Below are 53,977 nucleotides of genomic sequence, written 5' to 3' on the forward strand. Positions count from 1 at the left end.
GAGCTGACGGCTGATTTCCTGGAACGCACGTTGATGCGCGCGCCCAGCGGCATCTACGTGCCGCTGGCTGACATCGTCTCGGTCGAGCGGCGCAGCGGCTTTTCCACCGTGCGGCGCGAGAACGGCGTGCGCGTCATCAGCGTCAGTGGCGACATCTCGGAGGACGACCCCACCCGCGCCGAAGCGGTGATGCAGGCGCTGCAGGAGGAGATCCTGCCAAGGATTGCCAGCGAGCGGCAGGTGGACTGGCGCCTGTCGGGGCTGGCCGAGCAGGAGCAGACCTTCCTGCAGGAGGCCGGCACCGGGCTGGTGATCTGCCTGACCGGCATCTACCTGGTGCTGGCGTGGATCTTTGCCAGCTGGACCCGGCCGATGGTGGTGATGGCGATCATCCCCTTTGGGCTCGTCGGCACCATCTGGGGCCACTACATGTGGGAGGTGCCGCTGAGCATGTTCACCGTGGTGGGCCTGCTGGGCATGACCGGCATCATCATCAACGACTCCATCGTGCTGGTCACCACGATCGACGAATATGCCAGGGATCGCGGACTGATCCCCTCGATCATTGATGCGGCGGCGGACCGGCTGCGGCCGGTGATGCTGACCACGATGACCACGGTGCTGGGGCTGGCGCCGTTGCTGTTCGAACGCTCGCAGCAGGCGCAGTTCCTGAAACCCACGGTGATCACGCTGGTCTACGGCCTGGGCTTCGGCATGTTCCTGGTGCTGCTGGTGGTGCCGGCCCTGGTGGCGATGCAGCGTGATCTCAGCCGTCCGGTGGCCTCCTTGCGTCGGGCGTTGCGACGCGGCGCGGGACCGCTGCGCTGGCTGGTGGGCGCGGCGGCATTGGTGCAGCTGGGCTGGCTGCTGCTGGCATTGGGCTGGCCGATGGCCACCGGCGCACTGCATCCGGCGCTGCGCGCCCTGCCGACACTGACGACAATGGAGCCGGTGCGCGCCGGGCTGATGGCCTGCATCGCGGGGGCAGTTCTGCTGGCGCTGCTGACCTATCTGGCAGGCGCGCTGGCATTGCGGTTCAGCTCCCGCCAGCGCGCCTGAGCCGCCAGCGCGACCTCGGCCACCTGCTCCAGCACTGGCAGCCCGCGGGTGGCGACCTCGGTCACCGGGATCCATTCGGCCTGTTCGGCGTCATCCGCCGGGGCGGGGGTGCCGTGCAGGTAGTCGCACAGCACCACGCACAAAAGATATTGCTGCTGCGTCTTGCCCTCGTCATTGCGGGCTATCACGTCGATATTGGTAAGATACTCCACCGGTCGCGCCCGAACGCCGGTTTCCTCGCGCAGCTCGCGCGCGGCGGCCTCCAGCGCGGTTTCACCCATCTCCACATGGCCGCCGGGAAAACCCCACCAGCCCGCGTTGGGGGCCTTGCCGCGCTGCACTAGGATGACGTGATCCTGCCCGTCAATCCGGTGGCAGACCACCGCGATGGCCCCCAGCACAGGACGTTGCGGGGCCGGGTCGGGCTGTCCCTCTGGCGTGGCGTGCACCGTGCGCGACGGCTTGCGGCCGGGCGCGCTCATCCGGCGTCGCAGCCGCGGATGTCCACAGCGTGATCGCGCCCCAGCACGGTGATCCGCAGCTTGGAACGGTCGATGGCATAGGCGCGGTCATCGGCGGGCAGGAACTCAGCCTCGGCCAGCAGCAGGTCGCCCTCGCGGCGGGTGGTGGTCTCGCCGGCATAAAGGTTGGGATTGCCGGGTTCGATCACCGCCACTTCCTCGCCGCCGGCCGAGGGCATGGTGATGCGGGCCGTGACCCGCATGCCGTATCTGGTGGGGCGCAGGCTGCAGCGGGCCGCGCGCACGCCGGCCTCCTGTGCCGACCAGGGGCGGCTGGCGAGCGCTGCGGCAATCGCCGGATGGCGCGGGGCGTCCGGGTCCAGTTGGTGATCGAACCGCACCTCTGCGGGAACGCAGACATCCTTGCAGACCCCCAGCTGCATTCGGCCTTTCAGCCGCACGGTCTCGCCTGGGGTCTGCGGCGTGATCTCCAGCGGCAAGACCAGCTGGTCGTGATAGCCGATGCTGCGATAGCCGGAGGTCAGAAACACCTCCGGCGCGGGCCAGGTCATTGCGAGCCCCGCCAGATTGCGCGCGCCGTTCCAGGAGAAGCTGGGCGGAATGCCGGCATCGCCCGGTGCCCGCCAATAGGTCTTCCAGCCGGGTTGCAGCCTGATCCGCAGCGCCGCCTGCACGGTGCCGCGGGTGGTCAGGCCGCCGTCCAGGACCTCGACCGAAACGATGTCTTCACCGGCGGCGCGGGCGGGCGGCGTCGAGACCGCAAAGACGGAGGCCAGCATTAGGGTCAGCGCGGCGGCGGAGGGGAAAAAACCGTGTCTCATGCCCGGATACATGCGCCGCAGCGCCCGCTTTGCCAAGTCACGTTGCGGTCATCAGGCCGGCTTTGCGGTAATTTTGCCGGAGCGCCACCGCGCGATGCGGATGCGCCCCCTTGCGTGGCGGCGGGCTGGGCGGCATGGTGGGGGAAGGCAGCAGAAAGACGGAACTTCATGGATCTTACTGGCAAGCTCTTGATTGCAATGCCCGGAATTGGCGACCCCCGGTTCGAACACTCGGTTATCTTCCTGTGTTCGCACGGGGAGGAGGGGGCCATGGGGCTGATCGTCAACAAACCCGCCGAGGGCGTGGTGCTGGGCGATCTGCTGGAACAGCTGGAAATGGGCGGTGAGGCCAGCGCCGCGGCTGCCCTGCCAGTGCGGTTCGGCGGCCCGGTGGAGACCCAGCGCGGCTTCGTGCTGCATACGCCGGACTACGAATCCGACGTCAGTTCGCTGAAGGTGCCGGGCGGGTTCTCGATGACGGCAACGCTGGACGTGCTGGAGGATATTGCCCAAGGCCAGGGGCCGCAGGATCTGCTGGTGCTTCTGGGCTATGCCGGTTGGGGGCCGGGGCAGCTGGAATCGGAAATCGCGATGAATGGCTGGCTGACCGCCGAGGCCAGCCCCGAGCTGGTCTTCGGCCTGACCGATGACAGCAAGTGGGGGGCGGCGTTGAAGACGTTGGGCGTCGATCCGCTGTCGCTGTCTGCCAGCGCGGGCCATGCCTGAGCGCAGGCTGTGAGGGCAGGGCGGCGGCCGACGCTCCCGCCCTTGGCTGCCAATCATCAAAGATGATCGGGCAAACTTTGGGCGTAGCGCCGTGCTGGCGCACGGCGCCTGAGTATTTCTGACCAGAAAGAGAGGCCTGCCGGGTCAGTCGCGCGGTGCGGCCGCGCGGCGCAGACGGTCGTTGATGGCGGCACCGAGACCGTGCTCAGGGATCGGCGCCACAGCGATAGGTCTGCCAAGCGCATCCAGCTTGTGCAGGTGGCCAAAGAGATTGGCGGCCGCCTCGGCCAGATCGCCGGAGTCCGACAGGTTCAGATCGCAGGCGTGACCCGAAGGGGGTGGGCCAAAACCCAGATACAGCTCGCCCGGCGCCGCAGTCGTGGCCTTGAGCCGTACCGGCGCGCCCGGCGCATAATGCGACAGCAGCTGGCCGGGGGCGGTCAGCGGGTCGTGTGCGTCGCGCATCACCAGCCTCTCGCCCAGCACCGCCTGGATTTCCTCGGCGGCCAACCCACCCGGGCGCAGCAGCATCGGCTGCGGACCGGCAAGCCCGACGATGGTGGATTCCAGCCCCACGCCACAAGCGCCATCGTCCAGAATGGCCGCGATGCGCCCGTCGAGCCCGGCGCGCACATGTGCGGCCGTGGTCGGGCTGATCCGCCCGGACGGATTGGCCGAGGGCGCCGCCACCGGCCCGTCCAGCGCCCGCAACAGGGCCTGGCCCGCCGGATGGGCCGGCACCCGCAGCCCCAGCGTTTTCAGTCCGGCGGTCACCAACGGCGATATGCCGTGCCCGTCGCGCAGCGGCAGCACAAGAGTCAGCGGGCCGGGCCAGAAGGCCTGCGCCAGCCTCTCGGCGAGGTCATTCCACTGGACGTAGCGTTGCGCGGTCTCCACCGAATGCACGTGCGCGATCAAGGGGTTGAAGCTGGGACGTCCCTTGGCCTCATAGATCGCGGCGACGGCTTTGCCCTGGCGGGCATCGGCGCCTAGCCCATAGACCGTCTCGGTGGGAAAGGCGACCAGCGCGCCTGCGCGCAGGAGCTGCGCGGCACGGGCGAGGCCGGGGCCGTCGGCGGCCAGAGTTTCAGTGCTGAGCTGGGGCATTGCGTGTGACGCGGCGTTTTGGTTGCTTGAAACGGGGGGGCGGGTAGGTAATCGATCAAGCACCAGACCATAATGGGCCTGTGCCGGGAAGCCAAGACTGCCCGCACCACCCGGCCCGACCCAGACCGCCAAAGGATGCGCCATGACCTTCCGTGCCCCCGTTTCCGAGTATGAATTCCTGCTGAAGGACGTCGTCGGCTATGACCGCATCGCCGCGACCGACCGCTTTGCGGAGGCAACGGCGGATGTGGCCAGCGCGATCCTGACCGAGGCGGGCAAGATGTGCGACGGGGTGATGGCGCCCTTGCAACGCGATGGTGATCTGACACCGGCGCGGCTGGAAAACGGCGTGTTGCGGACCTCGCCCGGTTTTGCCGATGGTTACAAGGCGATTTCCGAGGGCGGCTGGATCGGCATCAGTGCGCCGGAGGAACACGGCGGAATGGGGCTGCCGCTGACCCTGGCCACCGCGGTGAACGAGATGATGGCGGGCGCCTGTCTGTCGCTGCAACTGGCGCCGCTGATGAGCCAAGGCCAGATCGAGGCGCTGGAGCATCACGCCTCCGACGCGCTGAAGGAGCTGTACCTGCCCAAGCTGATCTCGGGCGAGTGGTCCGGCACCATGAACCTGACCGAACCGCAGGCGGGGTCGGATGTTGGCGCGCTCAGCTCCAAAGCCGTGCCAAACGGCGATGGCACCTACGCGGTGACCGGGCAGAAGATCTATATCTCCTGGGGCGACAATGATTTCTGTGAAAACGTCTGCCACCTGGTTCTGGCGCGGTTGCCGGATGGCAAGCCGGGGACCAAGGGGATCTCGTTGTTCCTGGTGCCGAAATACCTGCCCGATGCGGATGGCAATCCGGGCAAGGCGAACGATCTGAAGGTGGTGAGCCTTGAGCACAAGATGGGTCTGCACGGCTCGCCCACCTGCGTGATGCAATATGACGGCGCGACCGGCTGGTTGGTTGGCCCCGAGCATGGCGGCATGGCAGCGATGTTCACCATGATGAACAATGCGCGGCTGGGTGTCGGCGGCCAAGGCGTCGGCGCGGGTGAAGGGGCCTATCAGCAGGCGCTGGCCTATGCGCTGGAGCGCAAGCAGGGCAAATCCGCCAGCGGGGTCATTGCCGATCACGCCGATGTCCGCCGCATGCTGATGGAAATGAAGGCGGATCTGTTCGCCGCCCGCGCGATCCTGCTGGCCTGCGCGCAGGCGATCGACATGCAGACCGCAACCGGAGATGCCGTCTGGGCGGCGCGCGCCGCGTTTCTGACGCCGATTGCCAAGGCCTTTGGCACAGACACCGGCATTCAGGTCGCAGAAACCGGGGTGCAAGTGCATGGCGGCATGGGCTTCATCGAGGAAACCGGCGCCGCGCAATATTACCGCGACGTGCGGGTGACCGCGATCTACGAGGGCACCAATGGCATTCAGGCGATGGACCTTGTGGCGCGCAAGATGATGGACGGCGGCGAGGCTGCCTTTGCCCTGATCGAGGAGTTCGAGGAACAAGCCGAACGTGCCCGCGCCAGCCATCCCATTATGGCCGAGGCCGTCTGGCAGGCCTGCGAATCCCTGCGCGAAGCTACCGAGTGGCTGGTGGCGCAGCAGGACATGCAGGACCGTTTTGCCGGTGCGGTGCCGTTTTTGCGCGCGTTTGCGCGGGTGCTGGGCGGCCACTACCACCTGACGGCGGCGATGGCCAACCCGGGCGGGGCACGCGAGAAACTGGCACGGTTTTACATCAACCGTCTGCTGCCGGAACATGCGGGCCTGCTGGCCCATGCTCAATCAGGGGCGGAAGGCGCCTTTGCGCTCAGCCTGGATGAGCTGGCGAGTTAGGCCCCATGACCAGCGTTCCCGACGTCGCGCCGCGCACCCCGTGGCAAGATCCGCCCGCCGAAGGCGAGGCGATCGAAGTCGCCGAGGGTGTGCTGTGGATGCGCCTGCCGCTGCCGATGAAGCTGGATCACGTAAACGTCTACGCGCTGGACGATGGTGACGGCTGGACGGTGATCGACACGGGCATGAACAGCCGCCGCAGCCGCGCGATCTGGGAGCGGCTGATGGCTGGTCCGCTGGGCGGCAAGCCGGTGCGCCGGGTGGTGGTGACGCATCACCACCCTGACCACATTGGCCTGGCCGGCTGGTTCCAGCGCGACCACGGCGCCGAGCTGGTCACCACCCGCACCGCCTGGCTGTTCGCGCGGATGCTGATGCTCGACGTGCAGGAGGTCTGGCCCGAGGAAACCCTGGCCTATTATCGCAGCGCCGGCATGGACCGGGCGTTTTACGACAAACGCGTCACTGAGCGCCCCTTCAATTTTGCCGACACGGTGCATCCGATGCCGCTGGGCTTTACCCGCATCCAGCAGGATAACGTGATCCGCATGGGCGGGCGCGACTGGGATGTGCATATCGGCAACGGCCACGCGCCCGAACACGCCACCTTCTGGAGCCGCGACGACCATCTGGTGCTGAGCGGCGATCAGATCCTGTCTACCATCAGCCCCAACATCGGCGTTTATGCCACCGAACCCATGGCCGACCCCTTGGGCGAATGGCTTGAGGCCTGCGAACGGCTGGCACCGCTGGCGCGCCCGGACCACCTGGCGCTTGGCGGCCACAAGCTGCCGTTCTCGCGGTTGCCGCTGCGCATGCAGCAGCTGATCGGCAACCATCACGGCGCGCTGGAACGGCTGCTGGAGCATCTGAACGAACCCCGCACCGCTGCCGATTGCTTTGCCGCGCTGTTCAAGCGCACAATCGGCGAGGGCGAATACGGCCTTGCACTGGTGGAGGCGGTGGCCCATGTAAATCATCTGTACCACACCGGTCAGGTGGCTCGCTGGAAACGCGAGGACGGTGCCTGGCTCTATCAGAATCGGGGGTAATGCACCCCCGCATGACATCACCATCGGGGGGGAAGCATGGACAACGAGATTTCAACCAGCGCCGAGGCGGCCGAGGCCGCGATCCTGCCCTGCTTGCATGAGGTCCATACCGACCCGGAGGCCTGCGCCGGGCTGACCAAGGTGCCCGAACGGCTGCAGCAGCCCGATGCCACCAAAAGCGCCTCGCGCTGGGCGTATGAGCGGCTGATCCTCTATATCCAGAACTTCGAAAAGCAGCTGGACGGCGAGCATGAGGTCGCCATGGGCTTCGCCGGCGGTGATGCCGGTGTGCTGCGGATCGAGGGCATCGGCTACTACGATCCTGACATCATCACCTTTTACGGCAGTGAGGCCAATGGCACCAAAACCCAGCTGGTGCAGCATGTCAGCCAGCTGAACGTGATGCTGCGCGCTGTGCCGAAACTGCGCCAGGCAGAGCCTGCGAACCGGATCGGCTTCCGGCTGGCCTCGGATCTGGACGCGGTCTGAGCGCAGCCGATTCGCGCCATGGCGGCCGCAGGGTCGTCCGCAGCGGACCGCGCGCGGCCGCAGGGCGGCAGATGCGACCCCGCGGCGCGCAACAGCGCCAATTTCTGCGGGATGCGCCGGAATGACGTGGTGACAGCCCGCGCCAAATCCAGTAATCACCGGCAAAACGCACGCGAATTTTGAGGGATAACGCACATGGCTGATCATCAGCACGGCTCCATGGACATCACCACTCAGGAGAAAGTCTATGCAGGGTTTCTGACTTTCATCACCCGCTCCGCCATCGCGCTGGTCATCTTCGCGCTGTTCCTGGCGATCTTCGCCAGCTGATCGGCTGAACCTGGGGCGGTGGTGATGCGCAACCTGCTGTGTCTCGGCGCGGCGCTGCTGGCGCTCGCGGGCTGTGCTGCGCCGCAGCAGCCCAATGCGGACGCCGCAACGCTGGCGCAGGTGGCCTATCGCCACCCGGGCCCGCCCAAGCTGACGCTCTACACGATGATCAACAACCGCACCGGCAGGGGCGGTCACGCCTCGTTGATGATCAACGCGTCGGAACGGGTGATCTTCGATCCTGCAGGCTCTTTCTATGCGCCGGTGGTGCCGGAGCGGAATGATGTGCTCTACGGCATCACCCCGGCGGTGGAGAAAGCCTATCGCGGCTCGCACGCGCGCAGCACGTTTCACGTGATGGTACAGGAGGTCGAGGTGACGCCGGCACAGGCCCAGCAAGCCTACCGGTTGGCGGTGACCAATGGCCGGGTGCCCGGCGCCTACTGCGCCCAGGCCACGGCGGCGATCCTGCAACAGATCCCCGGTTTCGAAGAGGTGGACCGCACGTTCTACCCGGAGAAACTGGCCGAACAGTTTGGCCAGCTGCCCGGCGTGCGCACAACCCGCTATTACGAAGACGACAACGCCGATCTCAAAGACGGAATTGCCCGCAACATCGCGGAGCTGAGCGCGGCCGCCAACTGACCGCGCCGCCTGGGCCGCGCTGTCACGCGGCCAAATACAACAGCAGCAACGATACCCCGCCAGCCCCCAGCGCAAAAAGCACGTTGCGGGTCAGATAGCCGACCGCGAACGTGGCCGCCGCGGCGGCGAAATGGATCAGGCTGGGGCTGCCGCCCGTGGGGGCGGGCCAGACCACCAGTGGCGCCACCAGCGCCGGCAGCACCGCCACGGCGGTATAGCGCAGATGCCGCATCAGCCAGGGCGCAATCGGCCTGCCGCCCATGAACCCCAGAAACACAAAGCGCAGTGCATAGCTGCCAAGCGCCAGTCCGGCGATGACGGTCCAAAGAACCGGGGTGGGGATGCTGCTCATTTCACGGTCTCCGCCTTGGATTTCTGCCGCTCCAGCCACAGTTCGGCCTGCGCCCCGGCAATCATGCCCGCGATCCCTGCAACGATCAGCCCCAGGTTATAGGGCAGCATTGCCGCGGGCAGGGATGTCGCGACCGCCACCAGGCAGGCCACGATATGCGCCGGGGTGCGCAGCATCGGCCCGATCATGGTCAAAAACGCCAGTGGCAACACGAAATCCACGCCCCAGCTCTCGGGAATGCGGCTGCCGGCCATCACCCCGGCTATGGTCGCGATCACCCAGGCCGGGGTTACGATGCCATTGGTGCCCAGGAAATAGGCCATCCGTTGCGCGGTGGTCATCCGCGGCTCGTTCTCGAATTTGACGATCGACAGCGCATAGGACTGATCGACCACAAAATAGGCCGCCAGCGCCCGCTGCCACATCGGCGCATCGCCCAGGTATGGCGTCAGCGAGGCGGAATACATCGCCATCCGCAGGTTCACCGCCAGCGCCGAGACCAGCACGATCAGCAGCGGCGCGTTCTCCTGCATCAGCTGGAGCGCGGTGAACTGCGCCGCCCCGGCAAAGACCGCCAGCGAAAAGGCAAAAGCCTCCGGCGCGATCAGCCCAGCCTCTGCCGCCAGAACGCCGAACAGGAAGCCAAAGGGCGAGGCCATGAAGAGAAACGGCGCGCTGTCGCGAAAGCCTTGCCAAAAGGCTGATTTGGTGGTGGAGCTTGCCATCTGTGCGTCCTAGATTGCCTGCATCCGGCCTACGCCGGACGCAGGAGGAATGCAATTGGTGAGCATGGATATCACGTCAGAATATCTGATCGCCCCCGGGGTCTCGAACCCCCGGCTGACCCGCGCTGTCACCGGCACCGATCAGAACGGCGACGCCCTCGAGATCGCCGTGGTCGAGGAGCGCCCACTGACCATCTTCCTGAACTCGCAGGAAATTGTCACCGCCATGACCATCGGCGACTACCCGGAATACCTGGCGCTGGGGTTTCTGCGCAATCAGCGCATGCTGCGCGACAACGACGAGGTCACCGGCGTCGATTATGACGAGGATCTGGAAACCGTGGTGGTGCGCACCGCGGTGGAGACCAGCCACGAAGAGAAGCTGAAGAAGAAGACCCGCACGTCCGGCTGCGCAGTCGGCACCGTCTTTGGTGACATGATGGAGGGGCTGGAGGATGTGCGCCTGCCCGAAGCCGAGATCCGCACTTCCTGGCTTTACGCGCTGGCGCACAAGATCAACCGCACCCCCTCGTTGTACCTCGAGGCAGGGGCGATCCACGGCACCGTGCTGTGCCATCAGGACCGCCCGCTGGTCTATATGGAGGACGTCGGCCGCCACAACGCGGTGGACAAGATCGCCGGCTGGATGCTGTCCGAAGGCGCCGATCCCGCGGACAAGATCCTTTATACAACCGGACGGCTGACGTCGGAGATGGTGATCAAGACCGCGATGATGGGCATCCCGGTGCTGGCGTCGCGCTCCGGTTTCACCGCCTGGGGGGTCGAGATCGCCCGCGAGGTTGGCCTCACCCTGATCGGCCGCATGCGCGGTCAGCGGTTCATCTGCCTGTCAGGCGAGGAGCGGTTGCTGCGCGACATGGATCCGAAAGACGCACCGGTTGAAGACAAGAAGCACAGGCGGAAGGGGGCGGAATGAGAGTTGAGATTTTGAACAGGAAGGACGGACCTGTCGGCATTGGAGGGGTGTTTTGACCAAAGCTCCCCTCGGCGTCATCCTTGCAGGCGGCCTTGCAACGCGTATGGGCGGCGGTGACAAGGGTCGACTGTTGATCGACGGCCAAAGCCTTTTGTCCCGCGTGGTCGACCGGCTGTCGCCGCAGGTCGCGCGGTTGGCACTCAACGCCAATGGCGACCCGGAGCGGTTCGCCGACCTGGACTTGCCGGTCATTGCCGACTCGATTGAGGGCTTTGCAGGTCCGCTGGCGGGCGTTCTCGCAGGTCTCGATTGGGCGGCAGAGCAGGGGGCTGACACCATTGTCACCGCTGCTGCCGACACGCCCTTCTTCCCGCAGGATCTGGTCGCCCGTCTGACCGCCGCGGCCGAGGGCATGGAGCATCCGCTGGTGCTCGCCACCAGCCCGCGCAGCGGCGACGAGGCACTGAAATCCGGCGGCGGCAAGCGCGTGAACCGCCACCCGGCCTTCGGCCTCTGGCCCGTCGCCCTGCGCGATGACCTGCGCGCGGCGCTTCAGGACGGGCTGCGCAAGGTGGTGCTCTGGACCGACCGGCACGGCGGCCGCGAGGCGCGGTTCGAAGCCGAGCCCTTCGACCCCTTCTTCAACATCAACACGCCCGAGGATCTGGCGCGCGCCGAGGCGCTGCTGGCATGAAGATCTACGGTGTCACCGGCTGGAAGAACAACGGCAAGACCGGGCTGATGGAGCGGCTGGTGGCCGAGATCACCGCTCGCGGGCTGAGGGTCTCCACCATCAAACACGCCCATCACGGCGCGGATGTGGACCAGCCCGGCACCGACAGCCACCGCCACCGCATGGCCGGCGCGGCGGAGGTGGTGCTGGCCAGCCCCGCCCGTATCGCCATCATGCAGGAGCTGCGCGGCCAGCCGGAGCCGCCGCTCGCCGATCTGTTGGCACGACTAGCCCCGGTCGATCTGGTGCTGGTAGAGGGCTACAAGCGCGAAGCTCACCCCAAGATCGAAGCGCACCGCACTGAGGCAGGCACGCCGCTGATCGCGACCACGGATCAGTCCATTCGCGCGGTTGCCAGCGATGGGTCGCCGGATCTGGCCCGGCCGGTGTTTGATCTGGACGATACCGTGGCAATTGCCGATTTCCTGCTGGCTGATCTGGGCCTGTAGCCCCCCATCCCCGAGGTTGCCGACATGACCCTGACACCACCGCCCCTGAACAATGACTGTTTCGCCCTGCCTGCGGGCGTCAACTGGACACCGGTGGATGAGGCGCTGGCGCTGCTGCGCGCGCGGCTGGCCCCGGTCACCGGGGTTGAGACCGTGCCGCTGACGGATGCGCTGGGCAGGGTGCTGGCGCAGGACGTCTTGGCCCGTCGCGCCAACCCGCCGCAGGCCAACACCGCAGTGGATGGCTATGGCTTTGCCAGCGGGCGGGACGACGGCGCGCACGTTTTGCCGCTGGTGCAGGGGCGGGCGGCGGCAGGGGTGCCCTTTGACGGCGCGGTACCTGCGGGCCATGCCATCCGGGTCTTGACCGGCGCGGCGTTGCCGGATGGCGTCGACACTGTGATCCTTGAGGAAGACGTGAATACAGACGGCCGCCAGATCGCCTTCAACGGGCCGCTGAAGCCGGGCGCCAACACCCGCCGTGCGGGAGAGGACGTGCAGGCAGGCGCGGTGATCCTGACCGCCGGCCGGGTGATCACCCCCGCCGATCTGGCGCTGGCCGCCGCCACCGGCCTGGGAGAGCTGCCGCTGCGCCAGCCCCTGCGCGTCGGGGTGCTGTCCACCGGCGACGAGCTGGTCGAGCCGGGCGCGGACGCTGCCAAGGGACAGATCTATGATGCCAACCGGCCGATGCTGCTGGCGCTGATGCGGCAGATGGGGTTTCAGGCAGTGGATCTGGGCCGCGCTGCCGATGATCGCGAGGGGTTGCGGGAAAGGCTGGATGATGCAACGGCGCGCACGGATGTGATCCTGACCTCGGGCGGCGCCTCTGCCGGGGATGAGGACCACGTCTCTGCCCTGTTGCAAGAAACCGGCGCGATGCAGGAATGGCGGATCGCGCTGAAGCCGGGCCGCCCGCTGGCGCTGGGGATGTGGCAGGGCACGCCGGTCTTCGGCCTGCCTGGCAACCCGGTGGCGGCGCTGGTCTGCACGTTGATTTTCGCCCGCCCGGCCATAGGGCTGCTGGCGGGGGCAGGCTGGCAGCGCCCGCAAGGGTTCGACGTGCCCGCAGGTTTTGAAAAGCGCAAGAAACCGGGCCGCCGCGAATACCTGCGCGCCCGGATGCGGGAGGGCCGGGCCGAGGTGTTCCCATCCGAAGGCTCCGGCCGCATCAGCGGCCTCAGCTGGGCCGAGGGGTTGGTGGAGCTGCCCGATGGCGCGGTGCATGTAAAACCGGGGGATCTGGTACGCTTCATCCCCTACGGCAGTTTCGCGATGTAGCAGCGGAACTCCCGCCCGCGGCTCGGCGCATCACAGATGCTTGCCCGCCGTTGGGCCCGGCGCCGCGCTGACGCGCGGCGGGGGCTCCTTCATCGTTCTGAAAATACGCATCCGTCACCCGCAGGGCCGCGCTTGCGGCCAGCAGGGGAGGGCTGGGTGCGACCGGTTGCCCTTTAGTCGAAGGTGCCCGCCACCCGGCCCAGCAGCATGAAAGCGCGGGCAGTTCGGGTGTCGCCCAGGGCAGAGATCTCGCTGTCGGTTGCCTCTGCCTCGAACTCGGAGAACATCTGGTCGAACCGACGCAAGAAGTGATGCGCCGCATCGCGGAAAATCGGATCCTGTTTCATTCGGGCCGCGGTCAGCGCCAGCGAACTGCGATCACGCACCCCGCCCAAGGCCGCCACCGCGCGGCCACGCGCGCCTTGGCCAAACTGGCGCCAGATCTCGGGGCGGGCCATGTCGGGGCGCAGGTCGTCCATGTAGATGCCGTCCTGGCTGAGCAGCGTCAGCACATCCTGCGCCGCTTGGATCACCTGCGCCGCCTTGCGATCCTTCAGCGCGGCCCGCAGCGCGGCAAAGCCCTCGGTGTCCTCGGCCGTTTCGGGAAAGTTCAGCGCCCGGATGAACTGATCCGCGCTCAGCGTCGGCGCCTCCGCCTCAGGCGGGGGTTCCAGGGCCAGCGATCCCTGCTCAGCTGCGGTGAGCTCTGCGGCGGCCGCCGGAATGGCGGGGCGCGCCGGTTGGTTGCGACGGCTGGTGTGAAAGGTCGCCAGCGCGGTCTCGGTCTTGCGCGTCGCCTCGGCGATCTCCTCCAGCCGCTTGGCAACAGAAGGCTCCGCCACCGCGGACTGCTGCTGCGAGTGGGTCAGATAGGTCTGGCGCAGCCCGTCGATGGCGGCCTGTAACTGCTCGCATTCCTCGCGCACCACGCGGGCCGAGCGCGCCGCCGAGGCCGCCACCCACAGCATCGCAAGCGGCAGCACCAGGGCCAGCAGCGCGGCGATCCGGTCGGCCCACTGCGCAAGGCCGCTGTCCTGCGGCGCAAATAGATACAGCCCCGCAGCCGCCACCAGCCACAACGCCCCCAGCCCGATGGCCGCCAGCTCGGCGCCGCCAAGACCATTGGCGGGCGGGCCATCGAGCCGCCGCAACGCACGACCGCCGCCCTGTGGGCTGCTGATGTCCGATCTGCTGGTTGGACCTGTCATCTGGGTGTGCCGCCTTGCGGATCAGGAATAGACGATCTTGAGGATTTCATAGGCGCGGTCGCCGCCCGGCGTGCGCACCTCCACGCTGTCGCCTTCTTCCTTGCCGATCAAAGCGCGGGCGATGGGGGATTTGATGTTCAGCAGGCCCGCCTCGATGTTGGCTTCGTGTTCGCCAACGATCTGCCAGGATTTCTCCTCGTCGGTGTCTTCGTCCACCACGGTGACCTTGGCGCCGAACTTGATGGCGCCGGACAGTTTGGAGGGGTCGATCACATCGGCCAGCGACAGAAGCCCCTCCAGTTCCTTGATGCGGCCCTCGATGAAGGACTGCTTTTCGCGGGCAGAGTGGTACTCGGCGTTTTCGGACAGGTCGCCCAGCTCACGCGCTTCGGCGATGGCCTGGATGATGGCCGGGCGTTCGACCGACTTGAGGGTCTTCAGTTCGCTTTCCAGCGCAGCATGACCCTTGGGGGTCATCGGGATCTTTTCCATGAGATTGGTCCAGGTCGCTTAGTGTTCTTGTCAGGTGGAAAACCGTAGCCCCGCAGCATAGGCTGCGGGGCGTTCGGTCCGGTTGACAGATACCTGACCCAATCCCGCGCCCGATTTCAAGTGGGCGCGAGCTGTTCGCGGGTGGTTATTGCCGTAATCCGGGGGATTTACGCGGGTTTTCCACAGCTTTGCGCGGAAAAATGCCGCCAGCCCCACCGCCGCGCAATGCGGCCTGCCACAACAGATCAATCATATTGCACCGCCTCGTACTCGATCCCGTTTTCGTCGTGGAAGTAAAACCGCCGCCCCGGCTCGTAGTCGCCATGGTTCATCGGCGTGAACCCGGCCGCCTTGACCGCATCTTCTGTGGCGTCCAGGTCCGGCACGATCACTGCCAGATGGTTCAGCCCGCCGATGATGCCATAGCTTTCCGGCGCTTTGACCGCGGCAGTGGGCGGCGCATAGAGCGCCACATAGCTGCTCGCCTCGCCCACATGCACGCTGTAGCCACCGTTTTTGGCCTCGCCCTCCCAGCGGATGTGCCAGCCGAACACCTTTTGCATCCAGGCGGCGGTGCCGTGTGGGTCAGCGACGGTGACGTTGGCGTGTTCCAGTACTGCGGTCATGCTAAATCTCCTGTTTTATGCTTGCGGAAACCTGTTGATACGACTCACCGTAATTCCTAAACCTAACTTCAGCTCAAGCATTTTTTCAGGAGACCCCATGCCCCCCTCCGCAGGCATTTCCATCGGCTATCTGGCCGACCGCACAGGACTGGCGGTGTCCGCCATCCGCTATTACGAGGCGCAGGGGCTGGTGGAGCCTTGGCGCAACGCGGGCGGCCAGCGCCGCTTTCACCGCGCCGACATCCGGCGGCTCAGCTTCATCATGATCGCCCAGCAGATTGGCTTTTCGCTGCCGCAGATCCGCGGCTTCCTGCGCGGCCTGCCAAATGGCCGCACCCCGACCAAGCGGGACTGGGCGGCAATCTCGGCTGAGTTCCGCACCCTGCTGGACCAGCGAATCGAAACCCTAGTGAAACTGCGCGACAATCTGGACGGCTGCATCGGTTGCGGCTGCCTGTCGCTGTCGTCTTGCAGGCTCTACAATCCCGACGACCGCGCTGCCGCGCGGGGCAAGGGGCCCAGATACCTGATGGGAGACAGCCCAGAGACGGAAAATGATGCTTGAGCGGCGAATTTGGGCGCACTTTTTGTCCCAGATGCCTGTTTTACAACTCCGTGACGCGGTGTTTGGATTGACCCGGCAGCCTGCCAGCAGCTAAGCAACCGCGAAAGAATATTGCGCCCACCGACGTCTCGTGGTGGGGCCGGTAGCGAATACAAAGCCAAGGAGCGCCGCAAAATGGCCGAGATTGAACGCGAAGCGATGGAATACGACGTGGTGATCGTCGGGGCCGGCCCGGCCGGCCTGTCCGCGGCTATCCGTCTGAAACAGCTGGATTCCGACCTCGAAGTCGTCGTGTTGGAAAAAGGCTCAGAGGTGGGCGCGCATATCCTGTCTGGTGCGGTGCTGGATCCCTGCGGTCTCGACGCGCTGATCCCCGACTGGAAAGAAAAGGGCGCGCCGCTGAACGTGCCGGTGAAGGAGGACAATTTCCTGATGCTGGGCGAGGCGGGGCAAGTCCGCATCCCCAACTTCCCGATGCCGCCGCTGATGAACAACCACGGCAATTACATCGTCTCGATGGGCAACGTCTGCCGCTGGATGGCCGAACAGGCCGAGGCGCTGGGGGTGGAGATCTTTCCCGGTATGGCCTGTTCCGAGCTGGTCTACGGCGACAATGGCGAGGTGAAGGGCGTGATCGCGGGCGAGTTCGGCAAGAACCCCGACGGCACCCCCGGCCCGGCCTATGAACCCGGCATGGAGCTGCACGGCAAATACGTCTTCCTGGGCGAGGGCGTGCGCGGCTCGCTGTCCAAGGAAGTGATCGCCAAATACGGTCTGTCCGACGGCAAGGAGCCGCAGAAATACGGGCTTGGCATGAAGGAGATCTGGGAGATCGACCCGGCCAAGCACAAGGAAGGCACCGTGACCCACACCATGGGCTGGCCGCTTGGCAAGAACGCGGGTGGCGGCTCGTTCATCTACCACCTGGACAACAACCAGGTCTATGTCGGCTTCGTGGTGCACCTGAACTACAAGAACCCGCACCTGTTCCCCTACATGGAATTCCAGCGCTTCAAGCACCACCCGGTGGTGGCAGAGCTGCTGAAGGGCGGCAAGCGGGTGGCGTATGGTGCTCGCGCGATCACCGAAGGCGGCTGGCAGTCGATGCCAAAACTGGTCGCGCCCGGCGTGGCGCTGCTGGGCTGTGCGGCGGGCATGGTCAATGTGCCGCGCATCAAGGGCAACCACAACGCGATGCTGTCCGGGAAGGCCGCGGCCGAAGCCGCCTATGAGGCAATCCGGGCGGAGCGTTCGGGCGACGAGCTGGTGACCTATGAGGCCGACGTACGTACCGGCGCCATCGGTGACGACCTCAAGAAGGTGCGCAACGTAAAGCCGATGTGGTCCAAATGGGGTCTTACCGCCTCGCTGGCGCTGGGGGGGCTGGACATGTGGACCAACACCTTCGGTTTCTCTCTATTTGGCACCCTCGGCCACGGCAAGAACGACGCCGAGGCCACCGAGGAGGCCGCCAAGCACAAGCCGATCGACTATCCCAAGCCGGATGGCGTGCTGTCCTTCGACCGGCTGACCAACGTCAGCTTCTCGATGACCAACCACGAGGAAAGCCAACCCTGCCATCTGCGTCTGGGCAACGAGGACACGCCGATCCGGGTCAACCTGCCGAAATACGCCGAACCTGCGCAGCGCTACTGCCCGGCCGGGGTGTACGAGGTGGTAGAAAAAGACGGCCAGCCGGAGTTCGTCATCAACTTTCAGAACTGCGTTCACTGCAAGACCTGCGACATCAAGGATCCGGCCCAGAACATCACCTGGACCACGCCGCAGGGCGGCGACGGGCCGAATTACCCGAACATGTAACGGCAAGTTTACGCATTCGGCAGGCTTTTGCCGGAATATGGGGGCGGTCTTCGGGCCGCCCCATTGCGTGTTCGCGGACAGCGCACTACGCTTTCGGGGTAACGCAAGAGCAGTAAACCGCAAGGGGGGTCCCGCGTGCCCGTATCCATCTTTCGCAGCCTGACAGGGGCGGCGCTCGTCGCCGTATGCGCCGCTTTCCCGCCCGCCGTGCAGGCCGGTGGGTTGGCGGGGTCCTACCTCGCCGGGCGCGCCGCCAAATACGACAGCGATTTTGCCGCGGCGGCGCTCTATTACACCCAGGCGTTGGCGCGCGATCCCAAGAACCCGCTGTTGATGGAAAACGTCGTCTTTGCCCAGCTGGCCATGGGCCAGGCGGAGGCTGCGGTGCCGGTGGCCAAGCGGCTGCTGCAAACCGGCGCGCGCAGCCAGGTCGGCAATGTGGTGATCGCCGGCAGTCATGCCATGAACGGCAACTTTGCAGCCATCCTCGCGCGCGACCCCGCGCTTGAGGCCATCCACCCGCTGGTGGACGGGCTGTTGCAGGCCTGGGCGCATGTCGGCGCCGGCTCTGTCTCCAACGCCTTGCAAGCCTTCGACGATCTGGCCGAGGACGAAAGCCTGCGCCCCTTCGTCCTTTATCACCGCGCGTTGGCGCTGGCTTCCGCCGGAGATTATGGTGGCGCGGATGCGCTGTTTGCAGCGGATGACGGACGCTTGGCGGCGCTCAGCCGACGCGCCGCGATTGCGCGGGTGCAGATCCTGTCCCAGCTGGGCCGCAACGACGACGCCCGCGCGGTGCTGCGCGACGCGTTCTCGGATCGGCTCGACCCCGGCCTGGCGGCGCTGGACGCGCAGCTGAGCGCCGACGAGACCTTGGCCTTCACCATCGCGCCAACCCCGCGCGATGGCATCGCCGAGGTGTTCTTTACGCTTGGCTCTGCCCTGAACGGCGACACCGCCAATGATTATGTGCTGATGTACGCCCGCATGGCGGCCGCGCTGCGGGCGGACCATGTGGATGCGCTCCTGCTTAGCGCCAGTCTGCTGGACCAGATGGGGCGCTATGAGCTGTCGGTGGCCACCTATCGGCAGGTGCCCAGCGGCCATCCGGATTACCACGCGGCGGAAATGGGCCGCGCCGAGGCGCTGCGCCGCGCCGCCAAACCCGAAGCCGCCGCCGAAGTTCTGACCCAGCTTAGCCGGGCGTTTCCCGATCAGGCCAGCGTCTATGTCAGCCTCGGTGACCTGCTGCGCCAGCAGGAGGATTACGCCGGCGCCGCCGCGGCCTATGACAAGGCGCTGGAGTACATGTCCGAGGACGCCGGGGGGCGCTGGTTCCTGCTTTATGCCCGCGGCATCTGCCACGAACGGCTGGACCAGTGGTCGCAGGCAGAGGCGGACTTCCGCGCCTCGCTGGCGCTGGAGCCGGACCGGCCACAGGTGTTGAACTACCTCGGCTATTCGCTGGTGGAAAAGAACATCAAACTGGACGAGGCGCTGGAGATGATCGAGCGCGCCGTCGCTGCGCGTCCCGACAGCGGATATATCGTCGATTCCTTGGGCTGGGTGCTGTTCCGTCTGGGCCGCTTTGACGAAGCGGTCGCGCATATGGAGCGCGCGGTGGAGCTAATGCCGGTCGACCCGGTGGTCAATGATCACCTGGGCGATGTCTACTGGGCGGTGGGCCGCGCCCGCGAGGCGGAGTTCCAGTGGAAACGCGCGCTGTCCTTCGTGGACCCCGAGGACACCGACGGCGAGGCTGACCCTGAGCGCATCCGCCGCAAGCTGCAAATCGGTCTCGATGCGCTCCTGGCCGAGGAGGGCGCGCAGCCGCTGAAAGTCGCCAATGGCGGTTGAGGTTCTTGCACCCGCCAAGATCAACCTGACCCTGCATGTGACCGGCCGCCGCGCGGATGGCTATCACCTGCTTGATTCGCTGGTGGTCTTTGCCGATACCGGCGACCGGCTGCGCATCGCGCCCGGCGACGAACTTGCGCTGGAGGTCAGCGGCCTGTTCGCCGCGGGCGTGCCGACAGACCAGCGCAATCTTCTGTGGCAAGCGGCCAAGGGGGCCGGCTGGCGCGGCTGGATCCATCTCGACAAGCAGCTGCCGCATGGCGCCGGCATCGGCGGCGGCTCCTCGGACGCGGCGGCGCTGCTGAAGACCATCGCGGGGCAGGATGGGCGCATACCGGACGATCTGCCGCTGTCGCTGGGGGCCGATGTGCCGGTCTGCATGGCGGCGCGCGCCGCGCGGATGCAGGGCATCGGTGAAGCGGTCACCCCGGTGGCGCTGCCACAGCTGCACGCACTCCTGGTCAATCCCGGCGTGCAGCTGCCCACTGGCGCGGTGTTTTCAGCGCTGGACTGCCGCACCAATGCGGCTATGCCTGCCGCAATTCCCGCCTTCACCGACGCCGCCGACTGCGCCGCCTGGCTACAAGAGCAGCGCAACGATCTGGAAGCCCCGGCTTGCCAACTGGCGCCGCAGATCGACCGCACCCTGGCGGATCTACGCGCCTCGCGCCAGGCGCTGATGGCACGCATGTCCGGCTCCGGTGCCACCTGCTTTGCGCTCTACCCCACGAAAAAGGCCGCCCATATGGCGGCCTATGACATTGGCGCGGAACATCCCGATTGGTGGTGTAGCGCCGTCGCGCTGGCCTGAAACACCCTCGCGACCAGTGGCTCCCGCCCGTGGCACGGCGCATCAAAGATGCTTGGCCGCCGTTTGGCCGAGCGCCGCGCTGCCGCGCGGCGGGCCAGCGTTTCTTTCTGGTTGAAAATACTCCGGGGTAAGGCCGCAAAGCCGAGGGGCAGCGGCCCTCAAACCCCGCTCAGCTGAGGCGCGCCACGACGTAATTGGCGAGGTCGCTCAACATGTCGCGGATTTCGTGCCCGGGCAGCTTCTCCAGCGCCGTGCGGGCCTTGGCCGCCCACATCAGCGCATCCTGCCGCGTCGCCTCCAGAGTGCCGTATTTCGCCATCAGCGCCAGCGCCTGCTCCAGATCGCCATCCTTCTGCTTGCCCTTCTCGATGGTGCGGGTCCAGAAAGCGCGCTCCTCGTCGGTGGCCTGCGCCACCGCCTTGATCACCGGCAGGGTGAGCTTGCGTTCGCGAAAATCGTCGCCGACGTTCTTGCCGGTCGCCTTGGCATCGCCCTGGTAGTCCAGCAGATCATCGGCAATCTGGAACGCAATCCCCAACGCGTCGCCATAGGCAAACAGCGCCTTCACCTGATCTTCCGGTGCGCCGGCGATCACCCCGCCCACTTCGGTTGCGGCGGAAAACAGCGCCGCGGTCTTGCCGCGCACCACTTGCAGATAGACGTCCTCATCCGTTTTCAGGTTAGACGCCGCGGTCATCTGCAGCACTTCGCCCTCGGCGATGGTGGCCGACGCATTGGCGAGGATGTCCAGCACCCGCAAACTGCCGGTTTCCACCATCAGTTGAAAGCTGCGGGCAAACAGGTAATCGCCGACCAGAACGGAACTTTTGTTGTCCCACAGCAGGTTGGCGGTGGGTCGACCGCGACGCTGCCCGCTTTCGTCTACCACGTCGTCATGCAGCAGCGTAGCGGTGTGGATGAATTCGACCGTTGCGGCCAGCTTCAGGTGATGGTCGCCGCCGTAGCCGCACAGCCGCGCGGCCGCCAGCGTCAACATCGGCCGCAGCCGCTTGCCGCCGGCCTCCACCAGATGCGCGGTCACCTCGGGGATGCGCGGCGCATGGCGCGAGGCCATCCGGTCGCGGATCAGCGCGTTTACCGCATCCAGTTCCTGGCTCAGCGTGGCGGCCAGCATCTCATGCGGCTTCTTGGTCATCACTTGGTCCATCACATTCCCGCCTGCGAGGCTCGACAAGGTAGGCGCCTTGCCCTTAGATCCTGTTCCATGAAAGAGCTTTTGCGCAGCACCGATCCGACGATCATGGCCTTTGCCTCCGCCCTCCTTGAGGGAGAGGATATAGACTGCTTTCAAATGGACGTAAATATGAGCATCCTGGAAGGCGGCATCGGCATTTTTCCGCGCCGCCTGATGGTGCGCGCGGCGGATTACGACGATGCGCTGGTGGTGATGCGCGACAACGAAATCCCCCTGGGCAGATGAGCGGGTTTGCCGACACGGAGCTGAGCTGCAACGGGTTTCTGGGCGGCCGGGTGCAGCTGTGGCAGCCGCTGGCAGGCTACCGCGCGGGGGTGGACCCTGTGCTGTTGGCCGCGAGCGTTCCGGCGCGTGCGGGTGATGCGGTGCTGGAGCTGGGCTGCGGCGCGGGTCAGGCGCTGTTGTGTCTCGGCGCAAGGGTGCCGGATCTGACGTTGGCCGGGGTAGAGTTGCAACCGCCTTACGCGGAGCTCGCCCGCCGCAACGCCGCGGCCAACGGCCATCAGCTGGAGGTCTTCGAGGCGGATCTGGCGGCCTTGCCCGCGGCGTTGAAACAGCGCCAGTTCGCGCATGTCATCGCCAATCCGCCCTATTACAAACCGGGCGCCCACAGCCCGGCGCGCGACGCCGGGCGGCAGGTCGCTCTGGGCGAAGGCACGCCGCTGGCCGACTGGGTGCGCATTGCCGCGCGGCGTCTGACCTACCGCGGCCACCTCCACATGATCCAGCGCGCTGACAGGCTGCCCGACATGTTGGCCGCCTGCGCGGGGTGTCTCGGCTCGGTCGAGGTGTTGCCGCTGGCGCCGCGCCCGCAGCGCGCGGCAGAGCTGGTGATCCTGCGCGCGCGTAAGGGCGGGAAGGCGGATTTTCGTCTGCATGCGCCGCTGGTTTTGCACCAGGGGGCCCGGCATGAACGCGATGGCGATAGCTATACGGCCGAGATCCGGGCGGTTTTGCGCGAAGGTGCAGCGCTACCCTGGCCCTGAGGTTGTGTTTTTAGAAATCGCGCTCATCTATGCACTGATCGCGGTTGTTTCAACCTCTGCGCGGCCTGTGATCGTCGTTTTCAGTCGGTATTTGCGCGCGCTTGGCGTCGCATGCGCGGCACTCAGCCGATGTGAATATTTCATGACAAAAATGCTGCGGCTGCGGCGTGACAGACGCAAAAACTTATGCTCCACTCAATCTGTCCGACACATCTAGCTCAATAGAGGAGGAGTGCCATGAGCATCAGCTCGCACCTGACCGAACTTAAGAAGAAGCACGAGCATCTGAGCATGGAAGTGGAACAGGCCCAGCGATCGCCAAGTACCGACGGGCTGCAAATCGCAACAATGAAAAAACAAAAGCTCAAGCTGAAGGAAGAGATTGAGCGCCTGTCTTCCGAGACAGTCTGAGGTTCCCGCCGGGCCAACCGCCCGGCATTTTCACGTCTAGGGTCGCCCCGCTACGGCGACCCTTTTCTGTTTGCGGGGGGCAGAGCGGCGGGACGGCCAGGCAAGAAGGGCAGGTGGGCGCGGGGGTGGCATCGCCGCGTCCTACCCGGTCGCGCTGGCGCGGGCGGCAATCAGCGCCCCGGCGGTGACGAGCGCGGCCGCCAGCGCCAGCCCCCAGCTGGCCGTGGCCACACCGGCCAGCACCAGCACCAGCGTCGACAGCAAGGGCGCCGCATAGGAACTGGTCCCCAGCATTTGGATATCGCCCTGTTTTACACCGATGTCCCAGACATAAAACGCCAGCCCCACCGGCCCCAGCCCCAGCATCAGCGTCGATAGCCAGCCCAAGCCGCCGACGGGCCAGACCGTGTCCTCCAACGCGAAATGCAGCCCCCAGGAGGCCAACGCCGTGGCCAGACAGAACACTGCGACCGAGCTGGTCGGCGCCCCGCCGAGCCGCCGCGACAGCACCGAATAGCCCGACCAGGTCAGCGCGCACAGCAGGGCCAGCCCGTAGCCCGGCAGAAACTGCGCCTGAAACCCTGCGCCGCCGCCGGAAATAATCGTGGCCGCCCCCGCAAAGCCGAGCACCGCACCGATCAGATGACCCGGCTTCAGCCGCTCGCCGGGCAACAGCCCGGAGAACAGCACGATCAGCAGCGGCCAGAGATAGGCGATCAACCCGGCCTCGGCGGCGGGCGCCAATCGCAAGGCAGAGAAATACAGCGCGTGATAGCCAAACAGACCCAGCGTGCCAAAGGCATAGACTCGCAGCGGGACATGCCGCAGCTGGCCCAGCTTGCCGCTGGTGGCGGTCCAGACCAGCCCCAGCGTGCCGCCGATGGTGAAACACAGCGCGTTCAGCAGCAGCGGCGGCGTGGGGGCGGAACCCACCGTCAGCAAGGCTAGCAGCGACCACAACAGAACAGCGATAAAACCGATGGCGGTCGCGCGGGAGCGGGTCATGTCGGGGGAATGTCCTTGGCGGGAATGATCTCAAAAGCCTCTGATATGTATGCGGTCTTTTCGATCTCGGCAATAAACCAATCGCGAAAGGCGGCGATCTGGGGGCGGTTTTCGGTGCCGGTGGCGCAGAGAAAGCGGAAATGCGCGTCCGTCTCGATGGCGGTCTTGAACGGCGCCACCAGGCGGCCCGCGTGCAGGTCCGTCACGATGATCGGCCGCCGTCCCAGCGCCACGCCGACCCCGGCCAGTGCTGCATCGATGGCGTGGTCGGCCTGCGAAAACCAGGCCCCGTGGGTGGGGGTGAATTCAATCCCCTGCGAACGGAACCAGACTGGCCAGTCGCAGGGCGGATCGAGGAAGTTCAGCGACTCGTCAAACAAGAGCGGTGCTTCGATCAGGCTATCGGGGGTGGGGTAGCGCTCAGCCAGCTCCGGCGTCATCACCGGTGTCATCCAGTCCTTGCGCAGCGGCATCGCCCAGACACCGTCGTCCGGGCCATAGCCAAAGCGGATCGCCACATCCACCTCATCGCGGGCAAAATCCATTTGCCGCAGCGTGGCCGAGAACCGCAGATCGATCTCCGGGTGGCTGCGGGCAAATTCGTAGAGCCGTGGTGCCAGCCATTTCGAGGTCAGCGCCGGGCCTGCGGTCACCGTCAGCGTGGTGTTGTCCTGCAACCGCCGGGTGGCGCGCCAGGCGGCGCTCAGCCTCTCAAAACCGTCGGTGGTGCCTGGCGCCAGTGTCTTGCCCGCTTCGGTCAGCTGCACCGCGCGGTTGAGCCGGTGAAACAACGGCTCCCCCAGATGGTCCTCCAGCGATTTCACCTGAAACGACAGGGCGGCAGGGGTCACGTGCAACTCCTCTGCCGCCTTGGCAAAGGACATATGGCGGGCGGCAGCCTCAAAGGCGCGCAGGGCGGTCAGCGGGGGCAGACGATCAGACATCTTCACATAAGTAATACTTAACTGAAGCGCGGAGAAGTCTCGTTTGTCAGTTTGTCCGCAAGCGCGCATATTCAACACACGAAAAGGATGTTTATCCGACCCAAGGAGGCCCTAGATGCTTGAATACTCCGCAAATGCTGCCGTCAAATCCGCCATGACCCGTGCCCATGTGGCCCGTGGTGCGGTTCTGAAACAAGCGTTCAAATGGCTGGCAGGCAAATGCTCGGTGTCGGCTCTCCGCCCACGGGTCTCGCGCTGGGCCTGACCGCCCGCCGCCGCAGAATTTCCCGCTGAGCCTGAGCGCGCAAGGCACTTACGGGATAGAAAAGGGCCGGTCCTGCAGGACCGGCCCTTACCGTTTCAGCGGTCAGCGTGGCTCAGACAAAGAACTGTGCGCCATTGGCCGAGATGGTTGAGCCGTTGATGAAGCCCGAGTCGTCGGAGGCCAGGAACGCGACGCAGCGTGCGATTTCCTCCGGCTCGCCCAGGCGGCCGGTTGGGATCTGGCTGATGATCGACTCGCGCACCTTCTCCGGCACCGCCATCACCATTTCGGTGGCAATATAGCCAGGGCAGACGGCGTTGGCGGTGATGCCTGCGCGCGCGCCTTCCTGGGCCAGCGATTTCACGATGCCCAGATCGCCCGCCTTAGTCGCGGCATAGTTCACCTGGGCAAACTGCCCCTTCTGTCCGTTGATCGAAGAGATCACGATGACGCGGCCGAACTTGCGCTCGCGCATGCCGGGCCAGACCGGATGCACGGTGTTGAACACGCCGGTGAGGTTGGTGTCGATCACTTCTTGCCACTGTTGTGGGGTCATCTTGTGGAATGGCGCATCGCGGGTGATGCCGGCATTGGCTACCACGATGTCGATCGGGCCCAGCTCTTCCTCAACCTTGGCGATGCCGGCGGCGCTGTCCTCATAGCTGCCAACATTCCATTTGTAGGTCTTGATGCCGGTCTCGTCGGTAAAGTTCGCCGCGGCTTCGTCATTGCCGGCATAGGTTGCTGCAACTGTGCAGCCCTGCGCCTTCAGCGCCTGGGAAATTGCTGCGCCAATGCCGCGGGAGCCGCCGGTGACGAGTGCAGTTCGTGCCATTCAAGAATCCTCCTGTTGTCTTATTATCGGTAATCTTATTGTAATCTTTCGACCAGTCTAGCAACAATATTGCGCGACGCACATTCTGCGCTGCCGCATAAAATTGTCGCACCTGCGCCTTCTGCCAATGAGATAACGGTCGAATGTAAAAGAAAAAGGGCGCCCCAAAGGGACGCCCTGAATATCAGCGGATTTGCGCCACTTACGGACGCTCCACGCACATGGCCACGCCCATGCCGCCGCCGATGCACAGGGTCGCCAGACCCTTCTTGGCGCCGCGGCGTTTCATTTCAAAAAGAAGCGTGTTCAGCACCCGGCAGCCCGATGCGCCGATCGGGTGCCCGATGGCAATGGCGCCGCCGTTCACGTTGACGATGGCGGGATCCCAGCCCATGTCCTTGTTCACTGCGCAGGCCTGGGCGGCAAAGGCCTCGTTGGCCTCGACCAGGTCCAGGTCCTCCACCGACCAGCCGGCCTTCTCTAGCGCCTTGCGGGACGCATAGACCGGGCCGACACCCATGATCGACGGATCCAGACCGGCGGTGGCATAAGAGGCGATGCGGGCCAGCGGTTCGATGCCGCGGCGCTCCGCCTCATCGGCGCTCATTAGCAGGGTGGCGGCGGCACCGTCGTTCAGGCCAGAGGCATTGGCGGCGGTCACACTGCCGTCCTTGGCGAAGGCGGGGCGCAGCTTCTGCATCGCCTCCATGTTGGCACCGTGGCGGATGTATTCGTCCTGATCCACCACCGTTTCGCCCTTGCGGTGCTTGACGGTGAACGCGGCGATCTCGTCGGCGAATTTGCCGGCCTTCTGCGCCGCCTCGGCCTTGTTTTGCGAGGCCACGGCGAATTCATCCTGCATGTCGCGGGAGATCTGCCACTGCTCGGCCACGTTTTCGGCGGTCTGGCCCATGTGGTAGCCGTTGAAGGCATCCCACAGACCGTCGCGGATCATGGTGTCGATATACTTCATGTCGCCCATCTTGTGGCCCGCGCGCAGATGCGCGGCATGGGGCGACAGGGTCATGTTTTCCTGACCACCGGCAGCCACGATCGACGCGTCGCCCAGCTGGATGTGCTGGGCGCCGAGCGCCACCGCCCGCAGACCGGAGCCGCAAACCTGGTTGATGCTCCAGGCGGCGCTTTCCTTGGGCAGGCCAGCGTTGATATGCGCCTGGCGAGCCGGGTTCTGGCCCTGTGCGGCGGTCAGAACCTGGCCGAGAATGGTTTCCGACACGTCGGATTTGTCGATGCCGGCGCGGGCTACCACCGCCTCCAGCACCGCGGCGCCCAGATCATGGGCGGGGGTGTTGGCGAATGCGCCGCCAAAGGAGCCGACGGCGGTGCGCGCGGCAGATGCGATTACAACATTGGTCATTGGTCTTGATCCTCAGCCATCAATTCAAGTCTCCGGGAGGGGTTGCGCCGGGCGTTCGGGGTCGTGTGCGCAACAAACGTTCCCATCTCCTCCGGGGTCCGGCATAATCTATTGCTGCATGTGCAGCAATTGACAGGGTGTCCCACGGGCGGGCGCGGTGTCAACCGTCAGCTCAACTCAATCTGGCGGGAACTCGCGGAGAGGCCTGTCCATGCTGCGCGGCAGCATCGGCTGATAGGGGTCAGGCGGCGGCGGGCAGGGGCCGGACAGGCTGGCTGCGGCAGCGGCGGCTCAGCCGGTCTGCTGTCGGTGTTTCATGTCCTCGATCCACGACGGTGACACCGAGGGGGCGCCGAACAGGTAGCCTTGCAGGCAGTCGACGCCGTTGGCGATCAGAAATTCCGCGTCGGCCTGGGTTTCAACCGATTCCGCGACGCAGAACATGTCGAACTGCTTGGCGATGCCGACCAGCGCCCGGACCACGGCCTGGTTGTCATGGTTGGCATGGATGCCCCGCACGAACTGGCCGTCGATCTTGACCGCGTCAAAGAAGAACTGACGGAAGTGACCGATGGCGGTGGTGCTGGCGCCGAAGTTGTCGAGCGCAAAGGCGATGCCGTGCTGTTGCATCCGCCCCATGAAATCGGTGACCAGTTCCGGCGCGGCCATGGCCGAGGCTTCGCTGATTTCCAGCACCAGTCGCTCGCCCAGGGTCTCGTCACGTTTCAGGAAACGCTCCAGCACCCGGTTCCAGCGCTGATAACCGATGGAACGCGCCGACATGTTGACCGACAGGCGAATCTGGGGGAACTGTTCCAGCGCCTTCAGGCCGTGCTGCAGCGCCAAGCAGTCCAGTTCGCGGCCCAGTTCCTTGTCCTCGACCACATGCATAAATTCGCGTGCGGGAATCACCCGGCCGGTGGCGTCCAGCACCCGGATGTAACCTTCGTAGAAGGCCACGCCATGCGGTGCCAGTGCCTGCATCACCGGCTGATAGGCCAGCACCGTCTGATCGTACCTGACCGCCTCGGAGACCATGTCGAGCGTCGACTGATCGCGCCGAGCAACCGCGGCGCTGAGCGGATTGTCGGCCCCTTCGGGCAAATCGGCCCTGGCGTGTTTTTTGGTCATGCTGCTGCGGTCCCGTTTCGGCAATGATGTGACACAGTATGATGCTTGCCGCAGCTTCGGGCAAAAGGGTTGATGCGGGGTTAAAGATAGCATTTGAACAATCCGGCGTCCCGCCTGCGTCGACCCTGCCGCCCGCAGCGGATCAGACCGCGACCGCCATGTGTTGCGGCGGCGAAAGCAGCTGCATCCGCACCACCCGCTCCACGAAAGGCACCAAACCTTCCGAGCCTGAGGCGCGGTCTTTAAGGTGGATGCAGACATCGGGCCTGCGCGCGGCAATGATACCGATTAGGTCACCGCGGGTCTGGTCGTCCAGCCCGGCCCCCATGATGACGCAGGCGATGCGGGGCTCGGCCTCCAGCTGGCGCAGCACCTCGGCCTTGTCATGCGCGCCCAGCCAGTGGATCGGCAAGTGGTCCAGTTGGCTGGCCACATCGCCGATCACATGTGGCAGTTTGCCGATCAGTAAGACGACTGGTTTCATATCGTGTTCTCCCATCGCGGCCGCCGACGGGCGGCTCCTGTGAGAGTCAGATAGTGCGGTTCCCCGTTCCGTCAGGGGCCGGGGCTGTTCAGCCGTCGACCATCGCCCTGATGATCGCCTTGGCGCTGTCGGAATTCCACTCGGCATCGCCCAAAAGCCGCGCGACCTCCTGTCCATCGCGGTCCAGCAGCACGGTGATGGGCAGGCCAATCACCGCCATCTCGCGCGCCAGCGCCTGTTTGGGATCCTGATGGCGGGGCAGGTTGTCAATGCCGGTTTCATCAAAGAACTTCTGGATGCCAGCCGGGGAATTGCGCCCGGTGGCAATGGTCAGAACCTCAAAATCCTCGCCGCCGAATTCGGCCTGCAATTCGGCCAGTTGCGGCATTTCCTTGCGGCAGGGGGCGCACCAGGTGGCCCAGAAGTTCAGCAGCACCACCTTGCCGCGATAGTCCTCCAGGCTGGCCATGCCCGCCTCATCGGCCAGGTGAAAGGCAGTGGCGGACACCGGTTTCGGGGCCGCGTGCACCACCAGTTTCTTCATCGAGCCGTCGCGCAGGCTCTCCAGCTGGGCCGTGTCCGCGGCAAAGGCCGCATTTGCACCCAAGGTCAGGGCCATATAAAGGGAAAGCTGACGAAACAGACGCATATTATCTCCGGGGTTCCACACCATGACAGATCAATCCTCGAACCAGATGTGGGGCGGCCGCTTTGCCGCTGGCCCGGACGCGATCATGGAGGCGATCAACGCCTCGATCGGGTTCGACAAACGGATGGCAGCACAGGACATTGCCGGCTCAAGAGCCCACGCGGCGATGTTGGCCGCAACAGGCGTTATTACGGATAATGATGCCGAGGCGATTTCGGAAGGGCTGCTCACCGTTTTGTCAGAGATCGAGGGCGGCACGTTTCAGTTCTCGACCGCGCTGGAAGACATTCACATGAACGTCGAGGCCCGCCTGAAAGAGATCATCGGCGAGCCTGCGGGCCGTTTGCACACCGGCCGCAGCCGCAATGACCAGGTGGCGACCGATTTCAAACTCTGGGTGCGTGACCAGCTGGACGCGGCGGAATCGGGCCTCCTGGCGCTGATCCGCGCGCTTCTGTCGCAGGCTGAGACCGGGGCCGATTGGGTGATGCCGGGCTTTACCCATCTGCAAACCGCGCAGCCGGTGACCTGGGGCCACCATATGATGGCCTATGTGGAGATGTTCGGCCGCGACCTGAGCCGCGTGCGCGATGCCCGCGTCCGGATGAACGAATCACCCCTCGGCTCGGCGGCATTGGCTGGCACCTCCTTCCCGATCGACCGGGAGATGACCGCAAGCGCGCTGGGCTTTGACCGGCCGACCGCCAACTCGCTCGATGCGGTGTCTGACCGCGACTTCGCGCTGGAGTTCCTCTCGGTGGCGTCGATCTGCGCCATGCACCTCAGCCGCTTTGCCGAAGAGCTGGTGATCTGGTCCTCGGCGCAGTTCCGGTTTGTCACCCTTTCGGACCGTTTCTCCACCGGCTCCTCGATCATGCCGCAGAAGAAGAACCCGGACGCCGCCGAGCTGATCCGCGCCAAGGTGGGCCGGATCTTCGGCGCCAACACCGCGCTGATGATGGTGATGAAGGGGCTGCCCTTGGCCTATTCCAAGGACATGCAGGAAGACAAGGAACAGGTGTTTGACGCGGCCGACAACTGGATGCTGGCGCTGGCGGCGATGGAAGGCATGGTCAAGGACATGAGCGCCAACCGCGAGGCGCTGGCGGCGGCGGCGGGCTCCGGCTTCTCCACCGCCACCGATCTCGCCGACTGGCTTGTGCGGGTGCTGAAGGTGCCGTTCCGCGACGCCCACCATGTCACCGGTACGCTGGTTGCCATGGCGGAAAGCCGCGGTTGCGATTTGCCGGATCTGAGCCTGGAAGATATGCAGGGCGTACACGAAGGCATCACCGAAGACATTTTCAACGTGCTGGGGGTCGAGAATTCGGTCAATTCGCGCATGTCTTATGGCGGCACCGCTCCGGCACAGGTGCGCGCGCAGGTGGCCCGCTGGAAAGAGATGCTGGACGGCTGAGGCCGGACCATGGCGCGCTGCAAGGAGGCAGACATGCTTAACAGGATTATAGCGGTGCTGGGAGTGGCGGTGCTGTCCGCCTGCGGCGTTGATGGCGAACCTGTGCAGCCGACCCTGAATGCCGGCGTTGGTGTGTCCAGCAGCGGTGTGCATGTGGGCGGCGCGGTCGGTCTCGGCAAGGGGCCGTTGTGGGTGACACTGGGGTTCTAAGCGCGACGCCGCGCGGGGGCACGCACTTGACCCGGGACGCAGGACGCCCCACGTCAACAACCGTCCGGGTCAGGCATCCGGGCGGTTTGCATGTTGGAGCATTTGCGATGAGACTTGCCCTGCTGGCGTTGGTGATCGCCGGATCGACCGGTCTGGCAGGCTGTGACACCGGCGCGCCTGACCCGCAGGCTACGCGGCCGCAGGACTTGGCGCCGAAACCGTCCGGCGGCGTGTCGGTCTCGGGCTATGCACGGGTGGGCGTGTCGCACAGTTTTTGATCTGGGCTTCGAAGGGGTGCCACCGGCGCAAAACCGCAACCGGCGCGCGCGTGGGCACTGCTGCGCCGTGAGTACTCTCGGAAAGATGAAAACGCGGCGTGCCGCACCACGCGGGTCCTCTTGGCCAGCGCATCTGCCTGGGGGCAGTGACTTCGGCGGACAGGCGGTCGGCAGCGGCGTGTGGGGGCGGGAAATCAATTGATCCATCTGCCCCTTTTGCCCTAAACGCGGGATCATGGATCATTTTCTCTACCGCGACGGCGCGCTTTTCGCCGAAGACGTTCCCATCTCCGAGATCGCCGCGGCGGTGGGCACCCCGTTCTATGTCTATTCCACTGCCACGCTGTTGCGGCACTTCCGCCTCTTCGACGAGGCGCTGGAGGGCACCGATCATCTGGTGTGCTACGCGATGAAGGCGGCCAGCAACCAGGCGATCCTCAAGACGCTGGCCCAGGCGGGCGCGGGCATGGATGTGGTGAGCCAGGGCGAATACCTGCGCGCCAAGGCGGCAGGCGTGCCGGGTGACAGAATCGTGTTTTCCGGTGTGGGCAAGACGGCAGAGGAAATCCGGGTGGCGCTGTGCGGTGGCCTTCGCCAGTTCAACGTCGAGTCTGAGCCGGAGATGGAGGTGATCAGCGCCGTGGCGCATGAGCTGGATGTTGTCGCCCCGATCACCATCCGGGTCAACCCGGATGTGGACGCCAAGACCCACGCCAAGATCGCCACCGGCAAATCCGAGAACAAGTTCGGCATCCCGATCGCCCGTGCCCGGGAGGTCTATGCCCGCGCCGCCGCCCTGCCGGGGCTGGACGTGGTCGGCATCGACGTTCACATCGGCTCGCAGCTGACCGAGCTGGAGCCGTTCCGGCTGGCCTATCAGAAGGTGGCGGAGCTGACTGAAGCTCTGCGCGCCGACGGCCACGACATCCGCCGCCTGGATCTGGGCGGGGGGCTCGGCATCCCTTACGAGCGCTCCAACACCGCGCCGCCCCTGCCGGTGGAATACGGCCAGATGGTCAAGGAGACGCTGGGGCACCTTGGCTGCGAGCTGGAGATCGAGCCGGGGCGGCTGATCGCCGGCAACGCGGGGCTGCTGGTCTCCAAGGTGATCTATGTGAAATCCGGCGAGGGGCGCGATTTTCTGATCATCGACGGCGCCATGAACGACCTGATCCGCCCGGCGATGTATGAAGCCTACCACGACATCGTGCCGGTGCAGGAGGCAGAGGCAGGTATCGATCCGCAGCCCTATGACATTGTCGGCCCGGTCTGTGAAAGCGGTGACACCTTTGCCAAGCAGCGCAACATGCCGCCGCTGGCCGCGGGCGATCTGATCGCCTTTCGCAGCGCCGGTGCCTATGGTGCGGTGATGGCAAGTGAGTACAACTCGCGGCCGCTGATCCCGGAGGTGCTGGTACATGGGGATCAATTCGCAGTTATTCGCGCACGTCCCACCTTTGACGAAATGATAAACCGCGATACCATCCCCGCGTGGCTCTGATCCGGCTCCGACGCAATGCGGCGGGGGCGAACGCTTTCTGGCGCGACCCCGCGCGGGCCACAGGAGGATGAGGCCCGCATGCCGCTTGACCGTGATGGCGACCCGACCCGCAACCATTTGGCCCAACCGGAGCTGAGCCATCTGCGTTGGCCTGTGCGGCTGACGCAGGCGGGGATGGCGGCGGAACGCGCGCTGCGCGCTTTCTGGCCGCTGGCGTCGGTGCTGATGGCGGTGCTGGCAGCGCTGATGCTGGGGCTGCACGAATGGCTGGCCACGGAACTGACCTGGGCGGTGGCCGGGCTGGCGCTGGCGGGCGCTGTGGCCTGCCTTGTCTGGGGCAGCTGGCGGTTTCGCTGGCCGCGCCGCGCCGCGGCGCTGGCACGGCTGGACGAAACCCTGCCGGGGCGGCCAGTCTCGGCGCTGCTGGACCGGCAGGCAAGCGGCGTGAAGGACGCGGCCTCGGCAGCCCTGTGGCAGGCGCACCAGCGGCGCATGGCCGAAGCCAGCCGCGGCGCCCGGCCCGCCAAGCCCGATCTGAACATCGCGGCTGCCGACCCGTATGCGTTGCGCTACATGGCGACGTTGATGCTGGCGGTGGCGTTGCTGTTCGGCTCGCTGTGGCAGGTCGCCACGGTGCGGGATCTGGGCGCGGGCGGCGCCGCCGGGCTGACTGGCCCCACATGGGAGGGCTGGGCCGAACCACCTGCCTACACCCGGCTGCCGGTGCTGTATCTGAATGATCAGGATGCGGGTGTGCTGCCGCTACCGCGAGGCAGCCGCATCACCCTGCGATTCTATGGCGAGACGGGGGCGCTGACCCTGGCTGAGGATGTCTCGGGCCAGGGCCGTGAAGACCAGCCGCCCGCCAGCGCCGAAGCCAGCGCCCCGGCGTTTGAGGTTAGCCGCAGCGGAGCCGTGGAAATCGTGGGCAGCGGCGGGCGCAGCTGGCGGGTGGAGATAATCCCGGATCAACCGCCAAAGATCGCCGTTACAGGTCAGCCGCAACTGGCCGAGGATGGCGTCACCACGCTGGCCTTTGCGGCGCAGGATGATTACGGCGTGGCGGCGGGCCAGGTGCGGGTCACGCTGGATCTGGCCGCGGTGGAGCGGACCCATGGGCTGGCCGCCCACCCCGACCCGCGCGAGGCGCTGATGCTGGACCTGCCGCTGCCGATCACTGGCTCACGGCAGGACTTTACGGAGCAGTTGGTTGAGGATTTTGCCCAACACCCTTGGGCCAACCTGCCGGTTGTGTTCACGTTTTCGGCAGTGGATGCAGCCGGTCAATCCACCGCGGCGGCGGGCTTTGGCACCCGGCTGGTGACCCGGCGTTTCTTTGATCCGCTGGCGGCGGCGGTGGCCGAGCAGCGCCGCGATCTTTTGTGGGCGCGTGCCAATGCGGTGCGGGTGGCACAGGTTCTGCGCACCTTGTCGCACCGCCCCGCGGGATTGTTCCGCGATTATGGCGACTATCTGCGGCTGCGCACCATTCTGCGACGGCTGGAGAGCCACACCCACGCGGGCAGCATTGGAGAGACGCAGCAGGCCGAGATTGCCGCGGCCCTGTGGGATCTGGCGATTCAGCTGGAGGAGGGTGACGTCGGCGATGCGCTGGAGCGGATGCGCCGCGCCCAGGAGCAGCTGAGCCAGGCGATGCGCGATGGTGCCAGCGATCAAGAGATCGCCCGCCTGATGCAAGAGCTGCGCGAAGCGACCCAGGATTATCTGCGCCAGCTGAGCCGTCAGGCCGAGGCCGGGGGCGAGAGCGGCGATCCCGGAGGCGATCCCGAGGACATGATGACCCTCAGCCAGCAGGATCTTCAGGCGATGATGGACCGTATCCAGGAGCTGATGGAGCAGGGCCGCATGGCGGAAGCCGAGCAGGCGCTGCGTGAATTCCAGCAGATGATGGAAAACATGCGCATGACCCAGTCGCAGCAGGGCCAGGGCGGCGGCCACGAGGGGCGCGAGGCGATGGAGGGGCTGGGAGAAACCCTGCGTGAGCAGCAGGGGCTGTCGGATCAGGCTTTCCGCGATCTGCAGGAGCAGTTCGACCCGGGTGCGCGCAGTGGTGAAAGCGAGGGCAATGAGGGCCGCGACGGCGGTCTGGGCCGCGGTCAGCAGCACCAGGGTGGTCAGGGCGGTGAGAGCGGCCGCGAAGGCCAGGGTGGCGACGGCAGCGACAGCCGCGGCGCCGAGGGCGAGGGCGGATCGCTGGCGGATCGCCAGCAGGCGCTGCGCCAGCAGTTGCAGCGTCAGCGCGAAGGGCTGCCCTATCTGGGTGGCGAGGCCGGAGAGGCCACGCGCGAGGCGCTGGACCGGGCGGGGCGCGCCATGGACGGCGCCGAACAGGCGCTGCGTGGCGGTGACCGGGCTGAGGCGATCGACCGTCAGTCGGAGGCGATGGAAGCCCTGCGTGAAGGCATGCGCAGCATGGGCGAAGCGCTGGCGGAACAGCAGCAACCGGGGCAACCCAACGGTCAGGGCCAGCCGTCCACCACGGCCGAGGGCGGGCCGCTGGACCCCCTTGGGCGCAGCAATGGCGGCATCGACGATGGCGGTGAGGTGGGCGAAGGCCAGGCCTATCGCCGGGCATGGGATCTGCTGGAGGACATTCGCCGCCGGGCCGGTGAGCGCGAGCGCAGCGAGCGCGAACGCGGCTACCTGCAACGGCTGCTGGACAGGTTTTGACTGCCGCGGCGCTGGGTGCAGGTCTCCCTTTTGCGCGCAGCGGCGAAGGGGCGGATCCCTGCCTGCGCAGGTACGAGAACAGGGAGACGGTATGACCCGGAGATGCTGGCAGCGATCCGCGTGTGGCGGCGCAGCAGGTTACGGGGTGGTCGCACCTTGTACCTGCGCGTCCAGCCACAGGCGCGCCTGATCCACCCAACCGACATAGCTATTCAGCGCCGACTCCATCGGCGGTAGCGTATTGGCGATCAGCGGCGCCTTGTCATAGACCAGCAGCAACAGCAGCCCGGTGACCACGGAAAAGGTGAAGCCGCGGGCAAAACTGTTGCGCCGCCGCGCCGGGGGCGTTGTCGTGTCCGGTTGCGCCGTCGCCGCCGCCCCGCCCGCACCGGAGGCGCGCAGGGTGGAATTGATTTCCTCAATGTCGGGCAACAGCTCGCGGCGCTTGCCGGTTTCTGCGGCGGCGGCCAGTCTGGGGTCCTCGCCACGCAGACGCGCCATGCGGTCGCGGGCTTCGCGGCCGCGCTGGCTGGCGTCGACTTGTGTGGTGGCGTCCGTGTCGTCGGTCGAGAGATCGGTTGCCTGCGGCGGGCGGCGTGGCTCTTGGAGGCCAAGATCGGGCTGTGTCTCTATGCTTTGACTTTCTTGCGCCCGCAAGGCGGCTTCGCGTTCGGCCTCCTCGCGCAGGATTTCGGTCAGTGCCGGATCGAGACCGCGGCTGCGCTGCGGCGTGGCGCTTGCCTGCACCTTATCCTCGGTCACGTCTGCGCGATCGTCCTCTGCCGCATCGGGTTCAAGGTCGGGGGCGTGCTTCGTCGCAGGCAGGTCGTCCGCTTGTGTGTTTGTTTCCGCATCTGCCCCGGCAGCAGGCGCGACAGTGTCGGATGGCAGGTCGGTCTCAGTAGGGCTGGATTCTGGCGTCGCACTGGGGGCAGGTGCCGGTGATGCAGCCGTAGCCGGCTCCGCCGGAACCGCGCCTGTGTCGGGCGCTGCGTCAGGACCAAGGTGGGCCCCCGTGCTGCTGTCCGTGCCGGCATCGGTTTCGGCGCCGGTATCGCCGTCAGATGCAGCTGTCCCAGCGGCGGCCTGAAACCAGGTTTGGCCGCAGTTCGAACATTGTACATCGCGTCCTTCGGCCGGGATCACGTCCTCGGGCACTTCGTACTGGGCTGCACAGTTCGGGCAGGTCAGGCGCATCATGCTCTCCTCGGCACCATCCCGCCATCGGCTGCGGCGGGCAGGGGCGGCGGGTTGTTTTTCAAGGGATTATATGTTGCCCGGCGCGCCGGTGAAAGGGTCAATCACGGCCCGTGGCCCGGCCTCCGCGGCGCGGCGACATCCGCGCAACAGAGCCCCCATTGAAACTGCCTGCCCCTTGGGGCAAAACAGCCGGGTCCCGATGCCGGGGCGCAACCAGGGGGCAGCCGTGATCGAGCTGGAGAACGTAGGCTACAACTACGGTGGCGGAGAGCTGCTGAATGCCGTGTCGGTGCAGCTGGCGCCGGGGTCGTTCCATTTCCTCACCGGCCCGTCCGGTGCGGGCAAGACCACGCTGCTGAAGCTGTGCTATGGCGCGCTGACGCCGACCGCGGGGCGGGTGCGCGCCTTCAACATGGACGTGCAGGGGCTGGACCGCGATCAGATGGCCTACTTGCGGCGCCGGGTTGGCGTGGTGCACCAGGATTGCCGGTTTCTCGACCATCTGCCGGTGATCGAGAACATCGCCCTGCCGCTGCTGGTTTCGGGCCGCGAGCTGGGCCATGAGGAGGCCAACCTGCAGGAGCTGCTGAACTGGGTGGGCCTGAGCGCGCGCGCCCATGCGTTGCCGCCGGAGCTGTCGGGCGGCGAACGCCAGCGGGCGGCGCTGGCGCGGTCGGTGATCCTGTCACCGGATGTCATCATTGCGGATGAACCCACCGGCAATGTCGACTGGGAGATGTCGCAGCGGCTGTTGCAGCTGCTGGTGGAGCTGAACCGGATGGGCAAGACCATCCTGGTTGCCACCCACGATCTGTCGCTGATCCGCGCAGCCAAGAACCAGGTGCAGGCGCGGGTGCTGCGGATCTCCAACCGGCAGTTGCAGCTGGCGGGGGCGGACCTATGACCGATGGAAAACTGCACAAACTGGTGCTGGGCGATGCCCAGGCCAACCGGGTGGTGCCACCCACCGGCTTTACCGCCCAGCTGACCCTGTTTGTGGCCGGTGCGATGGCGTTTCTGGCGGTGTTTGCGCTGGCGCTGTCGATGGCGGCAGGACGACTGGCGGATCAGTGGGCGTCGGAATTGGCGCGCGCCGCAACCCTGCGCATCAATGCCCCGGCAGAGCAGCGCGTGGCGCAGACCGACGCCGCCCTGGAGATCCTGCGACAGACTCCAGGCGTTGCCACCGCGCGCGCCCTGTCGGGCGAGGAACAGGCGGCGCTGCTGGCGCCTTGGTTCGGCGCAACCCTGCCAGCGGGTACCTTGCCGCTGCCTCAGCTGATCGAGGTAACGGCAGATGAGACCGGATATGACGCCACCGGGCTGCGCTTGCGGCTTCAGGCGGAGGTGCCGGGCGCGGTTCTGGACGACCACACCCGCTGGCGCGAACCGCTGGTGGATGCGGCGCAGGCGCTGCGGCGACTGGCTTGGGTGTCGATCCTGCTGATTGCCGGCGCCACGGCGGCAATGATTACCCTGGCGGCCAATGCCGCATTGGCGGCCAATGCGCAGGTGATCGAGGTGCTTCGGTTGGTCGGCGCGCTTGACAGTTATATCGCGCAGGCCTTTATCCGCCGTTTTACCCTGCGCGCGCTCAGCGGGGCGGCGGTGGGGGTGCTGTTGGGCATGGCCGGAGTCTGGCTGATGCCCGAAGCTTCGGATGAGGGCGGCTTTCTCACTGGGCTGGGCTTTCAGGGCTGGGGCTGGCTGGTGCCGCTGGTGATCCCGCCGCTGGGGGCGCTGGTGGCCTTTGCCGCCACCACCCGTGCGGCCACCAAACGATTGGGGGAACTTACGTGAAATTTGCGATCCAATGGCTGCGCTCGGCGGTCTTTACGGTGCAGATGTATCTGATGATGCTGGTGATGGGCATCCTGTTTGCACCCTGGGCTGTGCTGTCGCCCAAGGGCGCGCGGATGGCCTGCAAGACCTATGCCCGCTGGTCGCTGTGGACCGCTTCCTGGATGGTTGGCATCCGCTCCGAGGTGCGCGGGACGGTGCCGCAGGGCGAGGTGATCGTCGCCGCCAAGCACCAGAGTTTCCTGGATATCCTGATTATCTTCAACGCGCTGCCGTCGGCCCGGTTCATCATGAAGCGCGAGCTGATGTGGACACCCGTGATCGGCGTCTATGCCAAGCGTCTGGGCTGCGTGCCGGTGAACCGCGGAAAACGCGGCGCGGCCATCACCAAGATGGTGCGCGATGTCGCGGCCGAAAACCGCGAGCCGGGGCAGCTGGTGATCTACCCGCAAGGCACCCGCGTCGCCCCGGGGGCGCAGAAGCCCTACAAGATCGGCACCGGGGTGCTGTATGAGGGGCTGGCACAGCCCTGCGTCCCAGCGGCGACCAACGTGGGCGTGCTGTGGCCGCGCACCGGGATCTACCGCAAGCCCGGGCTGGCGGTGGTGGAGTTCCTGGAGCCGATCCCGCCGGGGACGGAACGGGCAGAGTTCATGGCGGCGCTGGAACAGCGGGTGGAACAGCGTTCCGACGCTTTGATGGCAGAAGCGGGGTTTGAGGGAACGCATGAACTTTCTCAGCAGCATTGACGAGCTGGAGGCGCTTTACGGGACACCGGGAGCGCCTTCTTTACGGAAGGTGGCACGGCAGATGACGCCGCTGTACCGGCGCTGGATCATGGCGTCGAAGCTGTGCGTACTGGCGACCGTTGGCCCCGATGGCACGGACGGCAGCCCGCGCGGTGATGACGGCCCGGTGGTTGTGGAGCTGGACCCCTGCACCCTGGCGCTGCCTGACTGGCGTGGCAACAACCGGCTGGATTCCTTGCGCAATATTGTGCGGGACGGGCGGGTGTCGCTGATGTTCCTGGTGCCTGGATCGAACAACGTGGTGCGGGTCAATGGCATGGCGCGCCTTACCGCGGATGCGGATCTGCGGACGCGGTTTGAAAAACACGGCAAGCAGCCCGCCACAGTGATCGTGATCAAGATCGGCGAAATCTACAGCCAATGCGCCCGTGCGTTGATGCGCGCAGGGACATGGAACGGCGTGGACGAAAGTGCCGATCTGCCCACGATGGGGGACATCCTGGCCGAGCAGACCTCAGGTGAAGAAGGCGGTGCGGCGTATGACGCCGGTTGGGATGCCCGCGCGGCCAAGACAATGTGGTAGGCGCGCTTCCGGCAGGTGCGCTAAGAACACCGGAGGCGTCTGCGCCCGAAAAAGTAAAGGGCAGCTGTTTCCAGCTGCCCAATTTAGTTTTTGCGGACGTGGTCTCGGATCAGCTGTGGATCGGGCCGTCGCCGCAGGCGAGCGCCGCTTCGCGCACGGCTTCGGAATAGGTCGGATGCGCATGGCAGGTCAGCGCCACGTCCTCGGCCGAGGCACCGAATTCCATCGCGACACACAGCTCGTGGATCAAGTCGCCAGCAGCCGGGCCGATGATCGCAGCGCCGAGGATGCGGTCGGTTTCGGCGTCGGTGATGATCTTGACGAAACCGCCCTCGGCCTGGCCGACGGCCTTGGCGCGGGCGTTGCCCATGAACATGAACTTGCCAACCTTGACCTTCTTGCCCTCGGCCTTCAGCGCGTCCTCGGTCTGGCCGACGGTGGCCACCTCGGGCGTGGTGTAGACAACGCCGGGAATGACGCCGTAGTTCACATGGCCGTGCTTGCCCGCGATGACCTCGGCCACCGCCATGCCCTCATCCTCGGCCTTGTGGGCCAGCATCGGGCCTTCGATCACGTCGCCGATGGCATAGACGCCCTTGACGCTGGTGGCCCAGTGATCATCCGTGGCGATCTGGCCGCGTTCGGTCATCTTGACCCCCAGCGCGTCCAGCCCCAGCCCCTCGGAGTAGGGCTTGCGGCCCGTGGCAACCAGCACCACATCGGCGTCCAACGTCACCTCGTCGCCGCCCTTCTTGGGCTGGTACTTGACCTTGGCCTTGGTCTTGGAGGTTTCTACCGATTGCACGGCAGCGCCCATGATGAAGTTCAGCCCCTGCTTTTCCAGGATCCGCTTGAAGCTGCGCTGCACGTCCTTGTCCATGCCGGGGCAGACCGCGTCCATGTATTCGACCACGGTGACCTCGGAGCCGAGGCGGGCGTAGACAGAACCCAGCTCCAACCCGATCACGCCGGCGCCGATCACGGCCAGTTTCTTCGGGATCTTCGGCAGTTCCAGCGCGCCGGTGGAGGAGACCACGACCTTCTCGTCAATCTCGACGCCGGGAATGGAGGCGGGCACCGAGCCGGAGGCGATCACGATGTTCTTGGCCTCATGCACGTCGTCGCCGACCTTGACCTTGCCGGCCTCGGGGATTGCGGCCCAGCCCTTGATCCAGTCGATTTTGTTCTTCTTCATCAGGAACTCGACACCGCCCGTGTTCTGGCCGATGACCTCGTCCTTGTAGGCCTTCATCTGGTCCCAGTCGACCGAGGGGGATTTGCCCTTGAGGCCCATATGGGCGAAGTTGTGCTCGGCCTCGTGCAGCAGGTGGGTCGAGTGCAACAGCGCCTTGGAGGGGATGCAGCCCACGTTCAGGCAGGTGCCGCCGAGGGTTTCGCGGCCTTCCACGATGGCGGTTTTCAGGCCCAGCTGGGCGCAGCGGATGGCGCAGACATAGCCGCCGGGGCCAGCGCCGATTACGATCACGTCATAGGATGCCATGTGTCATGTGCTCCTTTAGGGTTGAGCGGGGAGGGGGCGCTGCCCCCGGCCCTTGCGGACCTTCCCCGGAGTGTATGTGCGAAGGTGAAGGGTCATAAGAGACAGGCGGCCAGCATGGCCGCGGTGGCGAGGTATCCGGTGGCCCAGATCAGGCTGCGCCAGGGTGTCCAGCCAAAGGCATAGGCCGGGACATACAGCACGCGTGCGCCGAGGTAGAGATAGGCGCAGGCGGCGGTGAGGGCTGAGGATTTCTGCGCCAGCGTGACCACGACGCAGGCGATGGTGAAGAGGATCAGCCCTTCGAAATGGTTGTTCATCGCCCGCCAAAGCCGCGCGGTGCGGCGGGAGACCTGGTCCTGAAGGTCGCCGCCCAGCCGGTCGCGGTCGCGGGGACCGAGGGTCTGGCCCGGCTTTAGCTCCAGATTGGCCGGAACCGCCATGAGGGCGATCTGGAAGACCTGCAGGAGCGCGGCGAGGGTGAGGGCGGTGAGTTCGGGGGTCATTTGAATGCAATAGTCGCTGCCGGTTTCAAATCGCGGGCGCTAATTCCAACGCCGGTTGCGGCTGATCTGGCGCAAAGCCTGCTGAGTAAATCCATTGGCAGATTTCCTTGTCCCGCCCGGCATAGCCGGGCAGCGCCCGACCCTCCCCGCAGGAGGGCGCTTTCGCACCCACCCAGGGTCGGGCGCTGCCCTCTGTTGGTTACAGATCCATCAGCAGGCGTCGCGGGTCTTCCAGCGCTTCCTTGACGCGCACCAGGAAGGTCACGGCGCCCTTGCCGTCGACGATGCGGTGGTCGTAGCTCAGCGCCAGATACATCATCGGGCGGATCACCACTTCGCCGTTGATCGCCATCGGGCGGTCCTGGATCTTGTGCATACCCAGAATACCCGACTGCGGCGGGTTCAGGATTGGCGAGGACATCAGCGAGCCGTAGACACCGCCATTGGAGATGGTGAAGGTGCCGCCCTGCATTTCCGCCATCGACAGCTTCCCGTCGCGGGCGCGCTTGCCCTTCTCGGCAATTGCCTTTTCGATCTCGGCAAAGGACATGGAGTCCGCGTCACGGATCACCGGAACAACCAGACCGGTCGGGGTACCGGCAGCAACGCCCATGTGCACGAAGTTCTTGTAGACGATGTCGGTGCCGTCGATCTCGGCGTTCACTTCCGGCACTTCCTTCAGCGCGTGGCAGCAGGCCTTGGTGAAGAAGGACATGAAGCCGAGGCGCACGCCGTGCTTCTTCTCGAACTGGTCCTTGTACTGCTTGCGCAGGGCCATCACCTCGGTCATGTCCACCTCATTGTAGGTGGTCAGCATGGCGGCGGTGTTCTGGCTGTCCTTCAGGCGCTTGGCGATGGTTTGGCGCAGGCGGGTCATCTTAACCCGTTCCTCGCGCGCGGCGTCATCGGCGCTGACCGGACCGCGCACCTGCGCCGGTGCCGAAGCAGGCGCGGCAGCAGGTGCCGATTTGGCAGCGGCCACGGCGGCGGCGACGTCTTCCTTCATGATGCGGCCATCGCGGCCCGAGCCGGTGACCTGATCCGCGCTGAGACCAGCCTCGGCCATCGCCTTTTCGGCAGAAGGCGCGTTGGCGACGTCCTTCGCGGGGCCACCCTGGCCGGCGGGCGGCTGGGCGTACTGAGCGCCGCCCTTGGTTTCTGCTTCGGTGGGGACCGGGGTGATGGCACCGGACGCGCCGCCAGAGATCACGCCCAGCTTGGCCGAGGCCGCCACGGTTTCACCTTCGCCTGCGGTGATTTCAGCCAGCACGCCGGCCGCCGGGGCGGGCACCTCAACGGAGACCTTGTCCGTTTCCAGCTCGCACAGCATTTCGTCCTGAGAGACGGTGTCGCCGACCTTCTTGAACCAAGTAGAGACGGTGGCCTCGGAGACTGACTCGCCCAGGGCCGGCACGATGATGTCGGTGCTGCCTTCTCCACCGCCCGAGGTCTCCGCGGTTTCAGCAGTTGCCGGGGCGTTGGCCTTGGGCTTGACGGTTTCCGGGCCTGCGGCGCTTTCCTCGGCGATATTGGCCAGCAGCGCGTCGACGCCGACGGTGTCGCCTTCGGAGGCGACGATATCGGCCAGGGTGCCGGAGGCGGGGGAGGGCACCTCGACGGTGACCTTGTCGGTTTCCAGCTCGCAGAGCATTTCATCAGCGCTGACGCTGTCGCCGGGTTTCTTAAACCAGGTGGCCACGGTGGCCTCGGTCACGGATTCACCCAGGGTGGGTACGCGGACTTCGGTGGTCATGTCTGTGTCTTCCTCAGATGCTCAGCGCTTCGTTCACGAGGGCTGCTTGTTGGGCTTTGTGTTCGCTGGCCAGGCCGGTCGCGGGCGAGGCCGAGGTGGCGCGGCCGACATAAACGGGCCGCGTGTGCTTGGCGCCGATGCGGGTCAGCACCCATTCGATGTTGGGTTCGATGAAGGTCCAGGCCCCCTGGTTCTTGGGCTCTTCCTGGCACCAGATCATCTCCGCCCCCTTGAAGCGTTCCAGCTCCTTCACCATCGAGATGGCGGGGAAGGGATAGAACTGTTCGATCCGCATCAGGTAGATGTCGTCGATGCCGCGGGCGTCGCGCTCTTCCAGCAGGTCGTAGTAGACCTTGCCCGAGCACATGACGACGCGCTTGATCTTGTCATCGGCCACCAGTTCGGTGTCGGAGTTGCCTTTCTGCGCATCGTCCCACAGCACCCGGTGGAAGCTGGACCCGGTGGTGAAATCCTCGGCGTTGGAGACCGCCAGCTTGTGGCGCAGCAGGGATTTCGGGGTCATCAGCACCAGCGGCTTGCGGAAGGTGCGGTGCAACTGGCGGCGCAGGATGTGGAAGTAGTTCGCCGGCGTGGTGCAGTTGGCGACGATCCAGTTGTCCTGGCCACACATTTGCAGGAAGCGTTCCAGACGCGCGGAGGAGTGCTCCGGCCCCTGACCCTCGAAGCCGTGCGGCAGCAGGCAGACCAGGCCGGACATGCGCAGCCATTTCGACTCACCCGAGGAGACGAACTGGTCGAACATGATCTGGGCACCGTTGGCGAAGTCGCCGAACTGGGCTTCCCACAGGGTCAGCGCGTTGGGTTCCGCCAGCGAATAGCCGTACTCAAAACCCAGCACCGCGTATTCCGACAGGGCGGAGTCGATCACCTCGTATTGCGACTGGCCCGCACGGATGTTGTTGAGCGGGTAGTAGCGTTCCTCGGTCTCCTGGTTGACGATGCCGGAATGGCGTTGCGAGAAGGTGCCGCGGGTGGCGTCCTGGCCGGACAGCCGCACCGGGTAGCCCTCAAGCAGCAGCGAGCCAAAGGCCAGTGCCTCGCCGGTGGCCCAGTCAAAGCCGGTGCCGGTTTCAAACATTTTGCCGCGCGCGCTCAGGAACCGACCGACGGTCTTGTGCATCGGGAAGCCCTCGGGCACGCCGCTGAGCGCCTTGCCGATTTCCGCCATCGTGTCGGGTTCGATCGCGGTGCGGCCGCGCTGATAATCGGCGTCCTGCTTGTCCAGATGCGACCAGCGACCATCCAGCCAGTCGGCCTTGTTGGGCTTGTAGTCCTTGCCAGCCTCGAACTCTTCGTTCAGCTGCGCTTGGAAGGCGGCCTTCATGTCCTCGATCTCGCCCTCGGGGATCAGCCCGTCGCGCACCAGTCGATCAGTATAGAGGCTGAGCGTGGTCTTGTGGCCCTTGATCTTCTTGTACATGAGCGGGTTGGTGAACATCGGCTCATCGCCTTCGTTGTGACCAAACCGGCGGTAGCAGAAGATGTCCAGCACCACGTCCTTGTGGAATTTCTGGCGGAACTCGGTGGCCACGCGGGCGGCATGAACCACGGCCTCCGGGTCGTCGCCGTTCACGTGGAAGATCGGTGCCTCGACCACCAGCGCGTTGTCGGTGGGGTAAGGCGAGGAGCGTGAGAAATGCGGCGCGGTGGTGAAACCGATCTGGTTGTTCACCACGATATGCATGGTGCCGCCGGCCTTATGGCCGCGCAGACCCGACAGGGCAAAACATTCCGCAACCACGCCCTGGCCCGCAAAGGCCGCATCACCGTGCAGCAGGATCGGCAGCACCTGGGTGCGGTCGACGTCGCCCAGCTGGTCCTGTTTGGCGCGGACCTTGCCCAGAACCACCGGGTTCACTGCCTCAAGGTGCGAGGGGTTGGCGGTGAGGCTGAGGTGCACCTTGTTGCCGTCGAACTCGCGGTCGGAGGAGGCGCCGAGGTGGTATTTCACGTCGCCGGAGCCATCCACGTCCTCGGGCTTGAAACTGCCGCCCTGGAATTCGTTGAAGATGGCGCGGTAGGGCTTCTGCATCACGTTGGCCAGCACCGACAGGCGGCCGCGGTGCGGCATGCCGATGACGATGTCCTTCACGCCAAGCGCGCCGCCGCGCTTGATGATCTGCTCCATCGCCGGGATCAGGCTTTCACCGCCGTCGAGACCAAAGCGCTTGGTGCCGGTGTATTTGACGTGCAGGAACTTCTCGAAGCCCTCGGCCTCGACCATCTTGTTCAGGATCGCCTTGCGGCCCTCGCGGGTGAAGCGGATTTCCTTGTCGTAGCCTTCGATCCGTTCCTTCAGCCAGGCGGACTGCTCGGGATCGGAGATATGCATGTATTGCAGCGCAAAGGTGCCACAATATGTGCGTTTCACGATGTCGACGATCTGGCGCATGGTGGCAACCTGAAGCCCCAGCACGTTGTCGATGAAGATCGGCCGGTCCATGTCGGCATCGGTGAAACCGTAGGTTTTCGGATCCAGCTCCGGGTGGCGGGCGGCGGCCCGCATGCCCAGCGGATCCAGATCGGCGGCCAGATGGCCACGGATCCGGTAGGCGCGGATCAGCATCAGGGCACGGATCGAATCCAGCACCGCGCGCTGCACCTGGTCGTCGGTCAGCTCGACGCCGGTCTTGGCGGCCTTTTCCTTGATTTTCTCGCCCGCGCTTTTGGCCTCTTCCGGGGCCGGCCATTCGCCTGTCAGCGCGCCGGTCAGATCGTCCTGCGGCGCAGGCGGCCAGTCGCCGCGCGCCCAGGAGGGGCCGGTGGCCTCTGCCTTCACGTCAAGGTCGGCATCGCCCATCTGGCGAAAGAACTCAGCCCAAGCGGCATCCACCGCGTTCGGGTCATTGGCGTATTGGGCGTAAAGCTGCTCCAGATACTCCGCATTGTGCCCCTGCATGAAGGAGGAGGCGTGGAACTGGTCGTTGGGGCTTTGGTCGGTCATTTAAGTGCCTCGTGCGGGTTGGGACCGTAAATCAGAAAAGGCCGGGGCCAGGGCCGGGGCAGGGTGGCCTGCACAGGTTTCAATCAAGTGAAGTGCGGTATGGATCGCACAGCAGATGCGGCCCGATGGGCCGCATCAACAGCAGTATCCGGCGTTCGGCGGGGCAGTCGCCGAGCCGCAGTCGACGGCAGCGCCGCAGGCCGCATAAGCAGCGCCCGCCATAAAGACGGGCGCTGGATCTGGCCATGGTGCGCTGCCGCGGACATCTTACTTGCCGATCGCTTTCAGAACGGCTTCGCCCAGACCTGCCGGGCTGTCGGCGACGACGATACCTGCGGATTTCATCGCTTCGATCTTGTCCTCGGCACCACCTTTGCCGCCGGCGACAATCGCGCCCGCGTGGCCCATGCGGCGGCCCGGAGGGGCGGTGCGCCCGGCGATGAAGCCTGCGGTCGGCTTCCAGCGGCCTTTCTTCTTCTGCTCGGCGAGGAAGGCTGCGGCCTCTTCTTCGGCGGAGCCACCGATTTCACCGATCATGATGATGGATTCGGTTTCCGGATCATCCAGGAACATGTCCAGCACGTCGATGTGCTCGGTGCCCTTGATCGGGTCGCCGCCGATGCCCACGGCAGTGGACTGGCCCAGACCGATGTCGGCGGTCTGCTTCACCGCTTCATAGGTCAGGGTGCCGGAGCGGGACACAACGCCGACGGAGCCACGCTTGTGGATGTGGCCGGGCATGATGCCGATTTTGCAGGCGTCGGGCGTGATGACGCCGGGGCAGTTCGGGCCGATCAGAAGGGATTTGCTGCCTTCCAGCGCGCGCTTCACCTTCATCATGTCCAGAACCGGGATGCCTTCGGTGATGCAGACGATCAGCTCCATTTCGGCGTCGATCGCCTCAAGGATGGAATCGGCGGCGAACGGCGGCGGCACATAGATCACGGAGGCATTCGCCTCGGTCACGTGCTTGGCTTCATGCACGGAGTTGAAAACCGGCAGGTTCAGGTGGGTCTGGCCACCTTTGCCGGGGGTGACGCCGCCGACCATCTTGGTGCCGTAGGCGATGGCCTGTTCGGAGTGGAAAGTGCCCTGCGAGCCGGTGAAGCCCTGACAGATGACCTTGGTGTTTTCGTCGATGAGGACTGCCATTTGGCGTTCTCCTGTTTTAGGCAGGCGAAACCTGCCAGAATTCTACGGAAAGACGGGCCGGAGCCCGCCCCACGGAAAATCGGGATTAGCCTTTGACCGCTTTCACGATCTTCTCGGCACCGTCGGACAGGTTGTCGGCGGCAATGACGTCGAGGCCGGAGTTGTTGATGATCTCCTTGCCCGCATCGACGTTGGTGCCTTCGAGGCGGACAACCAGCGGCACTTTCAGGCCGACTTCCTTGACCGCGGCGACCACGCCCTCGGCGATCACGTCGCAGCGCATGATGCCGCCGAAGATGTTCACCAGGATGCCTTTGACGTTGGGGTCGGAGGTGATGATCTTGAAGGCTTCGGTCACCTTCTCCTTGGTCGCACCACCGCCCACGTCGAGGAAGTTGGCAGGCTCGGCGCCATACAGCTTGATGATGTCCATGGTGGCCATCGCCAGGCCCGCGCCGTTCACCATGCAGCCGATCTCACCGTCGAGCGCGATGTAGTTCAGGTCGTACTTGGAGGCTTCGAGTTCCTTGGGGTCTTCCTCGGTGGTGTCGCGCAGTTCGGCGATGTCGGCGTGGCGGTAGACCGCGTTGCCGTCAAAGCCCACCTTGGCGTCCAGCACCTTCAGGTTGTTGTCGTCCGCCACGATCAGCGGGTTGATCTCCAGCATTTCCATGTCCTTCTCGACGAAGGCTTTGTAGAGCTGGCCCATCAGTTTGACGCACTGCTTGATCTGCGCGCCCTCGAGGCCGAGCGAGAAGGCGATGCGGCGGCCGTGGTAGGGCTGGTAGCCGGTGGCCGGATCAACGGAGAAGGACAGGATCTTCTCGGGGGTGGCTTCGGCCACTTCCTCGATGTCCATGCCGCCCTCGGTCGAGCAGACAAAGGAGATGCGCGAGGTCTGGCGGTCCACCAGCAGCGCCAGGTACAGCTCGGTTTTGATGCCGGAACCGGCCTCGATGTAGATGCGGTTCACCTGCTTGCCGGCCGGGCCGGTCTGATGGGTGACGAGGGTGCGGCCCAGCATCTTCTTGGCTTCTTCGGCGGCTTCTTCCACCGATTTGGTCAGGCGCACGCCGCCTTTTTCGCCGGCATCAGCCTGCTTGAAGGAGCCCTTGCCGCGGCCGCCCGCGTGGATCTGGGCTTTGACGACCCAGAGGGGCCCGTCCAGTTCACCGGCTGCGGTCTTGGCCTCTTCTGCCTTCAGCACCACGCGCCCGTCGGACACTGGCGCGCCATAGCTGCGAAGAAGGGCTTTGGCCTGATATTCGTGGATGTTCATGTGAAACGGTCCCGTCTGGCTGCAATTGTCTGTCGATTTATAGGCCGTCATAGCGCCAAGTGTTAAAGGCTTTTTTGACACAAAGCGGGGAAATGTCGAAGATTTTCTGCTTTTGTGATCACAGGTTTTGAGGGTGTGATCACAAACTCACGATGCGGCGGCGTCCGTGATTCGATGCGTTGCGCGCAGCGGTCAGATGTTACCGCAAGACATTAAAACGCCATGGCATGCGGGGATGCGGTGGTCCGAAAGTGAAACGGGCCCGCCAATGGCGGGCCCGAAACGAAGCTGATTGTGCGCAGGTTTAGGCCAGCGAGTTGTCGATGCCTTTGCAAGCGTCAACCAAGCCTTTGACGGCGCTGACCGAGCTGTCGAACATGGACTGTTCTTCCGCGGTCAGCTGAATGTTGACGATCTTTTCGATGCCACCGGCGCCGATCACGGTGGGCACGCCCACATACATGCCTTTGACGCCCAGCTCGCCGTCGCAATAGGCGGCGCAGGGCAGCACGCGCTTCTGGTCCTTGAGGAAGGCTTCGGCCATCTCGATCGCCGCGGTGGCGGGCGCGTAGAAGGCGGAGCCGGTCTTCAGCAGGCCGACGATCTCGGCGCCGCCGTCACGGGTGCGCTGCACGATCGCATCGAGTTTCTCCTGGCTGGTCCAGCCCATCTTGACCAGGTCGGGCAGCGGGATGCCGGCCACGGTGGAGTAGCGCACCGACGGCACCATGGTGTCGCCGTGGCCGCCCAGCACGAAGGCGGTGACGTCTTTCATGGAGACGTTGAATTCCTCGGCCAGGAAGTGGCGGAAGCGGGCGGAATCCAGCACGCCGGCCATGCCGCAGACCTTGTTGTGCGGCAGGCCGGAGAATTCGCGCAGCGCCCAGACCATCGCGTCCAGCGGGTTGGTGATGCAGATGACAAAGGCGTTCGGCGCGTGGTCGCGGATGCCTTCGCCGACGGATTTCATCACCTTTAGGTTGATGCCCAGCAGGTCATCGCGGCTCATGCCGGGCTTGCGTGGCACACCTGCGGTGACGATGCAGACATCGGCGCCGGCGATGTCCTCATAGGACTGGGTGCCCTTGAGGGAAGCGTCGAAGCCTTCGGAAGGACCGGATTCTGCGATGTCCAGCGCCTTGCCTTCGGGGGTGCCTTCGGCAATGTCGAACAGAACGACGTCGCCCAGTTCCTTGAGAGCTGCGAGATGTGCGAGGGTGCCGCCGATCTGACCTGCGCCGATGAGGGCGATTTTGGGTCGTGCCATTGGGAAAAGTCTCCGGTCCGGTTGAAATTTCCTGATGCCTACGTCCAATCGGGGTTTGGTGCAAGTGTTCTGCGCTGCGGCAAGGTGTGCGGTATACTTGCGTATGCCGAAAATTCGCGGCAAGTGCGATTTGAAAACAAGGGTTTCAGGGAGGGCAGGCCGGTGCTGGACGTGACGATATTCGCCTTTGCGGTGCCGGCGGTGCTGTTCGCGGGCGTGTCCAAAAGCGGATTTGGATCGGGTGCGGCCTTCGCCTCGGCCACGATTCTGGCGCTGGTGCTGGAGCCGGGCACGGCGCTGGCTCTCATGCTGCCGCTGCTGATGCTGGTCGATCTGGCGTCGCTCAAACCCTATTGGGGGCGCTGGAATCTGCGCGCGGCGCTACTGCTGATTGCCGGTGGGCTGCCCGGCGTCGCGCTGGGGGCGTGGCTCTATACCTCCGTGGACGCCGATGTGATGCGGGTGCTGATCGGCGCGGTGTCCGTGGGGTTTGTGCTGTGGCAGCTGCGCGGCAGGCTGGGCTGGCCGGTGGCCGCGGCCCGCCCGCTGGGACGGGTCGCGGGCGCCTTGGCCGGGCTAGTGGTCGGGTTTACCAGTTTCGTCAGCCATGCAGGTGGGCCACCGGCAGCGGTTTACCTGCTCAGCCTCAGGCTGCGAAAGACCGAGTATCAGGCCAGTACCGTGCTGGTCTTCTGGGCGATCAACCTAGCCAAGGCGGTGCCCTATGCGGGGCTGGGGCTGTTCACCCGCGAGACCCTGTTGATGGATCTGATGCTGGCCCCCTTTGCGCTGCTAGGCGCCTTCCTGGGGGTTTGGCTGCATCACCGGATGCCGGAGCGCTGGTTCTTCGCGCTGACCTATGTGCTGCTGACGGTGACCGGCACCAAGCTAATCTGGAATGGGCTGGCCTGACAGCAAGGTCAGGCACAGCCCGTTGCGGCTTCCCCGGCCACAAGAACGGTGCGCTGGCGAATTGACCTAGCGCGGCAAGCGGGTCAGGCGTCGTCGCCGGGCTGAGGCAGCGCCTCCGCCAATGTCTCATAAGCTTGGCCAGAGGCCACGAGGCAGGTCATCCCGTTGGGGGTGGTCACGATGATCGTCCAGCTGCCGGTCTCTCCGGAAACGAAGGTCTCCATCACGATGCCCTGTTGTCCCATGCCGATGTTCTGGCGGCTTTCGCCATATTTTTCTGCCAGCCGTTTCACAACCATGTCGCGCGGCGCGCATTTGCGGCTTTGCGCGGTGGCCTGTGCGGTTGTCAGCGTCAGCGCGGCGAGGGCTGCTGGCAGTGCAAAGAATATTTGTTTCATCCTGTTTTACCCTTTCCGGAACGGCTGGACAGGGCAGGGGCCGGAAGGCAGCCCCCGGCATCCCTGCGCGGGCCGGTGAGTGACGTTGTTGTAGATGCAGACCCCGTGCCTGCGGGCATCAGCTGCGGCCGGTGAGGGCGGCGATTTTCTGTGCCTTGGTGACATTCACTGTGCCGGACAGGTGCTGATAAGTGGTTAACCCGGCGAGCGCCAAAAATTCACGATATTTTACAGTATCTTGAGGGGATTTGGCAGATGTGGTTGCTGCGCTGCGGCAGAATTTCACTTGAAAGGTTGAAACCGAATCTATAGCCGTTTGCGCAACAAAATAACTTTTGGAGACCCGCCATGGATGCTCGCACCCGCCCTTACCGATCGGTTCTGTACATTCCCGGCTCCAAGCCGCGGGCGCTGGAAAAGGCGCGGGGCTTGCCGGTGGATGCGGTGATCTTTGATCTGGAGGATGCGGTGTCGCCAGAGGAAAAAGACAAAGCTCGCGCCTGTCTGGCAGAGGCGCTCACGGCGGATGGCTATGGCGCGCGGATGAAGATCGTGCGGATCAACGGGCTCGACACGGCATGGGGCCGGGCGGATGCCGGAGCGGCGGCGCAGATGAACTGCGATGCGATTCTTCTGCCCAAGGTGAACGACCCTGCGGATCTGGACGCGCTGGCTGCGATCACCGGCGATGTGCCCCTGTGGGCGATGATGGAGACCCCGCGCGGTATGCTGAACGCGGCGGCGATTGCGGGGCATCCCAAATTGCAGGGTATGGTGATGGGCACCAATGACTTGGCCAAGGAGCTGCGATGCCGCTTCCGCGCGGACCGATTGCCGATGATGGCAGGGCTGGGCCTGTGCCTGCTGGCCGCCAAGGCCGAAGACGTGGTGATTGTCGATGGCGTCTACAACGCCTTCAAGGATGCCGAGGGGCTGGCGGCGGAATGTGAACAGGGTCGCGACATGGGTTTTGATGGCAAGACGTTGATCCACCCCGCGCAGGTGGAGGTCGCGAATGCGGCCTTTGCGCCCTCAGAGGGAGAAATCGACCTGGCAAGGCGTCAGATCGCGGCCTTTGAGGCGGCAGAGGCCGAAGGTCAGGGGGTGGCCGTTGTGGATGGCAAGATCGTCGAGAACCTGCATGTGGCCACGGCGCGCGAAATTCTGGCAAAAGCGGATGCAATCGCTGCGCTTTCCGCATAGGTGTTAATCAAATTAACATCTGAGGGAGGCCGCAATGGCGTTACTGATCCTGGGACTATTGCTATGGTGGGGGGCGCATCTGTTCAAGCGGCTGGCCCCGGATATGCGCGCATCGCTGGGCAGCAAGGGGCGCCCACTGGTGGCGCTGGCGCTGCTGTTGTCGATCGTGCTGATGGTAATCGGCTACCGCAGTGCCGAATATTACGACATCGCCGCGGTGCCACCGATGCTGCGCCACATCAACAACCTGCTGGTGCTGATCGCCATCTTCCTGATGAGCCCGGCGCCAAAAAAGGGCGCGCTGCTGCATGGTATGCGGCATCCGATGCTGGCGGGGTTCAAGCTGTGGGCGCTGGCGCATCTGCTGGTGAACTGGGATCTGGCGTCGTTTGTGCTGTTCGGCGGTCTGCTGGCCTGGGCGGTGGTTGAGGTGATCGTTATCAACCGCAGAGAGCCTGAGTGGCAGCCCGGCCCCAAGGGCACATGGGCCAAGGACGGCATGTTCCTGGCGGGGTCGATTGTGCTGCTGGGCGTGATTGGCTACGTGCACGGGATGATCGGGCCATCGCCCTTTGGAGGATAACCGCATGAAACTTTATCGATTTCTATCTGAGGACGACACATCTGCCTTTTGCCACAAGGTGACCGATGCGCTGAACAAGGGCTGGGAGCTGCATGGCAGCCCGACCCAGACCTTTGATCCCGTGAAGGGGATCATGCGCTGCGGTCAGGCGGTGGTGAAGGTCGTCGACGGAACCTACACCCCTGAGACCAAACTGGGAGAACACTGATGGCCAAGACCAACCCGGGCCGCTTTTTCGAGGATTACACTGTCGGCGAGGTGATCGCCCACGCGGTGCCGCGCACGGTGTCGGGCGGTGAGCGGGCGCTGTATCA

At 65.3% G+C, this 53,977-nt stretch carries 58 protein-coding genes (2 of these 58 cut by a window edge); 33 read left to right on the plus strand and 25 right to left on the minus strand.

Annotated elements, in window-relative coordinates; all coding sequences use genetic code 11:
* On the plus strand, positions 1 to 1,059 hold the 3' portion of the coding sequence (locus AC0IPL_RS13240; RefSeq protein ID WP_474274987.1) for an efflux RND transporter permease subunit. Its footprint begins 2,337 nt before the window's first position; 1,059 of the gene's 3,396 nt are visible here — the last part of the coding sequence; the start codon falls outside the window, past its left edge; its stop codon occupies positions 1,057 to 1,059.
* Here the strand turns inward: AC0IPL_RS13240 and AC0IPL_RS13245 are convergent.
* Positions 1,008 to 1,541 carry an NUDIX hydrolase gene (locus tag AC0IPL_RS13245; RefSeq protein ID WP_474274988.1) on the minus strand — a complete coding sequence of 178 codons (534 nt, stop codon included), beginning with the start codon at positions 1,539 to 1,541 and terminating at the stop codon, positions 1,008 to 1,010. The two genes, AC0IPL_RS13240 and AC0IPL_RS13245, sit on opposite strands and share 52 nt — an antisense overlap.
* Positions 1,538 to 2,362, minus strand: a complete 825-nt coding sequence (locus AC0IPL_RS13250) for a protein-disulfide reductase DsbD domain-containing protein (RefSeq protein WP_474274989.1) — start codon at positions 2,360 to 2,362, stop codon at positions 1,538 to 1,540. Before AC0IPL_RS13250 ends, AC0IPL_RS13245 begins: the two co-directional genes overlap by 4 nt.
* 114 nt (positions 2,363 to 2,476) lie before the next feature.
* Between AC0IPL_RS13250 and AC0IPL_RS13255 the strand changes: the two genes are divergently transcribed.
* Positions 2,477 to 3,088, plus strand: coding sequence for a YqgE/AlgH family protein (locus AC0IPL_RS13255; RefSeq protein WP_474274990.1), 612 nt, complete (start codon positions 2,477 to 2,479; stop codon positions 3,086 to 3,088).
* 144 nt (positions 3,089 to 3,232) lie between these two features.
* Here the strand turns inward: AC0IPL_RS13255 and AC0IPL_RS13260 are convergent, their stop codons facing one another.
* Positions 3,233 to 4,195: an L-threonylcarbamoyladenylate synthase gene (locus AC0IPL_RS13260; RefSeq protein ID WP_474274991.1), complete on the minus strand. Its 963-nt coding sequence runs from the start codon at positions 4,193 to 4,195 to the stop codon at positions 3,233 to 3,235.
* Positions 4,196 to 4,337: 142 nt separating this feature from the next.
* On the opposite strand from AC0IPL_RS13260, the gene AC0IPL_RS13265 reads away from it, so the two are divergent.
* The 5 genes from AC0IPL_RS13265 to AC0IPL_RS13285 all read left to right on the plus strand — a co-directional run bounded on the left by AC0IPL_RS13265 (position 4,338) and on the right by AC0IPL_RS13285 (position 8,557).
* Positions 4,338 to 6,041: an acyl-CoA dehydrogenase gene (locus AC0IPL_RS13265; RefSeq protein WP_474274992.1), complete on the plus strand. Its 1,704-nt coding sequence runs from the start codon at positions 4,338 to 4,340 to the stop codon at positions 6,039 to 6,041.
* A 5-nt stretch (positions 6,042 to 6,046) separates the two neighbouring features.
* Positions 6,047 to 7,093 (plus strand): MBL fold metallo-hydrolase, encoded by a 1,047-nt coding sequence (locus AC0IPL_RS13270; RefSeq protein WP_474274993.1) that lies wholly within the window; start codon positions 6,047 to 6,049, stop codon positions 7,091 to 7,093.
* Between the two features lie 36 nt (positions 7,094 to 7,129).
* Positions 7,130 to 7,582, plus strand: a complete 453-nt coding sequence (locus tag AC0IPL_RS13275) for a DUF6173 family protein (protein ID WP_474274994.1) — start codon at positions 7,130 to 7,132, stop codon at positions 7,580 to 7,582.
* Between the two features lie 195 nt (positions 7,583 to 7,777).
* Positions 7,778 to 7,912 carry an aa3-type cytochrome c oxidase subunit IV gene (locus AC0IPL_RS13280; protein WP_474274995.1) on the plus strand — a complete coding sequence of 45 codons (135 nt, stop codon included), beginning with the start codon at positions 7,778 to 7,780 and terminating at the stop codon, positions 7,910 to 7,912.
* 24 nt (positions 7,913 to 7,936) lie between these two features.
* A complete protein-coding gene (locus tag AC0IPL_RS13285) occupies positions 7,937 to 8,557 on the plus strand; it encodes a hypothetical protein (RefSeq protein ID WP_474274996.1) in 621 nt (206 codons plus the stop codon).
* 22 nt (positions 8,558 to 8,579) lie between these two features.
* Here AC0IPL_RS13285 and AC0IPL_RS13290 read toward each other — a convergent pair whose 3' ends face one another.
* Entirely contained in the window at positions 8,580 to 8,909 is a 330-nt protein-coding gene (locus tag AC0IPL_RS13290) for an AzlD domain-containing protein (protein WP_474274997.1), read from the minus strand.
* Positions 8,906 to 9,634 (minus strand): AzlC family ABC transporter permease, encoded by a 729-nt coding sequence (locus AC0IPL_RS13295; RefSeq protein WP_474274998.1) that lies wholly within the window; start codon positions 9,632 to 9,634, stop codon positions 8,906 to 8,908. Before AC0IPL_RS13295 ends, AC0IPL_RS13290 begins: the two co-directional genes overlap by 4 nt.
* Positions 9,635 to 9,698: 64 nt before the next feature.
* On the opposite strand from AC0IPL_RS13295, the gene AC0IPL_RS13300 reads away from it, so the two are divergent.
* Genes AC0IPL_RS13300 through AC0IPL_RS13315 form a run of 4 tightly spaced genes read left to right on the plus strand, consistent with a single transcriptional unit; the run spans position 9,699 to position 13,034 of the window.
* Entirely contained in the window at positions 9,699 to 10,571 is an 873-nt protein-coding gene (locus tag AC0IPL_RS13300) for a formate dehydrogenase accessory sulfurtransferase FdhD (protein WP_474275056.1), read from the plus strand.
* Positions 10,572 to 10,623: 52 nt separating this feature from the next.
* A complete protein-coding gene (mobA, locus tag AC0IPL_RS13305; RefSeq protein WP_474274999.1) occupies positions 10,624 to 11,265 on the plus strand; it encodes a molybdenum cofactor guanylyltransferase MobA in 642 nt (213 codons plus the stop codon).
* Positions 11,262 to 11,753, plus strand: a complete 492-nt coding sequence (gene mobB / locus AC0IPL_RS13310) for a molybdopterin-guanine dinucleotide biosynthesis protein B (RefSeq protein WP_474275000.1) — start codon at positions 11,262 to 11,264, stop codon at positions 11,751 to 11,753. Before mobA ends, mobB begins: the two co-directional genes overlap by 4 nt.
* A 24-nt stretch (positions 11,754 to 11,777) precedes the next feature.
* Entirely contained in the window at positions 11,778 to 13,034 is a 1,257-nt protein-coding gene (locus tag AC0IPL_RS13315; RefSeq protein ID WP_474275001.1) for a molybdenum cofactor synthesis domain-containing protein, read from the plus strand.
* A 173-nt stretch (positions 13,035 to 13,207) separates the two neighbouring features.
* On the opposite strand, the gene AC0IPL_RS13320 is transcribed toward AC0IPL_RS13315, so the two are convergent.
* The 3 genes from AC0IPL_RS13320 to AC0IPL_RS13330 all read right to left on the minus strand — a co-directional run bounded on the left by AC0IPL_RS13320 (position 13,208) and on the right by AC0IPL_RS13330 (position 15,360).
* A complete protein-coding gene (locus tag AC0IPL_RS13320; protein WP_474275002.1) occupies positions 13,208 to 14,242 on the minus strand; it encodes a hypothetical protein in 1,035 nt (344 codons plus the stop codon).
* Between the two features lie 21 nt (positions 14,243 to 14,263).
* Complete coding sequence (greA, locus tag AC0IPL_RS13325; RefSeq protein ID WP_474275003.1) at positions 14,264 to 14,734, minus strand: transcription elongation factor GreA; 471 nt, start codon at positions 14,732 to 14,734, stop codon at positions 14,264 to 14,266.
* 245 nt (positions 14,735 to 14,979) lie between these two features.
* Positions 14,980 to 15,360 (minus strand): VOC family protein, encoded by a 381-nt coding sequence (locus AC0IPL_RS13330; protein ID WP_474275004.1) that lies wholly within the window; start codon positions 15,358 to 15,360, stop codon positions 14,980 to 14,982.
* A 97-nt stretch (positions 15,361 to 15,457) separates the two neighbouring features.
* Between AC0IPL_RS13330 and soxR the strand changes: the two genes are divergently transcribed.
* The 4 genes from soxR (at position 15,458) to AC0IPL_RS13350 (ending at position 20,414) form a co-directional block, all read left to right on the plus strand.
* The gene (gene soxR, locus AC0IPL_RS13335) at positions 15,458 to 15,925 is read left to right on the plus strand and encodes a redox-sensitive transcriptional activator SoxR (RefSeq protein ID WP_474275005.1); all 468 of its coding nucleotides are present in this window, start codon (positions 15,458 to 15,460) and stop codon (positions 15,923 to 15,925) included.
* A gap of 174 nt (positions 15,926 to 16,099) precedes the next feature.
* Positions 16,100 to 17,746 (plus strand): electron transfer flavoprotein-ubiquinone oxidoreductase, encoded by a 1,647-nt coding sequence (locus AC0IPL_RS13340; RefSeq protein ID WP_474275006.1) that lies wholly within the window; start codon positions 16,100 to 16,102, stop codon positions 17,744 to 17,746.
* A gap of 135 nt (positions 17,747 to 17,881) precedes the next feature.
* On the plus strand, positions 17,882 to 19,603 hold the full coding sequence (locus AC0IPL_RS13345) for a tetratricopeptide repeat protein (RefSeq protein WP_474275007.1): 1,722 nt from the start codon (positions 17,882 to 17,884) through the stop codon (positions 19,601 to 19,603).
* Positions 19,593 to 20,414 (plus strand): 4-(cytidine 5'-diphospho)-2-C-methyl-D-erythritol kinase, encoded by an 822-nt coding sequence (locus AC0IPL_RS13350; protein ID WP_474275008.1) that lies wholly within the window; start codon positions 19,593 to 19,595, stop codon positions 20,412 to 20,414. The genes AC0IPL_RS13345 and AC0IPL_RS13350 overlap by 11 nt, the downstream gene beginning before the upstream one ends.
* 169 nt (positions 20,415 to 20,583) lie before the next feature.
* Here the strand turns inward: AC0IPL_RS13350 and AC0IPL_RS13355 are convergent, their stop codons facing one another.
* Positions 20,584 to 21,582, minus strand: coding sequence for a polyprenyl synthetase family protein (locus tag AC0IPL_RS13355; protein ID WP_474275009.1), 999 nt, complete (start codon positions 21,580 to 21,582; stop codon positions 20,584 to 20,586).
* Positions 21,583 to 21,639: 57 nt separating this feature from the next.
* On the opposite strand from AC0IPL_RS13355, the gene AC0IPL_RS13360 reads away from it, so the two are divergent.
* The 3 genes from AC0IPL_RS13360 (at position 21,640) to AC0IPL_RS13370 (ending at position 23,027) form a co-directional block, all read left to right on the plus strand.
* The gene (locus AC0IPL_RS13360) at positions 21,640 to 21,855 is read left to right on the plus strand and encodes a putative signal transducing protein (protein WP_474275010.1); all 216 of its coding nucleotides are present in this window, start codon (positions 21,640 to 21,642) and stop codon (positions 21,853 to 21,855) included.
* Positions 21,852 to 22,616, plus strand: coding sequence for a tRNA1(Val) (adenine(37)-N6)-methyltransferase (locus AC0IPL_RS13365; protein ID WP_474275011.1), 765 nt, complete (start codon positions 21,852 to 21,854; stop codon positions 22,614 to 22,616). Before AC0IPL_RS13360 ends, AC0IPL_RS13365 begins: the two co-directional genes overlap by 4 nt.
* Before the next feature lie 237 nt (positions 22,617 to 22,853).
* Positions 22,854 to 23,027: a YdcH family protein gene (locus AC0IPL_RS13370; protein ID WP_474275012.1), complete on the plus strand. Its 174-nt coding sequence runs from the start codon at positions 22,854 to 22,856 to the stop codon at positions 23,025 to 23,027.
* Positions 23,028 to 23,168: 141 nt separating this feature from the next.
* On the opposite strand, the gene yddG is transcribed toward AC0IPL_RS13370, so the two are convergent.
* Both yddG and AC0IPL_RS13380 read right to left on the minus strand, forming a co-directional pair.
* Positions 23,169 to 24,032, minus strand: coding sequence for an aromatic amino acid exporter YddG (gene yddG / locus AC0IPL_RS13375; protein ID WP_474275013.1), 864 nt, complete (start codon positions 24,030 to 24,032; stop codon positions 23,169 to 23,171).
* Positions 24,029 to 24,976 (minus strand): transcriptional regulator GcvA, encoded by a 948-nt coding sequence (locus AC0IPL_RS13380; RefSeq protein ID WP_474275014.1) that lies wholly within the window; start codon positions 24,974 to 24,976, stop codon positions 24,029 to 24,031. Before AC0IPL_RS13380 ends, yddG begins: the two co-directional genes overlap by 4 nt.
* Before the next feature lie 115 nt (positions 24,977 to 25,091).
* Between AC0IPL_RS13380 and AC0IPL_RS13385 the strand changes: the two genes are divergently transcribed.
* Positions 25,092 to 25,241 carry a hypothetical protein gene (locus AC0IPL_RS13385; RefSeq protein ID WP_474275015.1) on the plus strand — a complete coding sequence of 50 codons (150 nt, stop codon included), beginning with the start codon at positions 25,092 to 25,094 and terminating at the stop codon, positions 25,239 to 25,241.
* A gap of 112 nt (positions 25,242 to 25,353) precedes the next feature.
* Here the strand turns inward: AC0IPL_RS13385 and phbB are convergent, their stop codons facing one another.
* From phbB to AC0IPL_RS13410, 5 genes are all read right to left on the minus strand, one after another.
* Complete coding sequence (gene phbB, locus AC0IPL_RS13390) at positions 25,354 to 26,076, minus strand: acetoacetyl-CoA reductase (protein ID WP_474275016.1); 723 nt, start codon at positions 26,074 to 26,076, stop codon at positions 25,354 to 25,356.
* Between the two features lie 202 nt (positions 26,077 to 26,278).
* Positions 26,279 to 27,454, minus strand: coding sequence for an acetyl-CoA C-acetyltransferase (locus AC0IPL_RS13395; RefSeq protein ID WP_474275017.1), 1,176 nt, complete (start codon positions 27,452 to 27,454; stop codon positions 26,279 to 26,281).
* A 291-nt stretch (positions 27,455 to 27,745) separates the two neighbouring features.
* Entirely contained in the window at positions 27,746 to 28,585 is an 840-nt protein-coding gene (locus AC0IPL_RS13400; RefSeq protein WP_474275018.1) for an EAL domain-containing protein, read from the minus strand.
* Between the two features lie 142 nt (positions 28,586 to 28,727).
* Entirely contained in the window at positions 28,728 to 29,069 is a 342-nt protein-coding gene (locus AC0IPL_RS13405; RefSeq protein ID WP_474275019.1) for a hypothetical protein, read from the minus strand.
* A gap of 88 nt (positions 29,070 to 29,157) precedes the next feature.
* Entirely contained in the window at positions 29,158 to 29,718 is a 561-nt protein-coding gene (locus AC0IPL_RS13410) for a TlpA disulfide reductase family protein (RefSeq protein WP_474275020.1), read from the minus strand.
* Between the two features lie 22 nt (positions 29,719 to 29,740).
* Here AC0IPL_RS13410 and argH point away from each other — a divergent pair, with 22 nt between their 5' ends.
* From argH to AC0IPL_RS13435, 5 genes are all read left to right on the plus strand, one after another.
* A complete protein-coding gene (gene argH / locus AC0IPL_RS13415) occupies positions 29,741 to 31,135 on the plus strand; it encodes an argininosuccinate lyase (protein WP_474275021.1) in 1,395 nt (464 codons plus the stop codon).
* A 33-nt stretch (positions 31,136 to 31,168) separates the two neighbouring features.
* Complete coding sequence (locus AC0IPL_RS13420; protein WP_474275022.1) at positions 31,169 to 31,345, plus strand: hypothetical protein; 177 nt, start codon at positions 31,169 to 31,171, stop codon at positions 31,343 to 31,345.
* Positions 31,346 to 31,452: 107 nt separating this feature from the next.
* Complete coding sequence (locus AC0IPL_RS13425) at positions 31,453 to 31,623, plus strand: hypothetical protein (protein ID WP_474275023.1); 171 nt, start codon at positions 31,453 to 31,455, stop codon at positions 31,621 to 31,623.
* Between the two features lie 235 nt (positions 31,624 to 31,858).
* Complete coding sequence (gene lysA / locus AC0IPL_RS13430; RefSeq protein ID WP_474275024.1) at positions 31,859 to 33,124, plus strand: diaminopimelate decarboxylase; 1,266 nt, start codon at positions 31,859 to 31,861, stop codon at positions 33,122 to 33,124.
* 78 nt (positions 33,125 to 33,202) lie between these two features.
* Entirely contained in the window at positions 33,203 to 35,815 is a 2,613-nt protein-coding gene (locus AC0IPL_RS13435; RefSeq protein WP_474275025.1) for a TIGR02302 family protein, read from the plus strand.
* A 138-nt stretch (positions 35,816 to 35,953) separates the two neighbouring features.
* Here AC0IPL_RS13435 and AC0IPL_RS13440 read toward each other — a convergent pair whose 3' ends face one another.
* Positions 35,954 to 37,012, minus strand: coding sequence for a zinc-ribbon domain-containing protein (locus AC0IPL_RS13440; protein WP_474275026.1), 1,059 nt, complete (start codon positions 37,010 to 37,012; stop codon positions 35,954 to 35,956).
* A gap of 229 nt (positions 37,013 to 37,241) precedes the next feature.
* Here AC0IPL_RS13440 and AC0IPL_RS13445 point away from each other — a divergent pair, with 229 nt between their 5' ends.
* Genes AC0IPL_RS13445 through AC0IPL_RS13460 form a run of 4 tightly spaced genes read left to right on the plus strand, consistent with a single transcriptional unit; the run spans position 37,242 to position 40,147 of the window.
* A complete protein-coding gene (locus AC0IPL_RS13445; protein ID WP_474275057.1) occupies positions 37,242 to 37,919 on the plus strand; it encodes a cell division ATP-binding protein FtsE in 678 nt (225 codons plus the stop codon).
* A complete protein-coding gene (locus tag AC0IPL_RS13450; protein WP_474275027.1) occupies positions 37,916 to 38,815 on the plus strand; it encodes a cell division protein FtsX in 900 nt (299 codons plus the stop codon). Before AC0IPL_RS13445 ends, AC0IPL_RS13450 begins: the two co-directional genes overlap by 4 nt.
* Entirely contained in the window at positions 38,812 to 39,564 is a 753-nt protein-coding gene (locus tag AC0IPL_RS13455) for a lysophospholipid acyltransferase family protein (RefSeq protein WP_474275028.1), read from the plus strand. The genes AC0IPL_RS13450 and AC0IPL_RS13455 overlap by 4 nt, the downstream gene beginning before the upstream one ends.
* On the plus strand, positions 39,542 to 40,147 hold the full coding sequence (locus AC0IPL_RS13460) for a pyridoxamine 5'-phosphate oxidase family protein (RefSeq protein ID WP_474275029.1): 606 nt from the start codon (positions 39,542 to 39,544) through the stop codon (positions 40,145 to 40,147). The genes AC0IPL_RS13455 and AC0IPL_RS13460 overlap by 23 nt, the downstream gene beginning before the upstream one ends.
* A 109-nt stretch (positions 40,148 to 40,256) precedes the next feature.
* Here AC0IPL_RS13460 and lpdA read toward each other — a convergent pair whose 3' ends face one another.
* From lpdA to mdh, 7 genes are all read right to left on the minus strand, one after another.
* Positions 40,257 to 41,648 (minus strand): dihydrolipoyl dehydrogenase, encoded by a 1,392-nt coding sequence (gene lpdA / locus AC0IPL_RS13465; protein ID WP_474275030.1) that lies wholly within the window; start codon positions 41,646 to 41,648, stop codon positions 40,257 to 40,259.
* Positions 41,649 to 41,740: 92 nt separating this feature from the next.
* Positions 41,741 to 42,151, minus strand: a complete 411-nt coding sequence (locus AC0IPL_RS13470) for an MAPEG family protein (protein WP_474275031.1) — start codon at positions 42,149 to 42,151, stop codon at positions 41,741 to 41,743.
* Positions 42,152 to 42,350: 199 nt separating this feature from the next.
* Positions 42,351 to 43,904: a 2-oxoglutarate dehydrogenase complex dihydrolipoyllysine-residue succinyltransferase gene (gene odhB, locus AC0IPL_RS13475; RefSeq protein ID WP_474275032.1), complete on the minus strand. Its 1,554-nt coding sequence runs from the start codon at positions 43,902 to 43,904 to the stop codon at positions 42,351 to 42,353.
* Between the two features lie 13 nt (positions 43,905 to 43,917).
* A complete protein-coding gene (locus AC0IPL_RS13480; protein ID WP_474275033.1) occupies positions 43,918 to 46,869 on the minus strand; it encodes a 2-oxoglutarate dehydrogenase E1 component in 2,952 nt (983 codons plus the stop codon).
* 267 nt (positions 46,870 to 47,136) lie between these two features.
* Positions 47,137 to 48,021, minus strand: a complete 885-nt coding sequence (gene sucD / locus AC0IPL_RS13485; RefSeq protein ID WP_474275034.1) for a succinate--CoA ligase subunit alpha — start codon at positions 48,019 to 48,021, stop codon at positions 47,137 to 47,139.
* An 85-nt stretch (positions 48,022 to 48,106) separates the two neighbouring features.
* Positions 48,107 to 49,300 carry an ADP-forming succinate--CoA ligase subunit beta gene (gene sucC / locus AC0IPL_RS13490; RefSeq protein WP_474275035.1) on the minus strand — a complete coding sequence of 398 codons (1,194 nt, stop codon included), beginning with the start codon at positions 49,298 to 49,300 and terminating at the stop codon, positions 48,107 to 48,109.
* Between the two features lie 304 nt (positions 49,301 to 49,604).
* The gene (gene mdh / locus AC0IPL_RS13495; RefSeq protein ID WP_474275036.1) at positions 49,605 to 50,567 is read right to left on the minus strand and encodes a malate dehydrogenase; all 963 of its coding nucleotides are present in this window, start codon (positions 50,565 to 50,567) and stop codon (positions 49,605 to 49,607) included.
* A gap of 162 nt (positions 50,568 to 50,729) precedes the next feature.
* Between mdh and AC0IPL_RS13500 the strand changes: the two genes are divergently transcribed.
* Positions 50,730 to 51,479 (plus strand): sulfite exporter TauE/SafE family protein, encoded by a 750-nt coding sequence (locus AC0IPL_RS13500; protein ID WP_474275037.1) that lies wholly within the window; start codon positions 50,730 to 50,732, stop codon positions 51,477 to 51,479.
* An 83-nt stretch (positions 51,480 to 51,562) separates the two neighbouring features.
* On the opposite strand, the gene AC0IPL_RS13505 is transcribed toward AC0IPL_RS13500, so the two are convergent.
* Entirely contained in the window at positions 51,563 to 51,877 is a 315-nt protein-coding gene (locus AC0IPL_RS13505) for a hypothetical protein (protein WP_474275038.1), read from the minus strand.
* A gap of 348 nt (positions 51,878 to 52,225) precedes the next feature.
* Here AC0IPL_RS13505 and AC0IPL_RS13510 point away from each other — a divergent pair, with 348 nt between their 5' ends.
* The 4 genes in view from AC0IPL_RS13510 to AC0IPL_RS13525 are tightly spaced (at most 34 nt apart) and all read left to right on the plus strand, a layout consistent with a single transcriptional unit that may run on beyond the window.
* Positions 52,226 to 53,080, plus strand: coding sequence for an HpcH/HpaI aldolase/citrate lyase family protein (locus tag AC0IPL_RS13510; RefSeq protein WP_474275039.1), 855 nt, complete (start codon positions 52,226 to 52,228; stop codon positions 53,078 to 53,080).
* Positions 53,081 to 53,114: 34 nt separating this feature from the next.
* Positions 53,115 to 53,663 carry an NnrU family protein gene (locus AC0IPL_RS13515; protein ID WP_474275040.1) on the plus strand — a complete coding sequence of 183 codons (549 nt, stop codon included), beginning with the start codon at positions 53,115 to 53,117 and terminating at the stop codon, positions 53,661 to 53,663.
* 4 nt (positions 53,664 to 53,667) lie between these two features.
* Positions 53,668 to 53,871: a DUF1737 domain-containing protein gene (locus AC0IPL_RS13520; RefSeq protein WP_474275041.1), complete on the plus strand. Its 204-nt coding sequence runs from the start codon at positions 53,668 to 53,670 to the stop codon at positions 53,869 to 53,871.
* Positions 53,871 to 53,977, plus strand: the beginning of a protein-coding gene (locus AC0IPL_RS13525) for a MaoC family dehydratase (RefSeq protein WP_474275042.1). It continues 925 nt past the right edge of the window; 107 of the gene's 1,032 nt are visible here — the first part of the coding sequence; its start codon is at positions 53,871 to 53,873; its stop codon lies beyond the right edge, outside the window. Before AC0IPL_RS13520 ends, AC0IPL_RS13525 begins: the two co-directional genes overlap by 1 nt.

This window comes from Leisingera sp. SA32, from assembly GCF_056033425.1.

What these genes read in the sequence shown, in the direction of transcription:
- yddG (WP_474275013.1), bottom strand. Translation starts at nt 24,032, where the DNA reads ATGACCCGCTCCCGCGCGACCGCCATCGGTTTTATCGCTGTTCTGTTG.
- AC0IPL_RS13470 (WP_474275031.1), bottom strand. Translation starts at nt 42,151, where the DNA reads ATGACCCCCGAACTCACCGCCCTCACCCTCGCCGCGCTCCTGCAGGTC.
- AC0IPL_RS13320 (WP_474275002.1), bottom strand. Translation starts at nt 14,242, where the DNA reads ATGACAGGTCCAACCAGCAGATCGGACATCAGCAGCCCACAGGGCGGC.
- AC0IPL_RS13440 (WP_474275026.1), bottom strand. Translation starts at nt 37,012, where the DNA reads ATGCGCCTGACCTGCCCGAACTGTGCAGCCCAGTACGAAGTGCCCGAG.
- sucC (WP_474275035.1), bottom strand. Translation starts at nt 49,300, where the DNA reads ATGAACATCCACGAATATCAGGCCAAAGCCCTTCTTCGCAGCTATGGC.
- AC0IPL_RS13350 (WP_474275008.1), top strand. Translation starts at nt 19,593, where the DNA reads ATGGCGGTTGAGGTTCTTGCACCCGCCAAGATCAACCTGACCCTGCAT.
- AC0IPL_RS13410 (WP_474275020.1), bottom strand. Translation starts at nt 29,718, where the DNA reads ATGCGTCTGTTTCGTCAGCTTTCCCTTTATATGGCCCTGACCTTGGGT.
- mobB (WP_474275000.1), top strand. Translation starts at nt 11,262, where the DNA reads ATGAAGATCTACGGTGTCACCGGCTGGAAGAACAACGGCAAGACCGGG.
- AC0IPL_RS13420 (WP_474275022.1), top strand. Translation starts at nt 31,169, where the DNA reads ATGCTTAACAGGATTATAGCGGTGCTGGGAGTGGCGGTGCTGTCCGCC.
- AC0IPL_RS13315 (WP_474275001.1), top strand. Translation starts at nt 11,778, where the DNA reads ATGACCCTGACACCACCGCCCCTGAACAATGACTGTTTCGCCCTGCCT.
- AC0IPL_RS13405 (WP_474275019.1), bottom strand. Translation starts at nt 29,069, where the DNA reads ATGAAACCAGTCGTCTTACTGATCGGCAAACTGCCACATGTGATCGGC.
- AC0IPL_RS13260 (WP_474274991.1), bottom strand. Translation starts at nt 4,195, where the DNA reads ATGCCCCAGCTCAGCACTGAAACTCTGGCCGCCGACGGCCCCGGCCTC.
- sucD (WP_474275034.1), bottom strand. Translation starts at nt 48,021, where the DNA reads ATGGCAGTCCTCATCGACGAAAACACCAAGGTCATCTGTCAGGGCTTC.
- AC0IPL_RS13480 (WP_474275033.1), bottom strand. Translation starts at nt 46,869, where the DNA reads ATGACCGACCAAAGCCCCAACGACCAGTTCCACGCCTCCTCCTTCATG.
- AC0IPL_RS13300 (WP_474275056.1), top strand. Translation starts at nt 9,699, where the DNA reads ATGGATATCACGTCAGAATATCTGATCGCCCCCGGGGTCTCGAACCCC.
- AC0IPL_RS13265 (WP_474274992.1), top strand. Translation starts at nt 4,338, where the DNA reads ATGACCTTCCGTGCCCCCGTTTCCGAGTATGAATTCCTGCTGAAGGAC.
- AC0IPL_RS13460 (WP_474275029.1), top strand. Translation starts at nt 39,542, where the DNA reads ATGAACTTTCTCAGCAGCATTGACGAGCTGGAGGCGCTTTACGGGACA.
- AC0IPL_RS13425 (WP_474275023.1), top strand. Translation starts at nt 31,453, where the DNA reads ATGAGACTTGCCCTGCTGGCGTTGGTGATCGCCGGATCGACCGGTCTG.
- AC0IPL_RS13250 (WP_474274989.1), bottom strand. Translation starts at nt 2,362, where the DNA reads ATGAGACACGGTTTTTTCCCCTCCGCCGCCGCGCTGACCCTAATGCTG.
- argH (WP_474275021.1), top strand. Translation starts at nt 29,741, where the DNA reads ATGACAGATCAATCCTCGAACCAGATGTGGGGCGGCCGCTTTGCCGCT.
- AC0IPL_RS13330 (WP_474275004.1), bottom strand. Translation starts at nt 15,360, where the DNA reads ATGACCGCAGTACTGGAACACGCCAACGTCACCGTCGCTGACCCACAC.
- AC0IPL_RS13285 (WP_474274996.1), top strand. Translation starts at nt 7,937, where the DNA reads ATGCGCAACCTGCTGTGTCTCGGCGCGGCGCTGCTGGCGCTCGCGGGC.
- AC0IPL_RS13245 (WP_474274988.1), bottom strand. Translation starts at nt 1,541, where the DNA reads ATGAGCGCGCCCGGCCGCAAGCCGTCGCGCACGGTGCACGCCACGCCA.
- AC0IPL_RS13355 (WP_474275009.1), bottom strand. Translation starts at nt 21,582, where the DNA reads ATGGACCAAGTGATGACCAAGAAGCCGCATGAGATGCTGGCCGCCACG.
- AC0IPL_RS13380 (WP_474275014.1), bottom strand. Translation starts at nt 24,976, where the DNA reads ATGTCTGATCGTCTGCCCCCGCTGACCGCCCTGCGCGCCTTTGAGGCT.
- AC0IPL_RS13280 (WP_474274995.1), top strand. Translation starts at nt 7,778, where the DNA reads ATGGCTGATCATCAGCACGGCTCCATGGACATCACCACTCAGGAGAAA.
- soxR (WP_474275005.1), top strand. Translation starts at nt 15,458, where the DNA reads ATGCCCCCCTCCGCAGGCATTTCCATCGGCTATCTGGCCGACCGCACA.
- phbB (WP_474275016.1), bottom strand. Translation starts at nt 26,076, where the DNA reads ATGGCACGAACTGCACTCGTCACCGGCGGCTCCCGCGGCATTGGCGCA.
- odhB (WP_474275032.1), bottom strand. Translation starts at nt 43,904, where the DNA reads ATGACCACCGAAGTCCGCGTACCCACCCTGGGTGAATCCGTGACCGAG.
- lpdA (WP_474275030.1), bottom strand. Translation starts at nt 41,648, where the DNA reads ATGGCATCCTATGACGTGATCGTAATCGGCGCTGGCCCCGGCGGCTAT.
- greA (WP_474275003.1), bottom strand. Translation starts at nt 14,734, where the DNA reads ATGGAAAAGATCCCGATGACCCCCAAGGGTCATGCTGCGCTGGAAAGC.
- AC0IPL_RS13295 (WP_474274998.1), bottom strand. Translation starts at nt 9,634, where the DNA reads ATGGCAAGCTCCACCACCAAATCAGCCTTTTGGCAAGGCTTTCGCGAC.
- AC0IPL_RS13270 (WP_474274993.1), top strand. Translation starts at nt 6,047, where the DNA reads ATGACCAGCGTTCCCGACGTCGCGCCGCGCACCCCGTGGCAAGATCCG.
- AC0IPL_RS13365 (WP_474275011.1), top strand. Translation starts at nt 21,852, where the DNA reads ATGAGCGGGTTTGCCGACACGGAGCTGAGCTGCAACGGGTTTCTGGGC.
- AC0IPL_RS13400 (WP_474275018.1), bottom strand. Translation starts at nt 28,585, where the DNA reads ATGACCAAAAAACACGCCAGGGCCGATTTGCCCGAAGGGGCCGACAAT.
- AC0IPL_RS13370 (WP_474275012.1), top strand. Translation starts at nt 22,854, where the DNA reads ATGAGCATCAGCTCGCACCTGACCGAACTTAAGAAGAAGCACGAGCAT.
- AC0IPL_RS13515 (WP_474275040.1), top strand. Translation starts at nt 53,115, where the DNA reads ATGGCGTTACTGATCCTGGGACTATTGCTATGGTGGGGGGCGCATCTG.
- lysA (WP_474275024.1), top strand. Translation starts at nt 31,859, where the DNA reads ATGGATCATTTTCTCTACCGCGACGGCGCGCTTTTCGCCGAAGACGTT.
- AC0IPL_RS13275 (WP_474274994.1), top strand. Translation starts at nt 7,130, where the DNA reads ATGGACAACGAGATTTCAACCAGCGCCGAGGCGGCCGAGGCCGCGATC.
- AC0IPL_RS13290 (WP_474274997.1), bottom strand. Translation starts at nt 8,909, where the DNA reads ATGAGCAGCATCCCCACCCCGGTTCTTTGGACCGTCATCGCCGGACTG.
- AC0IPL_RS13510 (WP_474275039.1), top strand. Translation starts at nt 52,226, where the DNA reads ATGGATGCTCGCACCCGCCCTTACCGATCGGTTCTGTACATTCCCGGC.
- AC0IPL_RS13360 (WP_474275010.1), top strand. Translation starts at nt 21,640, where the DNA reads ATGAAAGAGCTTTTGCGCAGCACCGATCCGACGATCATGGCCTTTGCC.
- AC0IPL_RS13450 (WP_474275027.1), top strand. Translation starts at nt 37,916, where the DNA reads ATGACCGATGGAAAACTGCACAAACTGGTGCTGGGCGATGCCCAGGCC.
- AC0IPL_RS13395 (WP_474275017.1), bottom strand. Translation starts at nt 27,454, where the DNA reads ATGACCAATGTTGTAATCGCATCTGCCGCGCGCACCGCCGTCGGCTCC.
- AC0IPL_RS13435 (WP_474275025.1), top strand. Translation starts at nt 33,203, where the DNA reads ATGCCGCTTGACCGTGATGGCGACCCGACCCGCAACCATTTGGCCCAA.
- mdh (WP_474275036.1), bottom strand. Translation starts at nt 50,567, where the DNA reads ATGGCACGACCCAAAATCGCCCTCATCGGCGCAGGTCAGATCGGCGGC.
- AC0IPL_RS13385 (WP_474275015.1), top strand. Translation starts at nt 25,092, where the DNA reads ATGCTTGAATACTCCGCAAATGCTGCCGTCAAATCCGCCATGACCCGT.
- AC0IPL_RS13340 (WP_474275006.1), top strand. Translation starts at nt 16,100, where the DNA reads ATGGCCGAGATTGAACGCGAAGCGATGGAATACGACGTGGTGATCGTC.
- AC0IPL_RS13505 (WP_474275038.1), bottom strand. Translation starts at nt 51,877, where the DNA reads ATGAAACAAATATTCTTTGCACTGCCAGCAGCCCTCGCCGCGCTGACG.
- AC0IPL_RS13520 (WP_474275041.1), top strand. Translation starts at nt 53,668, where the DNA reads ATGAAACTTTATCGATTTCTATCTGAGGACGACACATCTGCCTTTTGC.